58 protein-coding genes and 1 pseudogene (2 of these 59 only partly in view) are annotated in these 57010 nt (G+C 53.7%); 9 read left to right on the forward strand and 50 right to left on the reverse strand.

Annotated elements, in window-relative coordinates; genetic code table 11:
- Together dapD and dapE are read left to right on the forward strand one after the other, a co-directional pair.
- A protein-coding gene (gene dapD, locus BMZ63_RS00540) for a 2,3,4,5-tetrahydropyridine-2,6-dicarboxylate N-succinyltransferase (protein WP_091700313.1) crosses the window boundary here: on the forward strand, window positions 1-695 show its 3' portion. It extends 334 nt beyond the left edge of the window; only the last 695 of its 1029 coding nucleotides appear in the window; the start codon falls outside the window, past its left edge; it ends in the stop codon at window positions 693-695.
- A gap of 271 nt (window positions 696-966) precedes the next feature.
- The gene (dapE, locus tag BMZ63_RS00545) at window positions 967-2097 is read left to right on the forward strand and encodes a succinyl-diaminopimelate desuccinylase (RefSeq protein ID WP_091700315.1); all 1131 of its coding nucleotides are present in this window, start codon (window positions 967-969) and stop codon (window positions 2095-2097) included.
- Window positions 2098-2174: 77 nt separating this feature from the next.
- Here dapE and BMZ63_RS00550 read toward each other — a convergent pair whose 3' ends face one another.
- Window positions 2175-2393, reverse strand: coding sequence for a SlyX family protein (locus BMZ63_RS00550; RefSeq protein ID WP_091700317.1), 219 nt, complete (start codon window positions 2391-2393; stop codon window positions 2175-2177).
- A gap of 120 nt (window positions 2394-2513) precedes the next feature.
- On the opposite strand from BMZ63_RS00550, the gene BMZ63_RS15205 reads away from it, so the two are divergent.
- The gene (locus BMZ63_RS15205; protein ID WP_091700319.1) at window positions 2514-3056 is read left to right on the forward strand and encodes a cold-shock protein; all 543 of its coding nucleotides are present in this window, start codon (window positions 2514-2516) and stop codon (window positions 3054-3056) included.
- A 75-nt stretch (window positions 3057-3131) separates the two neighbouring features.
- Here BMZ63_RS15205 and BMZ63_RS00560 read toward each other — a convergent pair whose 3' ends face one another.
- From BMZ63_RS00560 to BMZ63_RS00590, 7 genes are all read right to left on the reverse strand, one after another.
- Entirely contained in the window at window positions 3132-3506 is a 375-nt protein-coding gene (locus tag BMZ63_RS00560) for a hypothetical protein (protein ID WP_091700321.1), read from the reverse strand.
- The gene (locus tag BMZ63_RS00565) at window positions 3478-4896 is read right to left on the reverse strand and encodes a hypothetical protein (protein WP_091700322.1); all 1419 of its coding nucleotides are present in this window, start codon (window positions 4894-4896) and stop codon (window positions 3478-3480) included. Before BMZ63_RS00565 ends, BMZ63_RS00560 begins: the two co-directional genes overlap by 29 nt.
- A gap of 42 nt (window positions 4897-4938) precedes the next feature.
- Window positions 4939-5379, reverse strand: coding sequence for a VOC family protein (locus tag BMZ63_RS00570; RefSeq protein ID WP_091700324.1), 441 nt, complete (start codon window positions 5377-5379; stop codon window positions 4939-4941).
- 114 nt (window positions 5380-5493) lie between these two features.
- Complete coding sequence (locus BMZ63_RS00575) at window positions 5494-7221, reverse strand: sugar phosphorylase (RefSeq protein ID WP_091700326.1); 1728 nt, start codon at window positions 7219-7221, stop codon at window positions 5494-5496.
- Window positions 7218-8441, reverse strand: a complete 1224-nt coding sequence (locus BMZ63_RS00580; RefSeq protein WP_091700328.1) for a glycosyltransferase family protein — start codon at window positions 8439-8441, stop codon at window positions 7218-7220. The genes BMZ63_RS00575 and BMZ63_RS00580 overlap by 4 nt, the downstream gene beginning before the upstream one ends.
- Before the next feature lie 13 nt (window positions 8442-8454).
- Window positions 8455-9255: an HAD-IIB family hydrolase gene (locus tag BMZ63_RS00585; protein ID WP_091700330.1), complete on the reverse strand. Its 801-nt coding sequence runs from the start codon at window positions 9253-9255 to the stop codon at window positions 8455-8457.
- On the reverse strand, window positions 9237-10145 hold the full coding sequence (locus tag BMZ63_RS00590; protein WP_091700331.1) for a hypothetical protein: 909 nt from the start codon (window positions 10143-10145) through the stop codon (window positions 9237-9239). The genes BMZ63_RS00585 and BMZ63_RS00590 overlap by 19 nt, the downstream gene beginning before the upstream one ends.
- A 102-nt stretch (window positions 10146-10247) precedes the next feature.
- On the opposite strand from BMZ63_RS00590, the gene BMZ63_RS00595 reads away from it, so the two are divergent.
- On the forward strand, window positions 10248-11702 hold the full coding sequence (locus tag BMZ63_RS00595; protein WP_091700333.1) for a protein adenylyltransferase SelO: 1455 nt from the start codon (window positions 10248-10250) through the stop codon (window positions 11700-11702).
- Window positions 11703-11759: 57 nt separating this feature from the next.
- Here BMZ63_RS00595 and BMZ63_RS00600 read toward each other — a convergent pair whose 3' ends face one another.
- The 8 genes from BMZ63_RS00600 to BMZ63_RS00635 all read right to left on the reverse strand — a co-directional run bounded on the left by BMZ63_RS00600 (window position 11760) and on the right by BMZ63_RS00635 (window position 20955).
- Window positions 11760-13088: an AmpG family muropeptide MFS transporter gene (locus tag BMZ63_RS00600; protein WP_227663633.1), complete on the reverse strand. Its 1329-nt coding sequence runs from the start codon at window positions 13086-13088 to the stop codon at window positions 11760-11762.
- 107 nt (window positions 13089-13195) lie between these two features.
- Window positions 13196-13678 (reverse strand): YajQ family cyclic di-GMP-binding protein, encoded by a 483-nt coding sequence (locus BMZ63_RS00605; protein ID WP_091700335.1) that lies wholly within the window; start codon window positions 13676-13678, stop codon window positions 13196-13198.
- Window positions 13679-13891: 213 nt separating this feature from the next.
- A complete protein-coding gene (locus BMZ63_RS00610) occupies window positions 13892-15106 on the reverse strand; it encodes an argininosuccinate synthase (protein WP_091700336.1) in 1215 nt (404 codons plus the stop codon).
- A gap of 131 nt (window positions 15107-15237) precedes the next feature.
- Window positions 15238-15645 carry a flagellar export chaperone FliS gene (fliS, locus tag BMZ63_RS00615; protein WP_091700338.1) on the reverse strand — a complete coding sequence of 136 codons (408 nt, stop codon included), beginning with the start codon at window positions 15643-15645 and terminating at the stop codon, window positions 15238-15240.
- A 63-nt stretch (window positions 15646-15708) separates the two neighbouring features.
- On the reverse strand, window positions 15709-17121 hold the full coding sequence (fliD, locus tag BMZ63_RS00620; RefSeq protein WP_091700340.1) for a flagellar filament capping protein FliD: 1413 nt from the start codon (window positions 17119-17121) through the stop codon (window positions 15709-15711).
- A 199-nt stretch (window positions 17122-17320) separates the two neighbouring features.
- Window positions 17321-17749: a flagellar protein FlaG gene (locus tag BMZ63_RS00625; RefSeq protein ID WP_091700342.1), complete on the reverse strand. Its 429-nt coding sequence runs from the start codon at window positions 17747-17749 to the stop codon at window positions 17321-17323.
- 73 nt (window positions 17750-17822) lie between these two features.
- Window positions 17823-18662 (reverse strand): flagellin domain-containing protein, encoded by an 840-nt coding sequence (locus tag BMZ63_RS00630; protein WP_091700344.1) that lies wholly within the window; start codon window positions 18660-18662, stop codon window positions 17823-17825.
- A gap of 169 nt (window positions 18663-18831) precedes the next feature.
- The gene (locus BMZ63_RS00635; protein ID WP_091700346.1) at window positions 18832-20955 is read right to left on the reverse strand and encodes a motility associated factor glycosyltransferase family protein; all 2124 of its coding nucleotides are present in this window, start codon (window positions 20953-20955) and stop codon (window positions 18832-18834) included.
- A gap of 300 nt (window positions 20956-21255) precedes the next feature.
- Here BMZ63_RS00635 and BMZ63_RS00640 point away from each other — a divergent pair, with 300 nt between their 5' ends.
- Window positions 21256-22473 (forward strand): flagellin, encoded by a 1218-nt coding sequence (locus tag BMZ63_RS00640; RefSeq protein WP_091700348.1) that lies wholly within the window; start codon window positions 21256-21258, stop codon window positions 22471-22473.
- A gap of 56 nt (window positions 22474-22529) precedes the next feature.
- Here BMZ63_RS00640 and BMZ63_RS00645 read toward each other — a convergent pair whose 3' ends face one another.
- The 11 genes from BMZ63_RS00645 to BMZ63_RS00695 form a co-directional block, all read right to left on the reverse strand.
- A complete protein-coding gene (locus BMZ63_RS00645) occupies window positions 22530-23513 on the reverse strand; it encodes a hypothetical protein (protein ID WP_143072185.1) in 984 nt (327 codons plus the stop codon).
- A 64-nt stretch (window positions 23514-23577) separates the two neighbouring features.
- Window positions 23578-24273: an acylneuraminate cytidylyltransferase family protein gene (locus BMZ63_RS00650; protein ID WP_091700352.1), complete on the reverse strand. Its 696-nt coding sequence runs from the start codon at window positions 24271-24273 to the stop codon at window positions 23578-23580.
- The gene (locus BMZ63_RS00655; protein WP_091700354.1) at window positions 24266-25321 is read right to left on the reverse strand and encodes a nucleotidyltransferase family protein; all 1056 of its coding nucleotides are present in this window, start codon (window positions 25319-25321) and stop codon (window positions 24266-24268) included. Before BMZ63_RS00655 ends, BMZ63_RS00650 begins: the two co-directional genes overlap by 8 nt.
- Window positions 25321-25998: an acetyltransferase gene (locus tag BMZ63_RS00660; RefSeq protein ID WP_177187000.1), complete on the reverse strand. Its 678-nt coding sequence runs from the start codon at window positions 25996-25998 to the stop codon at window positions 25321-25323. Before BMZ63_RS00660 ends, BMZ63_RS00655 begins: the two co-directional genes overlap by 1 nt.
- Window positions 25985-27058: an N-acetylneuraminate synthase gene (neuB, locus tag BMZ63_RS00665; protein ID WP_091700359.1), complete on the reverse strand. Its 1074-nt coding sequence runs from the start codon at window positions 27056-27058 to the stop codon at window positions 25985-25987. The genes BMZ63_RS00660 and neuB overlap by 14 nt, the downstream gene beginning before the upstream one ends.
- A 3-nt stretch (window positions 27059-27061) precedes the next feature.
- Entirely contained in the window at window positions 27062-27739 is a 678-nt protein-coding gene (locus BMZ63_RS00670) for a PIG-L deacetylase family protein (RefSeq protein WP_091700361.1), read from the reverse strand.
- 52 nt (window positions 27740-27791) lie between these two features.
- Window positions 27792-28946 carry a UDP-N-acetylglucosamine 2-epimerase gene (neuC, locus tag BMZ63_RS00675; RefSeq protein ID WP_091700363.1) on the reverse strand — a complete coding sequence of 385 codons (1155 nt, stop codon included), beginning with the start codon at window positions 28944-28946 and terminating at the stop codon, window positions 27792-27794.
- A gap of 133 nt (window positions 28947-29079) precedes the next feature.
- Window positions 29080-29994, reverse strand: coding sequence for an ATP-grasp domain-containing protein (locus tag BMZ63_RS00680; protein ID WP_091700365.1), 915 nt, complete (start codon window positions 29992-29994; stop codon window positions 29080-29082).
- 43 nt (window positions 29995-30037) lie between these two features.
- On the reverse strand, window positions 30038-30730 hold the full coding sequence (locus tag BMZ63_RS00685) for a TylF/MycF/NovP-related O-methyltransferase (protein WP_091700367.1): 693 nt from the start codon (window positions 30728-30730) through the stop codon (window positions 30038-30040).
- Window positions 30731-30767: 37 nt separating this feature from the next.
- Entirely contained in the window at window positions 30768-31910 is a 1143-nt protein-coding gene (locus BMZ63_RS00690) for a LegC family aminotransferase (protein ID WP_091700369.1), read from the reverse strand.
- A gap of 7 nt (window positions 31911-31917) precedes the next feature.
- The gene (locus tag BMZ63_RS00695; RefSeq protein WP_091700371.1) at window positions 31918-33111 is read right to left on the reverse strand and encodes a UDP-N-acetylglucosamine 4,6-dehydratase; all 1194 of its coding nucleotides are present in this window, start codon (window positions 33109-33111) and stop codon (window positions 31918-31920) included.
- Window positions 33112-33320: 209 nt separating this feature from the next.
- Between BMZ63_RS00695 and BMZ63_RS00700 the strand changes: the two genes are divergently transcribed.
- Entirely contained in the window at window positions 33321-33560 is a 240-nt protein-coding gene (locus BMZ63_RS00700) for a type II toxin-antitoxin system Phd/YefM family antitoxin (RefSeq protein WP_091700373.1), read from the forward strand.
- Window positions 33561-33678: 118 nt separating this feature from the next.
- Here the strand turns inward: BMZ63_RS00700 and BMZ63_RS00705 are convergent, their stop codons facing one another.
- Both BMZ63_RS00705 and BMZ63_RS00710 read right to left on the reverse strand, forming a co-directional pair.
- Complete coding sequence (locus BMZ63_RS00705; protein WP_091700374.1) at window positions 33679-33975, reverse strand: DUF2281 domain-containing protein; 297 nt, start codon at window positions 33973-33975, stop codon at window positions 33679-33681.
- Between the two features lie 84 nt (window positions 33976-34059).
- Window positions 34060-34347: a type II toxin-antitoxin system HicB family antitoxin gene (locus tag BMZ63_RS00710; protein WP_091700376.1), complete on the reverse strand. Its 288-nt coding sequence runs from the start codon at window positions 34345-34347 to the stop codon at window positions 34060-34062.
- 682 nt (window positions 34348-35029) lie between these two features.
- Between BMZ63_RS00710 and BMZ63_RS00720 the strand changes: the two genes are divergently transcribed.
- The gene (locus BMZ63_RS00720) at window positions 35030-37033 is read left to right on the forward strand and encodes a tetratricopeptide repeat protein (protein WP_091700380.1); all 2004 of its coding nucleotides are present in this window, start codon (window positions 35030-35032) and stop codon (window positions 37031-37033) included.
- Between the two features lie 59 nt (window positions 37034-37092).
- Here BMZ63_RS00720 and sbcB read toward each other — a convergent pair whose 3' ends face one another.
- Window positions 37093-38547 (reverse strand): exodeoxyribonuclease I, encoded by a 1455-nt coding sequence (gene sbcB, locus BMZ63_RS00725; protein ID WP_091700382.1) that lies wholly within the window; start codon window positions 38545-38547, stop codon window positions 37093-37095.
- 143 nt (window positions 38548-38690) lie between these two features.
- Here sbcB and BMZ63_RS00730 point away from each other — a divergent pair, with 143 nt between their 5' ends.
- Window positions 38691-39719, forward strand: coding sequence for a response regulator (locus BMZ63_RS00730; protein WP_091700384.1), 1029 nt, complete (start codon window positions 38691-38693; stop codon window positions 39717-39719).
- 2 nt (window positions 39720-39721) lie between these two features.
- Window positions 39722-40693: a sensor domain-containing diguanylate cyclase gene (locus tag BMZ63_RS00735; protein ID WP_091700386.1), complete on the forward strand. Its 972-nt coding sequence runs from the start codon at window positions 39722-39724 to the stop codon at window positions 40691-40693.
- Between the two features lie 193 nt (window positions 40694-40886).
- On the opposite strand, the gene BMZ63_RS00740 is transcribed toward BMZ63_RS00735, so the two are convergent.
- From BMZ63_RS00740 to BMZ63_RS00840, 20 genes and pseudogenes are all read right to left on the reverse strand, one after another.
- Entirely contained in the window at window positions 40887-41252 is a 366-nt protein-coding gene (locus tag BMZ63_RS00740) for a histone-like nucleoid-structuring protein, MvaT/MvaU family (protein ID WP_091700387.1), read from the reverse strand.
- A 187-nt stretch (window positions 41253-41439) separates the two neighbouring features.
- The gene (locus BMZ63_RS00745) at window positions 41440-43362 is read right to left on the reverse strand and encodes a nucleoside-diphosphate sugar epimerase/dehydratase (RefSeq protein ID WP_091700389.1); all 1923 of its coding nucleotides are present in this window, start codon (window positions 43360-43362) and stop codon (window positions 41440-41442) included.
- 136 nt (window positions 43363-43498) lie between these two features.
- Window positions 43499-44248, reverse strand: coding sequence for a YdcF family protein (locus BMZ63_RS00750; RefSeq protein ID WP_091700391.1), 750 nt, complete (start codon window positions 44246-44248; stop codon window positions 43499-43501).
- Window positions 44249-44365: 117 nt separating this feature from the next.
- Window positions 44366-45943 (reverse strand): annotated as a pseudogene (gene pgm / locus BMZ63_RS00755) (phosphoglucomutase (alpha-D-glucose-1,6-bisphosphate-dependent)); the annotation flags it as partial.
- A 19-nt stretch (window positions 45944-45962) separates the two neighbouring features.
- Window positions 45963-46484: a helix-turn-helix transcriptional regulator gene (locus BMZ63_RS00760; RefSeq protein ID WP_091700395.1), complete on the reverse strand. Its 522-nt coding sequence runs from the start codon at window positions 46482-46484 to the stop codon at window positions 45963-45965.
- A 1-nt stretch (window position 46485) separates the two neighbouring features.
- The gene (locus BMZ63_RS15090; protein ID WP_091700397.1) at window positions 46486-46749 is read right to left on the reverse strand and encodes a hypothetical protein; all 264 of its coding nucleotides are present in this window, start codon (window positions 46747-46749) and stop codon (window positions 46486-46488) included.
- A 57-nt stretch (window positions 46750-46806) separates the two neighbouring features.
- Window positions 46807-47973: a nucleotide sugar dehydrogenase gene (locus BMZ63_RS00770; RefSeq protein WP_091700398.1), complete on the reverse strand. Its 1167-nt coding sequence runs from the start codon at window positions 47971-47973 to the stop codon at window positions 46807-46809.
- A gap of 14 nt (window positions 47974-47987) precedes the next feature.
- Window positions 47988-48287 (reverse strand): type II toxin-antitoxin system RelE/ParE family toxin, encoded by a 300-nt coding sequence (locus BMZ63_RS00775; protein ID WP_091700400.1) that lies wholly within the window; start codon window positions 48285-48287, stop codon window positions 47988-47990.
- A complete protein-coding gene (locus BMZ63_RS00780) occupies window positions 48265-48531 on the reverse strand; it encodes a type II toxin-antitoxin system ParD family antitoxin (RefSeq protein ID WP_091700402.1) in 267 nt (88 codons plus the stop codon). The genes BMZ63_RS00775 and BMZ63_RS00780 overlap by 23 nt, the downstream gene beginning before the upstream one ends.
- A 374-nt stretch (window positions 48532-48905) precedes the next feature.
- Window positions 48906-49157, reverse strand: a complete 252-nt coding sequence (locus BMZ63_RS00790; RefSeq protein WP_091700406.1) for a DUF2442 domain-containing protein — start codon at window positions 49155-49157, stop codon at window positions 48906-48908.
- A complete protein-coding gene (locus BMZ63_RS00795) occupies window positions 49141-49383 on the reverse strand; it encodes a DUF4160 domain-containing protein (RefSeq protein WP_091700408.1) in 243 nt (80 codons plus the stop codon). The genes BMZ63_RS00790 and BMZ63_RS00795 overlap by 17 nt, the downstream gene beginning before the upstream one ends.
- Before the next feature lie 34 nt (window positions 49384-49417).
- Complete coding sequence (locus BMZ63_RS00800; protein ID WP_227663684.1) at window positions 49418-49675, reverse strand: hypothetical protein; 258 nt, start codon at window positions 49673-49675, stop codon at window positions 49418-49420.
- The gene (locus BMZ63_RS00805; protein WP_091700410.1) at window positions 49672-50037 is read right to left on the reverse strand and encodes a GxxExxY protein; all 366 of its coding nucleotides are present in this window, start codon (window positions 50035-50037) and stop codon (window positions 49672-49674) included. Before BMZ63_RS00805 ends, BMZ63_RS00800 begins: the two co-directional genes overlap by 4 nt.
- Before the next feature lie 124 nt (window positions 50038-50161).
- Complete coding sequence (locus tag BMZ63_RS00810; protein ID WP_177187001.1) at window positions 50162-51178, reverse strand: DUF2235 domain-containing protein; 1017 nt, start codon at window positions 51176-51178, stop codon at window positions 50162-50164.
- A gap of 39 nt (window positions 51179-51217) precedes the next feature.
- Window positions 51218-51775 (reverse strand): sugar transferase, encoded by a 558-nt coding sequence (locus BMZ63_RS00815; protein ID WP_091700412.1) that lies wholly within the window; start codon window positions 51773-51775, stop codon window positions 51218-51220.
- A complete protein-coding gene (locus tag BMZ63_RS00820) occupies window positions 51772-52719 on the reverse strand; it encodes a UDP-glucose 4-epimerase family protein (protein WP_091700414.1) in 948 nt (315 codons plus the stop codon). Before BMZ63_RS00820 ends, BMZ63_RS00815 begins: the two co-directional genes overlap by 4 nt.
- A gap of 12 nt (window positions 52720-52731) precedes the next feature.
- On the reverse strand, window positions 52732-53526 hold the full coding sequence (locus tag BMZ63_RS00825) for a glycosyltransferase family 2 protein (protein WP_091700415.1): 795 nt from the start codon (window positions 53524-53526) through the stop codon (window positions 52732-52734).
- Window positions 53513-54919, reverse strand: coding sequence for a mannose-1-phosphate guanylyltransferase/mannose-6-phosphate isomerase (locus BMZ63_RS00830; protein ID WP_091700417.1), 1407 nt, complete (start codon window positions 54917-54919; stop codon window positions 53513-53515). Before BMZ63_RS00830 ends, BMZ63_RS00825 begins: the two co-directional genes overlap by 14 nt.
- Entirely contained in the window at window positions 54904-56154 is a 1251-nt protein-coding gene (locus BMZ63_RS00835) for an O-antigen ligase family protein (RefSeq protein WP_091700419.1), read from the reverse strand. Before BMZ63_RS00835 ends, BMZ63_RS00830 begins: the two co-directional genes overlap by 16 nt.
- Before the next feature lie 32 nt (window positions 56155-56186).
- On the reverse strand, window positions 56187-57010 hold the 3' portion of the coding sequence (locus tag BMZ63_RS00840) for a glycosyltransferase family 2 protein (RefSeq protein WP_091700421.1). The gene runs 115 nt beyond the window's last position; the window shows 824 of its 939 coding nt (coding positions 116-939); the start codon falls outside the window, past its right edge; its stop codon occupies window positions 56187-56189.

Consider the following 57010-nt stretch of genomic DNA (forward strand, 5'->3'; position numbering starts at 1 on the left):
CCCACCGACTGGTCAAACCTCATGGTGTCAAACTCGACGGCATCTTCGCCCTGCTGCCAAACCTGGCCTGGACCAACGAAGGCGCCGTGGACCTGAACGAACTGCCGGACCGCCAGCTGCAGGCCCGCATGGAAGGCCGCGTACTGGAAGTGAAATCCGTCGATAAATTCCCGCAGATGACCGACTACGTGGTACCGGCTGGCGTGCGCATTGCCGACACCGCCCGTGTTCGCCTTGGCGCCTACGTAGGCGAAGGCACCACCGTGATGCACGAAGGCTTCATCAACTTCAATGCCGGCACCGAAGGCACCAGCATGATCGAAGGCCGCATCTCCGCCGGCGTCATGATCGGCAAAGGTTCTGACCTGGGCGGTGGCTGTTCCACCATGGGCACCCTGTCTGGCGGCGGCAACATCATCATCTCCGTGGGTGAAAACTGCCTGATCGGTGCCAACGCCGGCATCGGCATCCCGCTGGGCGACCGCTGCACCGTGGAAGCCGGCCTGTACATCACCTCCGGCGCCAAAATCGCCCTGCTGGACGACAACAACGAACTGGTAGAGCTGGTTAAGGCCCGCGACCTGGCCAACAAGAGCGACCTGCTGTTCCGTCGCAACAGCCAGACCGGCGCGGTGGAATGCAAAACCAACAAAACCGCCATCGAACTGAACGAAGAATTGCACGCCAATAACTAAGGCGTGATTTCGCCAGGGAACGGCGAAATGATATTGATTAGCCACGGAATCCACGGAAGAACACGGAAAGAAAAGATGAAAAGATTTTTTTAGCCACTAAATCCACGAAAGAACACGAAATTAAAAAAACGACAAGTTATTATCTTTAATCATTTTTTAGTGTTCTTTCGTGGGTTTCGTGGCGAAACAGTCTTTGTCTTTTATTTTTCCGTGTTCTTCCGTGGATTCCGTGGCAAAACTTCTTTTAAGTTGTGTATCTAAAGGCCACCCCATGTCTCTATCTCCCACACTAAAACTCGCCAAAGACCTCATTAGCCGCCGCTCAGTCACGCCGGACGATGCTGGCTGCCAGGAGCTGATGATGTCCCGGCTGGCGCCCCTGGGCTTCACCGGCGAGAACCTGCGGTTTGGGGAGGTGGACAACCTCTGGGCGCGCAAGGGCACCGACGGCCCGGTGCTGGCCTTTGCCGGCCATACCGACGTGGTGCCAACCGGCCCGGAACAGAACTGGGCACACGCACCGTTCGACCCGGTAATCAAAGACGGCTACCTGTACGGCCGTGGCGCAGCAGACATGAAAGGCAGCCTGGCGGCATTCATCACCGCCTGCGAACGCTTCGTGGCCAACTGCCCGAATCACCGGGGCTCCATCGCCCTGCTGATCACCAGCGACGAAGAGGGCCCGGCCAAAGACGGCACGGTGAAAGTGGTGGAAACCCTGGAGGCCCGCAACGAGAAGATCGACTGGTGCCTGATTGGCGAGCCTTCCAGTACCCATGAAGTGGGCGATGTCATCAAGAACGGCCGGCGCGGCTCCCTGCATGGTTACCTGACCGTGCACGGGATTCAGGGCCACGTGGCCTACCCGCACCTGGCGGAAAACCCGGTGCATGCGGTTGCCCCGGCCCTCGATGCCCTGGCCAACGAATTCTGGGACAACGGCAACGACTTCTTCCCGCCAACCACCTTCCAGATCACCAAAATCCAATCCGGCACTGGCAGCAACGTCATCCCCGGCGAATGCCTGGTGCACTTCAACTTCCGTTACTGCACGGAAAACAGTGCCGAAAGCCTGGAAGAGCGCGTGGTGGCCATCCTTGACCGCCACAAGCTGAAGTACGACCTGCAGTGGCACCTGAGTGGCCGCCCCTTCCTGACCGACAAGGGCGCGCTGGTCACCGCCAGCCAGGAGGCGATTCGCACCGTTACCGGCCGTGAAACCGAACTGTCCACCTCCGGCGGCACCTCCGATGGCCGTTTCATTGCCCCCACCGGCGCCCAAGTGGTGGAACTCGGCCCGCTGAACGCCACCATTCACAAGATCGACGAATGCGTGAAAGCGGACGATCTGGATACGCTTTCAGAGATTTACGAGCGGATTCTGGTGGATTTGCTGGGGTGATTTTTTGCCACGAAATCCACGAAAGAACACTAAAAAACACTTATTGTTTTTGAATTTCGTGGATTTCGTGGCAAATTTTAATAATGCGGAGGTGGCGTTTCCTCTTCCTCTTTTTTGATGTTGGAAGGGGAAATATCCTTCAGCTGCTTGTGCAGCATCTGCTTGGCATCCCACAGCTCGCGAATGTCCAGTTCCTGCTTCGCCACCTGCTCGCTCAGGGTGTTGATCACGTCATCCTGGAACGCCAGGCGCATTTCCAGTTCGGCAATTCGGTTTTCCAGCGTGTTTTCGCTCATCAGGTTTGGTCAGCCCTTTCTGTAATCTGGTATCATGCCGCCTTTTACGGCCAGACATGCCATGTTACCCGATGTCCGGCTTTTTATCGTTAGCGTCAACCCATGGAGAATATTCAGCCAATGCGTAATCCAGCCAAAGCGATCCTTGTTTCCGTTCTGATCGCAATTCCGGCACCCTTTATCCTCGCCCTGCTGCTCACCAGCACCCCGCAACCACTCAGAATTCTGTCAGATGGCGGTGTTCTGGAGGCGCTCGGCAGTACCGGTGGTGTAGCCGCTTACCTCATGGCCTTCGTTATTTTTGCCATTGCAGGCTTTATCGCCATTGCGCTTTCCGCCAAGCAACAAGCCAGCGCTCCGGCTGCCCGTAAAAGCAACAAGGCCCCGCGCTCCAAGCCGGCGAAACCCCAGAATAACGTTGAAGAAGACGATTTCGACGACGGCTCCCCCGAGGGCGACGAAGAAGGCACCGTGAAATGGTTCAACGTCAAGAAAGGCTTCGGCTTTATCGTGCGTGACGGTGGCGATGAAATCTTCGTACACTTCCGCGCCATCCGTGGCCGCGGCCGCCGCGTTCTGCGCCAGGGCCAGCTGGTTCGCTTCAATGTGGTTGAAGCCGACAAGGGCCTGCAGGCGGATAACGTGTCTATTCTGAGCGATTAAACGAACCAAGCTTGCCTAAAAGGCACCGGGTGGGCTTTTCCAAAACACGCCCGGTGCCTTGCTCCCCCTTGGTGGCTAATTCCAAACCACCTTCTGCTCACCACGGCTATCCAGCCGCCACCACTTCTCTTCTTCCACCGGATCTCCCTCTTTCCAGTCCCCGGGGCTGCAGCGAATCTCGGTTTCCATCGAACGCCAGGCGCTGCGGGCGCACTCCAGGTCTGTGTTCCAGGGCAGTTTTTCTCCCTCCAGCAGCACACAGGTAAACCGTTTACCGAAAGCTCCAGGGTACAGGCTGATCCGCAAGCGTGCCTGGCGGTAATAGCCTGTACCCTTCACAACTTTGGATGCATCCCGGTCATCCAGCTCCAGTTGATCCAACTGCCCGGCGAGCCAGCCGGAAACCGCCTCCGGCTGAAGATCACGAATGTAAATTTCCAGGTCTTGCACCTGCGGTTTCTCCCTGCGTCAGTTTATTGTCAGGCGTATAGTGAACCGGCCCGTCCGTGCCTGCAAGCCAGGGCATCGGTTCGGCCTCCAAATCTTCAGTCAATAAGATTCGCAAGGTGCCGTTGTGTTTTCGGGCCTGCCAGCGAAGGTCTTCCCTCGCCAGCCTTTGCTCCAGGAACTTGAGCGACGTTTCCAGTTCCTGACAGGGCTCATCCCCCCTGGCCATCGCCAACAAAAAGCGGCTTTGCAGAGCCTGCTGACGGGCATCCAGAGCCAGGCTTTCCAGGGGCCCCCGGCTGGCAAACAGGTTTTGCCGGGCAGCCGCCTGTTCCAGCCACTGCAGCAGCGTACCGGGCGTCATTTTTCCATCCGCAGCGTGGGAGGCTGCAAAATTGAGGGCACCGGCGGATAACTGAACCTTGTGGCGCAGCTCGATGGTTGGCTGATGAAGGGAAGCTACAGCCCGAAGCTGTTCACCACTTACCTCTGGTGTGCAGTACACCGGACAATCCCGGGCCAATAACAGCGACAGCCGCTGCAGCACCCGTGAGTCCGGGCGCTGCCGCCGACTGATCAGCAGCACCGGGCCCGGCCAGCAGTACAAAAGCTCTGAAAGCCCGGAGCTGACAGAGCCCAGCAGGGCAAGCAATGCCGACGGTGAGGTGTGGTCCAGAACCAGCAGGCGGCTGCGCAGGTCTTCACCGGATGCAGGCCAAACGTGCAGATCCCGCAGGCAACCACACACATCCGCCTCGCTGCGGGCATCCAGAAACACTTTGCCAAGCGCGGGCGTTTTCTGCAGTAACATCAGCCAGGTGGTTTTACCGGCACCTTCCGGGCCATGCAACCAGGCCAGCGACCGGGGCCTTGTCGCCAGCGCCACAGTGATATCTTCCGCCAGCCGTTGCCAGGCCATATCCGGCATCGCCAACGGCACCGGGTGCCGCCCCTCCGGCTCGCCTTCTTCCGGTGATTTCTCCTCCGGTTTATGGGGCCAGCGCCGCACCAGCTCCAACACCGCCACGTAAGCACGGTCCTGCAGGCGCTCGCAATCATGCGCCAGAACCTGCAACAACTGCGGCCACTGCAACCAGGCCGACGGTGTGACTTCCCGGGCGCGGGACAGCCAGTAGACCAGTTGCGAGGACAGCTGGCCGTCGTTATGGACTTCACTGACAATGGGCTGCTCAGCCTGAATGGTGCGCACCAGCTCATCCAGATCCACGCCCTGGCGCACCAGAAATGGGGCAAGGGCGGGAACCGAATACAGTAACGCCAGCAAAAAATCCTCAGCGGTAATTACATAGCCGCCATGGCGGGCGACGGTATCGCGGGCAAGAACCAGTGCGCTCTGGCAATCCGGTGCCAGACATTGCTGCCAGTCTTCCATGCTGGGCTCCTTCCTTGGGTTTGGGGTGTCGTCCTGATGCTATCACCAGGTCCCGGTATTCTCCATACTCGCCCAGGGCTCTTTCGGCTCCAGCGCCTCACCTTTTTGCAGCAGTTCGATGGAAATATCATCCGGTGTGCGAATGAACGCCATGTGGCCGTCCCGTGGCGGGCGGTTGATGGTGACGCCGTTGGCCTGCAACTTCTCGCACAGGGCATAGATATCATCCACCCGATACGCCAGGTGCCCGAAATTGCGGCCACCGGTGTATTCCTCCGGGTCCCAGTTGTAGGTCAGTTCAATCATCGGGGCCTTATCTTCCCGGGCCCGGGCCTCATCTTCCGGCGCCGCCAGGAACACCAGCGTAAACCGCCCCTTTTCACTGCTTTTCCGGTTGATCTCCACCATACCCAGCAGATCACAGAAAAAGTGCAGCGTATCGTCCAGGTTACTGACGCGAATCATCGTGTGTAGGTATTGCATAACCCCTCCTCGTCAAAACTCCAGTATAAGAATCCACTGGGGTCGGGTACAGGGTCGGGTACGGGACCCGACCCCGGACCGGGTACGGGGTCGGACCTTGTACCCGACCCCGGATTAGCGGTTGGAGAGCCAGAGGCTTTGGTAAGGTTTCAGGGTGACGGTGGCAGTCAGGTCAGTAACGGGCTGGCCGGTAAGCAGGTCGGTCCATTCGTCGGTGCCGATCAGGTTGATGTCGCCCAGCGCCACCTGCTGGGGTTCACAGCTGATGTTGTGAATGCAGAACAAAGACTGGTCGCGCCGGGTGCTCTGACGCCAGAAACCAAACAGCTGCAGCCCCAGGTGCAGGGTGAACTGGGTCGCATTAGGATGGAACGCCGGCTGGGCCCGGCGTATGGCGATCAGGCGTTTGAGTTCGTGGAACACCTGGCCGTGGTGACTGCTCCGGTCTGCCAATACCTGCTCCAGTTCCGCCAGCTGGCACTGGCTGCGGTTGATCGAGCGCAGGCGCCCGGTATGCTCCACGCGGGAATAGTCATTCTCCGTTGCCAACAAACTGTGAATGTAGAACGCCGGAATCCCCTCCAGCGCCAGCATGATGGTGTGGGCACACAAGAATCGCTGCAACTGCCAGTGATCCGCACCCCCAGACGCGGTGCCGCTCAGGGCGTTCCACAGGGCAATGTTGATCTCATAGGGCTGATCCCGACCGTCGGCCGTGCGCCGGTAAGACACCTTGCCACCAAACGATTCCATGGTATTCACCAGCCGCTGGCGCTCTTCATCGTCCAGCAAGCCGTCGGTGGGGCGCAGGCCGATGCCATCGTGGGAGGCAATGAAATTCAGATAGGTGGTACCCATTTGCGCCGGCGGCATGCTCATCAGCCAGGTTTTCAGGTGACGGCAGTTACCGGTCACCAGGGTGTTGATCAACAGGGGTGGCAGCGAGAAGTTATACACCGCATGCGCCTCGTTGGCGTTGCCGAAGTACGTCAGGTTCTCGCGATTGGGCACGTTAGTTTCGGTAATCACCATGGCATCCGGCGTATGGTGCTCAATCAGCAACCGCAGAACCTTGATCAGCTCATGGGTTTGCTGAAGGTGAATGCAGGTTGTGCCTGGCTCCTTCCAGAGAAACGCCACGGCATCCATTCGAAAAACGCGCACACCGTGTTCCAGGTACTGGCGGATAATAGCCGCAAACTCCAACAACACCCGGGGATTGGCGAAGTTCAGGTCCACCTGATCTTCACTGAACGTACACCAGACCAGCCTTTCCCCGTCGTCCGTCTGAACCGGACTCAACAGGGGCGAGGTGCGCGGCCGCACCACCCGGCTGATATCATCACCCGGGCGGGCCTCGAAGAAGTAATCCCTGCCCGGGTCCAGCCGTTTGCGAAAATTCTCGAACCAGCGGCTGCGGGCCGACATGTGATTGATCACCAGGTCCGCCATCAGTCGGTAATCCCTTGCAATGGCTTCCACATCCGCCCAGCTTCCGTGGGCCTCGTTAACCGCCAGGTAATCCATCACCGCAAAGCCGTCGTCCGAGCTGTAGGGAAAGAACGGCAGAATGTGCACCGCACTCACCGAATCCCGCAGACAGTCATCGAGAAAACGCTTGAGCGTTCGCAGGGGCTTCTCCCCCTCCCGCTGCACGGAGTCCGCATAGGTAATCAGAAATACATCCCGCTGATCCCACAGATTCTGGTGGGTTGGCGGGGAAGGCGTGTTTTGAGCCAGGCCCATGGCAGCCAGCAGGCTTTCGGCCAGTGCGTCGCAATCATGGGCCGGGTACACCGCCTGCAGCATCGCCTCCAGGCGGCTGGCCAGGGGCTGGGTCATGGTCGAAATTCCTGGTTATCCAGCTCCACCGCTTCCAGCAGTTGCTCCCGGATCTCCGGCAGCGCGCTGGTTACCCGGTTCCAGCTGGGGATGAACGGCGTATCCATGGGGTTTTCCAGGAAATAATGGCCGGCTTCCATCACGTTTCTGGCAAACAGCTCCACCGCCTTTTCTTCCTTGTGGCGATCGAAATCCAACCCGTTGATCATGGCGTCGTTCTGGTAGGTTTCGACAAAATCCAGCGCAATGCGGAAATAAGCGGCCTTGATGGTGCGGATTTTCTCGGTGGAGAACACCTCCCCGTTGGTCGCCAGCTTGCGAAACAGCGCCTTGGCGATGTCCAGGCTCATTTTCGAGAGACCCTTGGTGGCGTCCTCCGGCGACAGCTCCTGATGTTTGTGGTCATACACATCGGCAATATCCACCTGGCACAGGCGATTGGTGGCGTGATTGCGCTTCATTTCCGACAACACCCCGATTTCCAGCCCCCAGTCGCTGGGAATGCGCAGGTCGTTAATCACATCCGTGCGGAAGGAAAATTCACCCGCCAGGGGGTAGCGAAAGCTGTCCAGGTACTCCAGGATTTCGTTGCTCCCACAGACCTTTTTGAGCGAGCGCAGCAAAGGCGTGACCAGCAAACGGCTGACCCGGCCGTTCATCTTGCTGTCCGCCACCCTGGCGTAATAGCCCTTACAAAACATGTAGTTGAAGTTCGGGTTGGCGACCGGATAAATCAGCCTGGCCAGCAAGTCCCGGGAGTAGGTCAGAATATCGCAATCATGCAGCGCCACCGATTTGCTCACGCCGGAGGCCAGCACGTAACCAAAGCAGTACCACACATTCCGGCCTTTACCCATTTCGGTAGGCGCCAGGTTTTGTGCCTTGAGTTTGGCATCCAGCGCCGTCAGGCGCGGGCCGTCATTCCAGAGCACCCGAAAAGGCTGCGGCAGTTCGGAGAAATACTCCAGCGCGTGCCGGTATTGCGCCTCGTCCGCACGGTCCAGGCCAATCACGATCTCGCTGAGGTACGGCACTTTGGTGAGTTCATGAACAATGTTTTTCAGCGCCGGACCTTCGAGTTCCGAATACAGTGACGGCAAAACCAGCGACATGGGCCGCGCCTTGCTGAACCGGGAAAGATCCTCCTCAATGTCGTCTACCGGCCGGCGCACCAGGTTGTGCAGGGTGGTTACGATGCCATTCTGATAAAAATCGCCCATGGCGCTGTCCTCGTCAGTAACCGTACTCGAACAAAAGGTTGAGCACGCAGTCATTCCAGCCCGCCGGGCCGGGTTTGATCGAGCGCATGGCATGCCTGCGGGCCGACAGCACCACCTGGTCGCTGTTTACGCCACGAATAACCACCGCGATATCGGCGCTCTCCAGCATGCGCTGGTCGTTGGGGCTGTCGCCCAAAGCGATCGACACCGGCTTCTTGCCAAAACGCTCTCGATACTTACCCAGCAAGAAGCGGGCCCCATCGGCTTTATCGAACTGCCCCATCACATGATAAAAACGCCCGCCCTGCACCAGGCGCAGGTTCTCTTCCGCCAGCGCTGCCTCGAAGGCTTTCAATTCCTCGTCGCTGCCCTGCCACAACAACGGCTCGGTCCCGTGGCGCCGCTGTGCTCGCGCGGCCATGTCCGGCGCCAGTCCGGTATATTCCGCCAGCTGCTCAACCGACATATCCGCGAAGCCCAGAAACGGCGCACCGTCCTCACGCAAGTCCTGGAGAACGGATAACAGCACTTCCCGGGATGCCCCAAAATGGATCGCCTTGTCATCCGCCGCGCCCATCCACGGGGCAGGCAACACCACCGCCGCACCGTTTTCGACGATATAAGGTTCGCGGTTGTCCAGTTCCTCCCGAAGCGACTCGATTTCCGCGGCAGTCTTGCTGGAACTGAGCACCACCGGAATGCCGGCTGCCTGTAGCCGCTCAAGCGCAGGCGTTGCCGGCTGCCAGGAATAGGTGTCGTGGTCCAGTAACGTGCCATCCAGATCAGTGAAAATAATCAGTTGCGGGTGTTCCATACCGGAGCCTCCATGATGTGGTCTTCGCCCACCGGAATCAGTACATCCGCCCGGGCCGGCAACTCGCGCAGGCAGTGTTCGGTGACCCGTTGATAATGCATGACAAAACGTTGCACTTCGTTGTCACTCATAATACGCAACCCCGGTGCGCCGGCGTAACGCTGTGCCAGCTTTTGCTCCTGCAGCCGTCGCCACTGCAACACACACTCCATGGACGGTGCTTTTAACATCACCAGCCAGTCCAGTCTGTGGAAGAACGACCGGTAACCGGTTTCCAGACACTCATTCACGTATCGCCGCCACAGTCCCTCGGGATCTTCATTCGCTTCCAGCGCATTGACAGGATTGATCAGGGCCGGCTCCCGCTGGGGTGTGGCGCCCAGGCACCAGCCCTCCAGAAGAATCACCTTTGCCGGGCCTTCAAACACCGGCCAGTCCGCCTCGGGAACCCGGTCGTCGGTGGCTTTGTCGAATGAGGGAATGGCGGTGATATCGCCGGGCCTCGCGGCCAGCAGCTGATCCAGTACCCGATTGCCCAGCGCCAGATCATGAGAGCCCGGCACCCCGCGGGTTGCCAGCAACGGGTGCACACTGCGGGCAAGGTGTTCCCGCTCATCTCTGGTAAGGTAGAAGTCATCAAGCGACAGGCTGACCGCCGGGCAATGCCAGTGCCACCTGAGCAATTTGCTGAGAAACAGCGCCAGCGTGGATTTTCCAGTCCCCTGGGCACCGTGAATGCCAACAATCACCGGCCGGTTTTGTCGCTTTTGCAACGCCACAATCGCTTCGACCAGAGGCACAATGGTGGTGGCCACAGTGGTTTTGTAGCCGGGCGGGAGGTGTTCCCGGGCGATGAGGGTGTTGATGGTTTTGCGGAATTCGCTGGACATGGAATACCTATTTTCTGAGCTTGCCGACATACTCCCAAGTATAGGTAGATAAACCCAGCAGAATTCATACCAGTCACTAATTGATGAACACATAGGCCCCATATGACCAACCAGAGCTTCCGCGTGGAACACCGCTATCTGGAACTGCCAGACAGCTTCTACACCCGCGTACAGCCCAAGCCCCTGAAGGGCGCCAAAATGGTCTGCTTCAACCACAAACTGGCCGGGCAGATGGGCTTTCACGTCAATAACGAGAGCGACTGGACGGCCGTGGGCGCCGGCGCCGAACTCCTGGAAGGCATGGACCCGGTCGCGATGAAATACACCGGCCACCAGTTCGGCATGTACAACCCGGAACTGGGCGATGGCCGGGGCCTGTTGCTGTGGGAAACCGTCGCGCCAGACGGCACCCGGTGGGACTGGCACCTCAAAGGCGCTGGCACCACCCCCTATTCCCGCTTTGGCGACGGACGCGCGGTGCTGCGCTCCACCATTCGCGAGTACCTGTGCTCCGAAGCCATGCACGGGCTTGGCATTGCCACCACCCGGGCGCTGTTCATGGTCAGCGCCAAAGACCCGGTACGGCGGGAATCCATCGAAACCGCCGCCGCGCTCATGCGGGTGGCCAACAGCCATATTCGCTTCGGCCATTTCGAGTTCGCGGCCTATCACGAGGGGCCAGAAACGCTGCGCGCCCTGCTTGAACACGTCATCGCCCTGCATTTTCCCCATTTGATTGAATTGCCGGAGGACGAACGCCATGGCCGCTGGTTTGGGGAAGTGGTCGCCCGCACCGCCCGGCTGATTGCCGACTGGCAGGCGGTGGGCTTCTGCCATGGCGTGATGAACAGCGACAACATGTCGATCATCGGCGACACCTTCGACTATGGCCCCTATGCCCTCCTGGACGACTTTGACGCCGGGTTTGTATGCAATCACTCCGACCATGAAGGCCGCTACGCCTACAACCGCCAGCCACAGGTGGGCTTCACCAACTGCCAGATGCTGGCCAATGCATTACTGCCAGTGATGGGCGAAGATGCCGTGCGGGCCGGGCTGGAGCACTACGAAAGCGCTTACAACGAACGGTTCTTGCAAAACATGCGGGACAAGCTCGGCCTCGCCGAAACCGAGCCGGAAGACAGCAGCCTGATCATGGATACACTCACCCTGCTGCACGAACACCACGTGGACTACACCCGGTTCTTCCGCGCTCTTTCGAACCTGCATCGCGACGGCCACGCACCTGTGCGGGATTTGTTCGTCGACCGCAGCGTGGCGGACGAATGGCTGGAACGTTATGAATCCAGACTGACCAAAGAAACCCGCGCCCATGACGCCCGGGAACACGCCATGCGGGGCGTGAACCCCAAGTACATCCTGCGCAACTACCTGGCCCAGCAGGTGATTATGGAGGCCCAGAACGGCGACTACGCACCCATGAAAGAATTACTGCAAGTGCTGGCACGCCCCTTCGACGAACAACCAGAATTTGAAAGCTATGCCGCCCTGCCCCCGGACTGGGGCAAACACCTCAACATCAGTTGCTCATCTTAACCTTTTGGGGTCGGGTACGGGGTCGGGTACAGGGTCAGACCCCGTACCCGACCCCATTCATTCAGATTTGGGGGGCGCGAGGGCATCCAGACGGGCGCCGTGCTTCATCATGAACAGCACCAGGAAGATAGCGGGAACGCCCATCAAGCCCGCCAGCGTAAAGAATTCGGCGTAGCCGAAGTCCGCCACAACAATGCCGGAAAAACCGCCCAGGAACTTGCCCGGCAGGGTCATCAGCGAGCTGAACAGCGCGTATTGAGTGGCCGTGAAAGAAGCGCTGGTCATACTGGAGAGCCAGGCGATCAACGCCACATTGGCGATGCCGCCGGATAAGTTATCGGCGCTGACCACCACCGCCAGCGTGGCCACATTGGGCGGGTATTGGGCCAGCACAACAAACAGTAGGTTGGTGGCGGCGGTCATGATGGCACCAGCGAGCAGGATCTTGCGCACGCCATAACGCACCACCAGTACCCCACCCACCAGGGAGCCGACGATGGTCATAAAAAACCCGAAAATCTTGGTAACGTCCGCCACCTGGGTTTTCGAGAAACCCATGAAATCCAGGTAGAAGGGATTGGCCATCACGCCCATGGCGATGTCGGAAATCCGGTAAACCGCCACCAGAATCAGAATGGCGATAGCCAGCTCCCGGTAACGCTGGAAAAAATCCACAAACGGCCCGGCAATCGCCGCGTAGAACCAGCCGGCAAATTTGGCCAGGGCGGGAGGAAGGTGCGTGCGCCGGTCGGCCTCGGCTTTCACCTTTTCGGCAATATCGCTGGCCGCCGCAAAGTGATTCACCGCCGGCTCCCGCGACACCAGCACCGTTAGCGCCCCCACGCCAACCAACGCTGCCATTACCTGATAGGAAACGGTCCAGGAGAAGTATTCCGCCAGATATAAGGCCCCTGCCCCGGCCACCAACAACGCCAGGCGGTACCCGAAAATATAGGTGGCCGCCAAAGCCGCCTGCAGTCGCTCCTCGGCGATTTCAATCCGATAGGCATCAATGGCCACATCCTGAGTGGCGGAGGAAAACGCCACCAACAGACCACACAATGCCAGGGTCTGCGTGGCGGATACCGCATCGACCGTCGCCATCAGATACAGCCCGGTGGCAATGCCCGCCTGCGCCAGCAGAATCCAGCTGCGCCGTTTGCCGAAAAGCCGGTCCAGCACCGGCAATTTCAACCGATCAACAATCGGCGCCCAGAATACCTTGATGGAATAGGTAATACCCAGCCAGCTGAAAAACCCGATGGTGGCGGTCTCAACCCCCACATCCGCCAGCCTTGCGTTGAGCGTGGAAAACACCAGCAAAAACGGCAAGCCGGCGGAAAACCCCAAAAACAGCAGGGCAATCACCGGCCAACGGGTGTACACGTAAAGGCTTTCTTTCAGCAGGGCCAGGCGGTCGCGGGAGAAAATAGCAGGCCTCTCTTAAACCTTGGGGTCGGGTACGGGGTCAGACCCCGTACCCGACCCCATTATTAATCGCGGAAATTGTTGAACTGCAGTGGGACATCCAGTTCGGCTTCTTTCAGCATGGCGATGGCCTGTTGCAGGTCGTCACGCTTCTTGCCGGTCACACGCACTTTATCGCCCTGAATGCTGGCCTGGACCTTCATTTTCTGGTCCTTGATCATTTTGACGATCTTCTTGGCCATGTCGGTCTCAATGCCCTGCTTAAGGGTATAGTGCTGCTTGATCAGCTTGCCGGCTTTGCTGTCGCCTTCCTCGGCCAGGGCGCGCGGATCAATCTGGCGTTTGGCAAAGGCCATGCGAAGCATTTCTTTCAACTGCTCAAGCTGGAATTCCTGCTCGGCGCTCACGGTAATGGTCTTGTCGTTGAGTTCAATGTCGGCTTCCACATTCTTGAAGTCCCAGCGGTTGCCCAGATCGCGCTTGGCCTGGTCAACAGCGTTGGTGACTTCATGCATGTCGGTTTCGGAAACGATGTCGAAGGAAGGCATGGTGGTTCACTCTCCAGAAAGGCCCGTATAAACTGCGGGGTAGTATCGCATGGTTCAAACAAAAACGCCCAGCAGGAGCCGGGCGTTTAACGGGGTTGTAACTACCCCCTCTCCCTGGCCCTCTCCCACCAGGGGAGAGGGAATGTTTAGTCAAAACTTTGTGTAGCCCCTCTCCCCTGGCGGGAGAGGGGTTGGGGAGAGGGGGCGAAAAGCCTAAAGCTTCCTTCCCTTGCTGGCGGCAATCCGCAACCGCAGTGCGTTCAGCTTGATGAAGCCCTCCGCGTCTTTCTGATCATAAGCGCCTTCATCTTCCTCAAAGGTGGCGATCTTCTCGTCGAACAACGAGTCATCAGACTTACGGCCAACCACGTCCACGTTGCCCTTGTAGAGCTTCAGGCGAACCACGCCATTCACGTATTCCTGGGTGGTGTCGATCAGCGCCTGCAGTGCCTCGCGCTCCGGCGACCACCAGTAACCGTTGTAGATCACCTCGGCGTAACGCGGCATGATGCTGTCTTTCAGATGCGCCACTTCGCGGTCCAGGGTGATGGACTCGATGGCACGGTGGGCACGCAGCATGATGGTGCCGCCCGGGGTTTCATAACAGCCACGGGACTTCATGCCCACGTAACGGTTCTCGACAATATCGATCCGACCAATGCCGTTAGCGCCAGCCACCTTGTTCAGGTATTCCAGCACTTCGTGGGGCTTCATGTCCTGACCGTCGATGGCGGTAATGTCGCCCTGCTTGTAGGTCAGCTCAATGTAGGTGGGCTCGTCCGGTGCCTGCTCCGGAGACACGCTCCAGCGCCACATGTCTTCCTCGGCTTCCGCCCACGGGTCTTCCAGGTTGATGCCTTCGTAGGAGATGTGCAGCAGGTTGGCGTCCATGGAGTACGGGCTCTTGCCCTTCTTGCTGGTCTCCACCGGAATATTGCGCTCTTCGCAGTAGGCCATCAGCTTTTCGCGGGAATTCAGATCCCACTCACGCCAGGGCGCAATCACCTTCACGCCAGGCTTCAGCGCGTAGGCACCCAGCTCGAAACGCACCTGGTCGTTGCCCTTGCCGGTCGCACCGTGGGAGATGGCATCGGCGCCGGTCTCGTTAGCGATCTCGATCAGACGACGGGAAATCAGCGGGCGGGCAATGGAGGTACCCAGCAGGTACTCGCCCTCGTAGATGGTGTTGGCGCGGAACATCGGGAACACGTAGTCGCGCACGTACTCTTCGCGCAGGTCCTCGATGTAGATTTCCTTGACGCCCAGCGCCTCGGCTTTCGCACGCGCCGGCTCCACTTCCTCGCCCTGGCCGATGTCGGCGGTGAAGGTCACCACCTCGCAATCATAGGTATCCTGCAACCACCGTACGATCACGGAAGTATCCAGGCCACCGGAATAGGCCAGAACCACCTTTTTAATATCAGACATGCCCTTGCTCCAGACTGAACAGAATGGATGTATTGAATAGAAGGGCAATATTGTACTGGAGTGCGGGGGGAATGGCTATTGTCTCCCCCTCTCTCCCGCCAGGGGAGAGAGGGGGGGGCAAGGAAAGGAACTTAAACAGCCGCCTGCTGGGCCTGACCACTGACAACGTCCTGACGAATGCCATCCCAACCGTCTTTTACGGTGCGCAGCAGATCCTGAACTTCGTCAAGTTTGGCGATGTCGTTTTTTGCACTCGCTTCCAACAGAGAACGCTCCATGTAGTCATAAAGCGCTTCCAGCTGGGTTGAAAGCTCGCCGCCTTTTTCAAAGTCCAGGAAAGAACGCAGGCCACCAATAATCTCAATTGCCTTATTGAGCAGCTGACCTTTTCCAGCGTAGTCCTTCGCCTGCATACGGGCCTTAGCCATATTAATGCGCTCAATGGCACCGTTGTACAGCAACTGGATCAGCTTGTGCGGATCGGCATCGGTGATGCTGGTTTGGGTGTTAACGCGCTGATATGCCTGCAAACCGTTCATAATCTACCTCTTTGCATCATGTTCTAAGCCGTTTAACGGCACAAAGTCGTCAAACTTTAGAGTTTAACCGCCACTACCACCGCCACCGGATGGAGCCATTGCGGCCAGTTGTTGCTGCACATAATTGCCCGAGCTTTGTATTTGGGATATCAAGCGGTCTGCCGCCGTAAACTGGCTGATCAGCCGCTCCTCGTATGAGGCAATGCGGTCCGCCAGATCGTCCCGCTGATCCTGAATATCCTGCAACGTTGCATTGAGGCCATCTGTGCGATTAGACAGCAAACCGTCACTGCCCAGAAAACGCTCTGCGGACGCCACCATCTGAGTTGCGATGCCTTCGCCCTGGTCTGAATCAGCAAACAGGGTGGTCATCGCTTCAGGGTTCTCCTGCAGCTTTTCTTTAAACACTGCCTGATCAAACTGAAGCTTGCCGGTGCCCGGATCGGTTTTTATCCCGACATCGGCCAGCATTCGAATTGGCGAATTTTCCAAACCCGAAGGAATATTGGTTAATTGCTGACGAAGATCGTTTTGCAAGCCCCGAATCGTGGCATCGCCAGAAAGCACCCCGCCCTGCTCAGAGACCGATTTGTAGCCCGACACATTTTTAATCTGGTCCTGCAATGCATTGAACTTATCGACAAAGGCCTGCACCTTGTCCGCAACCGCGCCCGGGTCCTGATCCACTTTGACCGTTGAAGTGCCGGTAGAGGAAACGTTGAAGGTGACACCATCAACCACATTCTCAATGGTATTGCTGGAACGGGTAACCGTAATGCCATTGATGTCCAGAATCGCATCCTTGGCGGCAACGGTCTCTTCCATGTTGGAAGTCGCTCCATCGAACGCAAAACGGGAGAGCCCATCACTATCGGTATTACTGCCGACATCATCAGCTACTGTTACCGATATCTCATTGGCCGTACCGGATTCATCCGAGGACATAACCAGCCGGTAGCCACTACCGGTATCGACGATACCGGCCGATACACCGGCATTGGCATCGTTGATGGCATCAGCAATGCCCTGAAGCGTGTTATTCGAGCTATCGATGGTGATGTCGGTGGAGTTGCCACCCACATTCAGGGTCAGCGTGCCGGTGCCCATCGCCGTTGTGTCACGGTCCGCCTGTTCGGTTGAGGCCAAGGACTGAGCCCGGGCAAGCTGCTGGACATCCACCGAATAGTTACCACGATTGGCTTTCGAGGAATCCAGGGTCACCCCCACAACGCCCTCATTGGACGAAGACGCCGTATAGGCCTTCATGCTATCCGACTTGCTGAGAGCCTCCATCGGGCTTTTCAGACCTTCCAGCGCACTTCGAATCTTGCCGAAAGCAGAGATCTTTGATTGAGTTTCAGCTTCCCGCCGATTGAGCCTCGTTTCGGTGGGGGCACGCTCCGCCTCAACTAACTGATTGACCAAATCATTGGAAAATATCCCGGAACCAGCCCCGAGCGATGAAATTGATGCCATGACTCTGCCTCCTGAAAAGGCTCTTTAAACTCTATACACCGTTTAACGGCTGAAAGCGGCAAACTTTTGCCTCTTATTGAAACTTTAACATTACCACTTCGAAATCTTGCTTCGCTCCAAACCGAAAAGCCGCCGGACCCGAAGGGTGCGGCGGTGCTGAAATACCGTTGCCCAATACAACCGCAAAAGCGGCAAGTTTTTACACTTTTATATTGAATAACGTCAGCGGTTCATCCTGCTGCAATTTTTCTGCCAACCTCAAAGCAACCTCATCAGGTATCTGCCGGATTACTTCCTGGGTTTCCTGATCCACCACCTTCACAATGGTCTGCCCCAGGTTGTTATCCACTTCAAACTGCAGATCTCTGCTCACAGACTGAACATAATCGTTCAGCTGTGAAACCGCTTCCCCCAGTTGCCGGCCTTCCTGAGCTCTCTGGTTTTGAGCAAGCGCCTGTTGGGCTTCCAGCGAAGGGTTCAGGCGGTTAAAGGGAGCAGCCCCTGAAGCCACTTCCTGAGCGGAGGCTCTATCGCCTTCGTTCTGAGGTGACGCGTTTGCCCGAGCCGGAGCCTGGCTGCTGGAGCGCACCAGTTTGAGATCCGGGCCATTCAGGTTCACGTCGTTCATGACTCACCTCACTCTATTCTTACGGCGGAAAGCCGGCCCCGTTTGGGAGCCGACTGTCACCGTAATGCCCCTATTACTGCAGGAGGGACAGAACCTGGTTAGGACGGGCGTTGGCCTGAGCCAGTACGCTGATGCCTGCCTGCTGGAGCACATTGGACTTAGCCAGTTTGGCAGATTCTGCCGCAAAGTCCGCGTCAAGAATCCGGCTATTCGCAGCACTGGCACTTTCAATGTTGGTTGCCAAGTTGTTGATAGTGCTTTCGAACCGGTTCTGAACCGCACCCAGGTCGGAACGGAATTCGTTCACCTGGCCCAGCGCAGTGTCCAGTGCATCGAGAGCAGCAGATGCGCCAGTAGCAGTACTAATATCGATATCAGAGACTTTGATGGAGCTAGAACCAAGCGCACTCGCATTCATGTCGGCACTGAAATTGACATCGATAGTCTGCCCAGCTTCATAACCCACTTGGAAAGACAAGCTGCTGCCGAGGGAACCGTCCAAAACGTTCTGACCATTGAAGGTAGTTTCTTCACTGATCCGTTTGATTTCAGTCTGACGCTGCGTCACTTCTTTTTGCAGCAACGCACGATCTTCCGGTTGCATAGAACCGTTGGCAGCCTGTACCGCCAGCTCACGAATTCGCTGCAGGTTGCCTACAGTTTCGTCCAGACCGCCTTCTGCAGTTTGCGCCATGGAAATACCGTCGTTGGCGTTACGCTGGGCTACCGTCAGACCACGAATCTGAGTGTCAAACTGAGTGGAGATTGCCAAGCCTGCGGCATCATCCTTAGCGGAGTTGATGCGCAGACCAGAAGACAAACGCTCCAGTGCCTGGCTATTCATACTCTGAGACTTGGACAACTGGTTTTGGGCGTTAATAGAGGCAATGTTAGTGTTGATTCCGAGAGCCATGATGCTTCTCCTTAAAACCTTAGTTTCTATGGTGAAGGCTTGGCCCCCGCTTCACTGTGGGGCGCCTCGCCCTGTTACTAGGTTTAACGGCGCACCCTCAGAAAGCTTTAAACTTTTTTTCTCTGACTTTGTAACACTTTGTAAGCCACAGACATGCAAAGCTGGGATTTCACTTTTCCTGAAACTCTGGATCCTTATCCTTCAAGGTACGTAAAACCCAAGGATCACTTTCAACAGAACGACCACTCAGCATAACCGCATAAAAGTGAGCCGGCAGTGCCTCCAAGAACTCAGTAAAACGCGCGCGCCACGTCTTTGTAAAATCAATTATTTCATGATCCTCGCACGCCATACCATGGCACAGACCAACCACCAGGAAGTGCAGGAGCGACCCCTTCGTCAACTGCGCACAGTAAAGCTGCTCTGGACGCACGGCCTGGGCGCCAGCATGGGGCGTTACAGTCATCGTTTCCAGACGAAGCTGATTAGCCAACAAACAAAGATCTTTTCTTCCACCCAACGATGCGGCACGTAATTGCCGGATAAATTTGGCGCATAATCTCTTCAGTTCTTCGTAAACACCAGCAATCGGAATATCAAGCACACCTGCCTGCAGCTCTCGCTGGTGTGTCTTAAGAAGCTCTTGCACACTCCACACGCGCTGGTCAACACTCAGAAGAGCTTTCTCAAACTGGTCTGCCGATATCCACGGAGCATTGTCAATCAACGCCCCATCCGAACAGTTGAAAACCTCCAGCTCTGGAAGCGAGCCAGACGTGACTTCGCCCAAAAAATCTTCCATCGAACGCTTGGCTGTGTAGTAATCATTTCTGGTAAATATCGGCTTTCCATCCGTACCTTCAACCTCAAAGGTCGTCCAGCTCGCATGATTTGCCGATCCAGCCTTTTCTTCAAGCTCTCGGTTAGGATTAGCGCCTTCCTGCCCCCAGACAGAGTGACGAGCATGATGATACGCCTTGTTCTTGAATCCAAAGTCTGTTCCAAAAAGGTATATTTTCTGAAAACCGAGAGCCTGACCAACAGCCATGGCGGCGTTGGTAACTGTCGGATTGCAACCAGAGAACAGCTCACCTGTTTCCACCACCAGCCCAGGCAACATATTGTCGGACTTAAAGAAATAGGTTACGTCTTTAAACCGCCGGGAAACCAAGGGGTTGATCTCATTGACAGCTAGTAAAGGAATGGACTTCAGAGCCTCCTGAGGCAGGTCTTCGTGTAGCTCATAAATCAGGTAACTGGGGTCCAACTCCATATGCAAATCCGGCGTAATTCCGGCAGCCAAAAGCGGTTTTAAACCCGTTCCCGCGCTAACCACAAATAGCCGATCTCTCATCCTCTTCAAAGATTCAATCCGACCGTCAATAGACGGACCGCTGCCAACGACTGCCATGGGAAAAGGGATCGCTTTCCGACCGAGGTTAGCCAGGTATGTCATGCCGGCTCTGGCATTATAGGCAGAATTAACCAACCGAATCAGCTCGTTATCATAATTACTCCAGTTGGTGGCGAGAACCGCCAAGTCCTTGCTGGCGTCGATCACTCCCTTGGCTAAAGGTATATCCGCCAAATGGTTATAATACGTCGAAAAGAACGGATAGAAAGGTAAATCCCGAGACATCTGGCTATAAACCAGTGCTTTGACCTCAGCGTCCGAATCAGCCTTGCCGATCGCAAATGACAGACTTTTCCCTACCTTTTTGAAGCGAGTCACGATATCTTCCCAGTCTACGGTGTACAAACTCACCGCAAACTTCTCAGGCTCCCGCTCAACAATGATCCCATGAACAATCTCCGCTTTCCGGCACACCTCTTCAATGTGATAGCCCAAGCCACAGCCTAAAAATACAACTGATGGAAAAAAGTTGCCCAGCCGATAACCTTCAAAAGTACTTTTTGTCACTGGACTCTCTTCGATCACGCGCCTCAATAAATCAGAAGCGAAATCCTTCTGCGAATACCTCTTGGTGCCTGGCGGCGCATAAGTGAAAATTTGATTTTTACGAGCAAATTCCTCAAGCATTCGCTGCGCTTCATCTACCGAGTATTCACGAGCAAGACCGCGGTAGCAGGATTGACCGCTTGCCACCATATCGACGTCTTGCTTACCAGGAGTAACCACCAGCTCCACTCGCTGGAGATCCATGCTAGCCAGCATTTTGTAAAGAGAAGGGCGGTGACGTTTAAAAAAGGCTAGGTTTCGCTCGAGGCGTTGCATGAAAATCTGACCATCATCCTGATACCCACTTTTCTCCTGGTTTCTTTTCTTAGCCATTCCCAGCTCCCCGCCGATTCAGCACACGATAAAAAGCCGACAGTTTGACACAGTAACTGACCGGATTCACGGGTCAAAAAACCGGCAAAGTTTTTCCTCTCTTTACCGACAACAGCACCAACCAGCCATTCTAGGCGACACTCCAAAGACTTCAACACACTGTTTAAAAGGGATATTTTCTCCGACAAATCTTGTTGGCACGGTAATCGCTTAACAATACGCAAACGGCAAATTACTGACATCAGCCAGCAGAGATCCACTGATACCCTCTGCGGCTTTTCTGAGCAGGGAGATAAAGATATGCCTCAGATCATCAACACGAACATCGCATCTCTTAATGCGCAACGGAATCTGAACGCTTCGCAGGGCGACGCTAACGTAGCGCTGCAGCGTTTGTCGTCCGGCCTACGCATCAACTCAGCTAAGGATGATGCCGCAGGCCTGGCGATCTCAGAGCGTTTTCAGTCTCAGATCACCGGCCTCAACATGGCACAAAGGAATGCCAACGACGGTATCTCCCTGGCCCAGACCACTGAAGGCGCGCTGGATGAAATCACCGCCAACCTTCAGCGCATTCGCGAACTGGCCGTACAATCTGGTAACGCTTCCAACAGCAAAGAAGACCGTGAGGCGCTTAACAAAGAGGTCCAGCAGCGTATTTCCGAAATTAATCGAATTTCCAGCCAAACCTCGTTCAATGGGCTGCGCGTACTGGATGGCTCTTTGCCAACTCAAACCTTCCAAGTTGGCGCAAATGCTGGCGAAACGATCTCGGTGGATGGACTCGATGCCAGAGGCAAACAATTGGGAGCCTTGGTGGCTCACGCTGAAAATCTGGCGAACACCACCACAGGCACCGGTGTAAGCCTTAATGAACTATTCGAAGAGGGAGGAACGGCTGATTTCACTATTGAACTCCCCGCGCTGGACGGAGGGTCCGCAATTCAGGTCAATGTTGACGATGCAAGCAACTTCGAGGAAATACTTGGAAGGATCAACGCAGAGTCATCCAAAACAGGCGTAACCGCCAATCTCGACAGAACCAATAACGGGCTCATTTTTGCTACTGAGCTTGATGGTTCTATCAGCGGAGCAGCACTTGAAAGTATCAACATAACAGCAAGCGGTACCAGCGCCAGCGGAGCGGACGTCACGGTTAACGGCAGCCCCTTCGGATTCGGCGCCGGTGACGCCGAGAGAACGACAGTTAATAACGTCGACATTTCGACTCAGAATGGTGCGGACAAGGCCATGGTCAACCTTGATTACGCCATTCAGAAAATCAACGGCTTAAGAGCGGATCTTGGTGCTGTCCAAAATCGGTTCGAATCAACCATTGCCAACCTCAGCACCACAACAGAAAACCTTTCAGCCTCAAACAGTCGCATCCGAGATGCCGACTTTGCTAAAGAAAGTGCAGAGCTAGCGCGAACCCAAGTGCTGCAACAAGCGGGATTATCTGTACTCTCACAGGCAAACGCGAGACCCCAACAAGTACTTCAGCTGCTTCAAGGCTAACAACCTATGAAGCCTTCCGACAAGAGCAAGCCGGGCCCCAGGCTCGGTTTGCTTTTTTAATCGATCACTGCTTTTAAAAGCTCTGCACGATAATTCTCGATCAGATCTTGGTCAGACACCCGTTTTTCGATTGATTTTATAAATTTGTCTTCAACCCAATCCGCCATTTCCCGGGTAATCGATACTGAATTGAAAGATGCATCTTCTGACTGCACACCCAAGAGATTACAAGCTTCTAACAAGCTTTCTTCGCTTGCATACTGACAAAATCGCCGATGTACCCACTTGCTGTAATTTGCATCGTTTTTAATGAGGAAGTCTATTTCCTGTCCATCAGAAACACAGGACTCTGATAATCCAGATCTCAGCACATAAGAAACACGATTCAGGCTAGACAGCAAACGCAATCGAGCCCCTTTTAAAGACTCATTCTGCACTTCAACCTGAACTTTCGGGCGGGGCACGTCGAAATGAGAAGATAGAGCCTCCCAAAATCCGGGTTCATCTTGCTTCAGATACTCAAAAGGCATCACGACGACGTTATTAAAAAATTTCTCATAACAAGACAACATGTACTCAAGGTCCAGGGCATCCTTAAGAAATTGCTCTTTGTAAGCAAAAAAACGATCCCAGTTGCCATACTGCCCCTCGTTGATGAACTGTGCATGCACAGACTTCATCCAAGCAACAGGGCTTCTCACACAAATCAAAACATTATCTGTTTCCTTATTGAGCGTGCCCAGAATCTCCGCTGCATTACCCATCATGGTGCGCACTGGTCGCTCTTCGATGGCAGTAAGATAGGCAGCACTAAATCCTTCCGAGGAAATGATAACGTTATTGTCAGCTATTGGCTGTTTATCCAGCTCGATATTCATTGGATAATTGGCGTCAAAGTCTCCTCTCAGCGTCGATTGCCGGATGTACTGAACAACTTTCCCTGCGCCCGAGAATGCAAGTGCATATTGCTCATCTTTGAGCCAAACACTTTGCAGGTAAGTAGACGCCGTCTTTATCATACCTACATGGATAAAAGACACCGACACAAGCCACCTCCAAATTTAAAATAGAATTACTATCACACTACTCATTACCAAAGCCGAATCACATACCGAAAAGACTCTCGGCAATTTTAAAATCCATGTTTTCGTCAATATCGATTGAAAATTCTCGAGGCATAACATAAGCCCGTAAAACCGGAGTAAAAACTTTACATTTCTGCATCAGAAACGTTGCCGATATCACGTATATCGCACCGTTCAAACGATACTCCTTTTCATGATCCTGAGAGCGTCCACCCGACAAATCCAAGCCACTAATAATAGAGTTTTTATCAATAGCGCCAATCCATACCGAAGGGTGATCAACCTCACTAACGGAAACAACTGAGTCAACACTGCCGGCCTTTTCGAACAGCTGAAGCGCCTCAACAATATTTTCTTTTTTTCGTAACGGTGAAGTTGGCTGCAACAAGACGATAGTGTCCGGCTCAAAACCATATTGTTGAGCAACTAAAGCAGCATCAACTACAACAGAGTCAGTCGTAGATGTATCGGAGGCTAGTTCTTTGGGACGTTTGTGAGCCAACAAATTTTTATTTTTATAACGATTTGAAATGTCTAACACCTCTTCATCATCACTGCTTACAACAATCAGGTTTTTTTCACTTAGAGGTAGGGCAGCCTCAATAGTCCAGCAGATCAAAGGCTTTCCTGCAAGATTTTTTATATTTTTTCGATGCACCCGTTTACTTCCACGTCGAGCAGGGATCACAAAGAGAATTTTTTTATCATCAGCCATGCATATATTCCATTATTTCAGTCTGTGCCTGATAGAAGTCATCGATTCGACCTATATCAAGCCAGTGCTCGTGAACTGGAAACATATTCACAACCTTCCCCTTCTCAATCTGTTCATCCAGCAAAGCAGGCATATCAATTCTTTCTCCTTTCCTGATCTCTCTCAATATTTTCGGATCAAGCAAATAAACACCAGCATTTATAAAGAATCGATGCACAGGCTTTTCAACCATAGAAAGTATTTGAGAGCCTTGACTAGTCACAACTCCGTAAGGAATTTGCTGTTCATACTCACGTACACACATTGTGGCCACGCCCTCATGGGATTCATGAAATTCAAGCAAACCGTGAATATTAAGAGAGGTAAGTAAATCACCATTCATGACAAAGACTGGAAGCTCAAACTCTTCGTGGGGCAGCAACCCCAACGCACCTGCTGTACCTAACGGCTCTGCCTCATGAACATAGCGAATACGTACTCCCCAATCTTCTCCATCGCCAAAATGACGCTTAATGATCTCCGGCATGTAATGGACAGAAATATAAAAGTTATGAAATCCAGCTTTAATAAAATTAAGTAAAATTTGCTCTAGTATTGGCTTATCACCCACTTTTAGCATCGGTTTTGGACAAGTATTGGTGAGTGGCCGCAAGCGAGTGCCAAAACCACCAGCCATCAAAAATACTGGGTTATCATGGCGACCTTTATTAAGCACGTCATCCAGGCTGGCAAGACCGACTATTTTTTCCTCATTGTCGACAAGCGGTAACTGCAGTACTTTGTAGCGCCTCATAACATCCAGAATACGATTCTCTGTCCAGTTCTCTTTCCCGGTTTTCGGGCTCGTATTCATAACCTGCTCTACCGGCGTTTCCATTGAAAAATGTTTCAACAATGCTCGACGAACATCACCGTCTGTCAACGTTCCAAGCAGAATTCCTTTTGGGTCAACAACTAACGCTATACGCAGGGCCGCCTTATCAAGCACTTTAATCGCCTGTTCGAGGTTTGCATCGCGATTGACTAACGCTTTATGCCACTGCTTCATTACTGACTCCTGCCACCAATGACTGTTAACCGCGGTTTGGGTCCAACAACCTTCGAAGCCATGGGCAAAGATTGGACTACAACCGTTCCAGCGCCAACTATTGACCGCACCCCTATCGTGACCCCCTGTATGACTGATGCCCCAGTGCCCAAATGCACTTCATCTTCTATAACGACCTCTCCAGAGACATTAACACCAGGAGCTATGTGAACGCTCTTCCCAATTTGACAGTCATGGTCAACGGTTGCGCCAGTGTTAATGATCGTGTTATCGCCAATGTGCGAACCAACCTGAAGGACGACCCCTGCCATAATTTGGCTCCCCTCACCTAATGTGACTTCAGAGCCTATCGTGGTGTTTGGATGAATAACGGTCTGAAATTCAAAACCAGCCGATTTAAATCGGTCAAAGAGACTTTGGCGCAGACAATTACCTGGTAAACCACCCACTCCGTTTAACAGAATGAACTCTTTCGGCTCTTGCCCAATAAGCCAATCATCATCACCCAGCACCTTTAAGCCTCGCCAAAACGAATGATCATTCGCCAGCTCCGGGGCAACGACGCCATCTATCTTGAGGTCTCGGCTCTTAAGAGCATCGACAACTACTTTTGCATGCCCACCAGCCCCCAAAAGCACACATTTCCTGGAATTGGCGTGTGGCTCAAAGACGCTCAATGGTGTCCCCCTTCCGATAACTCCGGTTCGCTTTTTTACCATACAAATCCCAGATATGTATTGGTGATTCTCCCCCGGAAGTTCTTGAGGTGCTCAAATTTTCCTCTGTGAAAACAGTGCCATGTGAGATATTCGTACACGCAACAATTTTCTGTCGGGCAACGGAACGAGCGTCCCATTCACTCATCTGAGGACGCTTCTGTCCGTCTCCCAAAGCCGTTTCAACATCACGAATCGCCCTCACCATTTGTCGGAGTTCAATTGGCTCAAGCGATGCTTTGTGATCTGGTCCCGGCAGAGTTTTGTCCAGGGTAAAATGTTTTTCAATAATCAGCGCCCCACGGGCTACAGCCGCAACTGGAATCAGTACTCCTTGGGTATGATCTGAATACCCCACCTCAAGGCCAAAGCTTTTCGCAAGAGTATCCATCGCTTGGAGATTCACCTCTTCCACCGGGGTCGGGTATTGAGACGTGCAATGCAAGAGAGATACCTTTTCTCTCAAGAAAAAGGCTGCGCGCGAAGAGGACCAGTACTCCCATACATCAGTTAATGACCTCGGAAGCTCTTTATGGTTGTACCCCCATGCCAAAACCGCTAATGCTTGCTCCACTTCACCGAGAGTAGCCATTCCCGTCGATAAAATGACCTTTTTTCCCGTACGAGCAAATGCCATTAACAAAGGGCCGTTGGTAATTTCACCAGAGGAGATTTTGTAGAAAGGCAAGTCCAGGCTTTCCAAAAGCTCCAAGCTGCCTAAGTCAAATGCTGTTGATACAAACTGAATACCCAGCTTGTTAGCATATGCTTTCAGGTCTTGGTGCCACTCAACCGGCATTTCCAGTGCTTTAAGCATGGCTAGCTGAGACTCTGTCGCATCAGTCGTCTGCTGCTGATAAGCTGCTTTACGAGCGCTCGTTGAGGCCAGGCGTTCCGCGTTGAAAGTTTGAAACTTAACAGCGTCCGCACCAGAGTTTGCCGCTACGTCAATCAGCTCCAGCGCTTTGGCTTTTTCGCCATTATGATTCACTCCAGCTTCGGCAATAATCAAAACAGACATGGCTTAACGTATTTCCTTGAGGGTCATAAATGCTTCAGCAGCGAGGCAATTTGCCTGGGCGCCCCTTAACGTTGCTAACGCCCTAAGGCACTCCTCACTTCGAGGGAACGGAAACTTTCCCATTTCTCCTTCAAACAGCGACATGATGTCAATTTTTTTATCCAGATAGCCGGTTATATTTTCATAAAGATTGGGACGAAAGCCCGAATCGCCCGGTCGTAAACAAAAATCTGTTTCCGACAACGTCTCATAAGCGTAGATCGCTCTCACGGACGGAGAGCGGAATGTTTTGGCGGCAGAGACGGCGGCATCGAATACAGCGGTATGGTCGCTATGGACATCGTTCCTGTAGGGAATGTAAAGGCTCCCCGGATTTACGCTCTTGACGGTATTCCCAATCGCTCCGACCAACTCTCCTTTGCTAATGGTATCCAAGGCCGCCGCAGGCAAGGAGCAGTGGTGTACGCCATCAAATCCGTAGGCCTCTCGCACCGCCGCAATTTCCCTGGCTCGGGCAGGCACTCGCTCCTGGGAAAAGCCAGAAACGCCTTCTATTGTCGTTACGATAAGCCAATGAACCGCTACACCTTGCGCCTTTAGCTTCAATATGGTGCCACCACACCCCAACGTTTCATCGTCAGGATGGGGGGCGATCACGAGACACCGATTTATATTTCTCATCAACCACTTATGTCCTTAGCATCCCAAAACCACATGATGTTTCCGTAAATCCTTAATAGGTAATGTCTTTAATAAGCAACTTTTCATCAATCGGAGTGTGGGCAAGCGTATCAGCGATGAGAGAGGAAGACCGCCCATTACCATAAGGGTTCGCGCAGTTACCCACATAAGCGCGGTAGTCGAGATCAAAGCATGCTTTGGTCACGGCTCGTTTGATCTGGCTTTTGTCATGCGAAACAAACTGAACATTTTCAGCATGGAGTCGCCCCTTTTGCCGATTGCCAACATTAATAACCGGTAGCTTTAGTAATGGAGCTTCTAAAATTCCAGCGCTGGAATTACCGAGAAGGCATGAAGACCTGCGCATCAGGTTTACAAACTCCAAGCGTGGTATGTTTTTAAACGCATGAATTTCAGGTAAATGCTCGAACTCACGGATGGCTCGAATCATTTGTTGCCCACCGGCATCAGAGTTGGGGTAACTGAGAATCGTAGGCAAACCGAGCTCCGCAACCGCCTCCAGTGTTACCCGCATCTGACGGTACGCATCGTCTATTTCGGTTGAAATAACATGCTGAATCACCATCACAATCGGTTTGTCGACGGGCACTGAAAAACCAAGGCGATCGCCAATAGTCCCTATATCCAAGTCTGGAACTTGCAGCAGTCGGTCAAGGCCCGGGTTGCCTACATTAAACACGCGGAATTCCTGCTCACCCAAACGCAAGATGCGCTCTGAACTTTCGCGGTTAGTAGTGAAATGAAGGTGAGCAAGCTTCGTTACAGCATGACGAACCTGATCATCAACATTACCTACAACTCTGTCTCCACCCGCAACATGGGCTACCGGAATGTTCATGTAAGCTCCAACCAGAGCAGTCGCAATCGATTCCTCGCGATCACCGAGCACCAGCAGCCAATCAGGCCTAACCCGAGACACCGTCTGTACCAGGCCTTGCAACTGTATCCCCAATCCTTTGACACGTGCCGCTGCCTGATCGCCATTAATCAAACTTTCAATCTCATCAACAATCTCAAAACCATCATTGCGAATATCATCTACCGTGCGCCCATACGCGTCGCTGAGATGAGCGCCGGTCACAGCTAATTGCAGGCTAAGCTCTGGATGTTCCTTAATAGCATGGAACACCGAAGACATTATGTCGTATTCAGACCGAATACCAGTAACACCCAAAACGGTTCTCATGGAGTCAAACCTCTATTAACAAGATGTATATTCGGCCCTACCCTATTTTTTTTATATTTAACTTCAGCAACAATAATAGATGAGCCAAATATCGAATCATTAACCGTGTTCTAACCAAATACACGTATCTCAATCAATCTGAGGTTGCAAAAACTTCCGAGTAGTACCTTCTCATTTTCAAACCATCTTGGATTGGTCTTGGCACTATAGGTTTACCTTCAATGATGTTATCAACAATTAAATTAATCCAGTTTTCTGTAGCTGCAAAACCCAATGCCATCCCTCCTGCTATACGAGGATTAATTTCAACGAACTTTATTGAACCATCAGGAAGAACAAAACACTGCATATTGACAGGACCGATAAAACGTAAGCGCTTACAAATTGCCCGTACCCAGGCTTCAATACCACTATGTTTTTCCACTACTCCGGCCGTTGATTTACCATCCCTCACATTGATACGACGACGTGGAACAATATACTCGGGCTGTGATTCAGCACTACAGAAAATATCGATGGTATACTCTGTTCCTGATAAAATTTCTTGGGAAATCATGCCGTCCATGTCTACTTTTTTATGGGTGACCTGGACGCCAGCACCACCACGACCGGTACGAGGCTTAACCAGAGGATAGTCTTGCGTCAAACTGGTTTCAGCGGTTGGGATGCCATGTTCCGCAAAAAACTGAAATGTGCGCCATTTATCCTGACATATAGCGACAACATCGGGGTCTGAAACAATAACAGAAATCCCACGCTGCGCATAAGATTGTTTGCGTTGAGCCCAGCCTTGAAGCGTTTCATCAAGTGAGGGAATCACTATATCTATCGACATCTCTGTTAAAGCATCATGTGCATGCTGCCAAAGACCTGGGTCACCGGCTAATGGCATTAAGATAAAATTGTCCGCTAACAATTTACCAACAGATTCTTCGTCAATATCACTTGCGATACATTCATGCCCAGCAGCCTGAATATTACTAATCAGGTAGCCAACGGCCAGACTTCCTGATGCCTCTATCATAATCTTATATCGCTTGCCAGACATTTCCTGCAACCCTACAATTAAAAATAACCACGGAAACTTATATTCACAAAATAACGTAACTAATACTGGGATCAAAACTGAATCTATTTATTTCTCTTGTATTTATGTCAAAATATTCTAGAGCGGCCTGAGTTTCTCCTGGCCACCAAGGGTTGTTAAGCTCGTCAAAAGCAAGAACCGAACCTTTAGGCATTCGTGGCAAAAAGTTTTCTAAAGCAACTTTAGTAGGCTCATAAAGATCGAAGTCGAGAAACAACAGGCTAATTAAAAGATAAGGATTATCTTCTAAAAAAACAGGGATCGTCTTGCAAGCGTCGCCCTTAACCAAAAAAATTTTTTGGAACTCATTAAGAAAACGGTTTTTGTCATAATCATTAATCAACGACAACAGTTCACCATATACATCATATGAAGCGCAAAGCCCACCCAACTTCCTGTTTTCATTTATTTCACCAGAATCTTTATCACTTACAGAGGGAAACCCTTCAAAAGTATCAAACCCAAAAATCCGACGATCTAACGCGTAGGGCTCTAATGCCGACGACATTTTCGCCCACCCCAGTAGACCACCACCATGATGCACACCACATTCAACAACGCAGCCTTTAACATTCAGCTGTAATTTAAAGAGTTCATACCGCGCCATGAATCGAGATAACGCCTGCCTCGGAACGTATTTTTCAAAATTCTTCAACTCTTCCAACGAAACCTTAAAATCACTAGATTCGGAAAACATATTTATGTTCCTTTAATAAAACAAGTTCGCCTAAGTGTTATTTCAACTTAAAACTACTCGGCAAACTCACAACCCGCTCTTCCAACCACTCAGCGTTAGCCAGATCACCACGGCGGCAACATTGGTACATCGGCAGATGATTCATCAAGGCCCAAATAGGGCGAGTCATGACACCTTTGCTGTTGGTGCTCCCCAACAGCTCATCCCGCTGCTTTTTGTCCTCACAGATAACACCATTCAACCAGTAGTTGGAACGACACTCCGGCGGCTCAGTGATGAATTGCATTGAAGAGCCCTTGAAGAATGCTTCATAGCTACTGGCGAGCGCACGCTTGGCACTAATGAATGACTCCAACTGCTCAAGCTGAGCACAGCCCAGTGCCGCATTCAAATTTGGCAAACGGTAGTTGTAACCCAGCTCGTCGTGAATGTACTCATAGGTGTGCGGCTTTTTGGCTGTGGTGGTGAGGTGTTTAGCTCTTGCTGCCGCTGCCTCACTTGCCAGGATCATCCCGCCGCCACCGGTGGTCATGATCTTGTTGCCATTGAAGCTGAGTGTGCCCAAAGCACCGAAGGTGCCGGTATGCCGGCCTTTATAGAAGCTTCCCAGTGATTCCGCCGCATCCTCTATCAAGACAATGCTCCAGCGCTGGGTTACCTCACACAAACCATCCAAATCCGCAGGGTGGCCGAAGGTGTGCATCGGGACACACGCACGAATGGCCTTGCCATCCTCTTTGGTTCTGCACACGCCTTCTAAGTCGAGCTTAGCGTTTTCCTCCAGCCAGGCTTTCAGGGCCTCAGCAGACAATCCCATTGTATCCCTGTCTACGTCGATAAACACCGGCTCGGCGCTGCAGTAAGCGATAGCATTACAGGTAGCCACAAAGGTGAGGGGCTGCGTGATTACCAGATCACCCTTCCTCACTCCCGCAAGCTTCAACGCAATGTGGAGAGCTGCGGTGCCGTTTACGGTGGCGACGGCCTTGGGCGAACCGGTGTAACTGGCCATATCTCGCTCGAATCGGTCCACGTAAGCACCTACACTGGAGACAAAAGAAGACTCGATGGTGTCGAGCACGTATTCCTTCTCACGACCGGGAAATATTGGGGCATGAAGGGGGATAAATTCTTTGGTTCCGAAATAATCTCTGATAAACCGAATCAGTTGGTCACTCAAAGCTGCCTCACATTTTGCTGTCGAGATATCTGCCGGTTTCTTTATGGCCAAAACCCGGAATCATGCGGTGAAACAGGTCAACAAGCTCCTGCTTGGTCCATGTCAGATCTCGCTTCATTCCGGCAATGCGCTCTTCAAACTCGGCCAGTAGCTGCTCATCAAACTCGGCGTCGTTCTTGATAATGCCCAGGTTCTCGAAGCGAGCCATATCCAGCGTTTCCTGGTCGGTAAAGAATTCTTCGAAGTCTTTCTCACCGGTGGTGTCACTGGAGGTGAACAGGCATGGCCACTTGCCTTGTTCCGGGAGGGTTTTCGCCAGTTCCCGAGCCTCGTTTTCATCGCTGCACAAAACGGGCTCGTAGCCCTTCTCTGCCAGATATTTCACGGCGATATCAGCAAAAGAGATCAGGTGCAGCTTCTCGCTAAGTTTTGGGAAGAAAATGTCCCGGTTGTCGCCAAAAATACAGGACATCAGGCACAGTTCGCCGGATTCTTTCGGGGTCACGAAGTAACGGCGAACATCGTTGGGCGCTACAATCGGCTGGCGTTTTTCCAGGCGCTGGTTAAACCCGTGCAGCAAAGAGCCATCAGAGAAGGCCACGTTTGCAAAGCGGGCGGTGGAAATGTCCATTTGCAGGCTTCTGCGCATGAGGAACATTTCCATGATGCGTTTGGAGGCGCCCATCATGTTGACCGGGTTTGCTGCCTTGTCGGTAGACACACAAAAATACTTGGTTGCTCCGGCTCCTGCGGCTTGGCGAACGGTTTTGTCGGTGTTGAAAACGTTTACGTCCACCATGCGCATGAGCGTGTAAGGGTCCTTCTCACTGCGCACGTGTTTGAGGGCGGAGAGGTTCAGGATGTAATCATAGCCGCCGTCGGCTTTGAAGAACGCATCATACTCAACCGATCCGATATCTAAAGCAAAGGTCCGGAAGTCGCCCGGGATGTAACCGAAGCTACTTCGGATATCGCGAACCAGCTCTACCAAGTTGTTTTCGCTGATGTCGACTACATGGAGTTTGGTGGGATTACGTTTGAAAATTTCTCTCGTGACGGCCTGGCCTATGGAGCCAGCGCCGCCGAGTACTAGGAAGCGAGAGGAACTAACGACTCTGATTAGTTTTTCTTCGCTATTCTGAACATCAGTCGAGAACAGCTCTTTTTCTCGGCCAATCAGCTCTAAAATCGATTTGACCAATGGAACTTACCTTCACCCGTGAATTCAACCCGAATCAATACCCTCTTTCCATTAATATACCCCGCCACCCCCCAGCCGGGCTACTGTATCGCGGGCTTGGCAATATACAGAATTGAACAATAACTTGTGAACACCCGGAGCTACTATACAATTTCGCAGCAAAGAGGCATAAATTAACCACAGTGAACTAACAATCAAAGGGTGTCGTTATGGAATCCATCAACATGCACGAAGCAAAAACCCGACTCTCACAGTTGGTTGCCCGAACATCAAAGGGAGAGGCGTTCATCATTGCCAAAGCAGGCAAGCCCGTTGCCCGGGTATCAGCAATCGACAGCCCGGAACCAAACCAACAAAAACGCATCGGCTTCATGGCTGGTCAGTTCACGGTTCCTGACGATTTTGATCGTATGGGAAAGAGCGAGACCACCGAGATGTTCGGGGGTTAACATGAACTTGCTTCTGGACACCCACATTCTGCTTTGGGCCGCCTCAAGCCACTACCGCAAACACGTCTTTCAATCCCTGAATTGAGCGGGACTGCTTCTCCCTGAGCACCTCTAAAAGCTAATCGTTCAAGGACGAATCGTCATTAATGTCGTCCTCCACGCGCTCAACACTCAAGTCTTTATCAACCTTACCTTTTTCACCCCTACGCCTTTGGAGCCGGCGAAACTCCGCCCTCTCAAAAAAGGCGTCGTCCAGCTCAGGGATATCGCTGGTATCGATTTCAGAGTCATCTGGCTCCGACTCTTGACTATTTTCATGACGCTGCGCCAAAAACTCAACAAAGTTGAAAACTTGCTGCTGTCGCGCCGGCGGCAGTTGGCGCACTTTATTTACCAAGTCTTCGAGATGTTTCATGTCGTAGCTTGATTTCCAGTTCAGGTTTCTGACCAACGTATCACGGCTTCGGAGCTGATTTTTTCCCCTGTGGTCGCCCTGTGGTCACCGTTCCAGACGATTCTCGTTGACCACAAACCGCTCCACTGCCTGCTGAACAGCCTCGTTCAACCCCAGCCCCTCATCCGCCGCTTTCATTGCCAGTTTTCTATGCAAATCTCTGCCAATGCGGATGTTGAAAGAGCCCTTAAAAGGCTTGTTCGGCTGTATGCCCATGGCTTCACAATCCGCAAGGTATTCATCCACGGAAACTTTAAACTCCGCTTCCAAGGCACGCAGACTTTCGGCTTCGTAAGTTACTAATGCGAAACTTTGTATCCGAACACCGGTCAACGCAACTCCCGAAAGATTATCTACGAATTTAACCTATTGATTTATCGTTGAAATAACGAGTTTTCGGCCTTTTTCAGTCGATATTTTTAAGTGTTCGGCTACTTTGTTACCCATTAGTACCAAGTCGTTAATAAACAAAAGCTTGCCGTACAACATGCCTCTATCCAGGTCATGCTCTATGGAGCCTATCTGGCCTTTGTATTTCAGTGTATTGCTGCTCATAGAAGCCCCCAGGCCTGTAACGTTTGCACCACATCTTTGATCATCAGCGGGCCGCATACCTTTTCCGGGTGCGGGCGGTGTAGCCTGATCATAACTCCCCGCTTGCCGGGCTCCGGTTCCATGTAAAACCTGACTCTTGATCCACTGCCCTGCGCTTCTTCAAAACCAAGAGATATCAGAAAGCTGCGGAGTTATGCCCACTTAATATCTTTAGGCGTGGGTTTGCGCCGCAGCCTGGCCGCTAACTTTTCCCTATTGACCATAGAATCATCCTTAATGACATTGCAACCATATTATAGTTGCTATAGCAACTGCGTCAAAAGTTTCATAGCTGACCAACTCCCCTTCCCACCCCCCAAACCTGGCACACCTTTCGCAACCACTCTCCCAAACCCCGGCAAAACGTCAAAAAACTGCAGACCTTTGCCGCTTTCGAATTTGGCTGGTAACGAGGTGTTCCATGCAAGCACAACATCAGGAAGTCCAACTCCCACGCTCCACCCAGGCGCAGGTTGCGCGGCTGGTTTTGCAGGCCAACCTGGCTTATAGCGAGTCCAACAGCCAGGGGCTGGCGTTTGCCCAGCGGCTGCAGGCGCGCAAGGAAGCCCGGGAGTACCTGCAACAGGCGCTGCAACTGCAGGCAAACAACGCCACGGCGCTGGGCCTGCTGGGCCGTGTGGAGATGGATGACGGCCAGCTGGAGAAAGCCCACGCACTGTTCAATGAAAGCCTGAACAGCCAGCCAGGCCAGGAACAGCAATACTGCAACCTGGGCTACTGGGCCCTGAAAACCGAACGCCCGGCCCTGGCGGAGGAGTACTTTGTTGCCGCTCTGGAATGCAACCGGCAATCCGCCGCCGCCTTCTGCGGTATCGCCCACGCCCGCCGGCTGCAGGGCCAGTTTGATGTGGCCTACCTGCACTATCGCAAGCTGCTGCAAACCGGTTCCGACTGGGACTCCATCTACTCCGGCATGCTCACCTGTGCCCAGCACCTGAATGTTCACAAGGCCGACAAAGAATTGGCGCAGGACGCCATCGCCCTGCTGAAAAAAGACGGCCTGCCACACCAGGAAATCGGCCGGTTTGTCGGCGCCATCATTGAACAGGAATACGACCTGGCCAACCCGAATGCCCAGGTCTTCCTGGACGCAGCCGCCAAAGACGAACTACTGATTCTGGCCCTGCAGAAAACCCTCATGCCCAACGCCGGCGTGGAGCAACTGGTGGCCCTGCTACGTCGTGGCATCATGGCCGAAGTGGCCGAAACCGCCAGCCTGCGCGACGAGCTTCAAACCCTGTGCCTGGCCATCGGCGAATACGCCGAGCGCACCGGCTTTGCCATCACCGCCGAGGAAGACGAAGAGCAACTGGCCCACACCATCAATGAAAGCATCATGGCGCAGTTCGCCGTGGGTGAAACCCAGGAAGCGATGATTGGCTCACTGATGATCAGCGCCATGTACGGCGCCCTGTTCCACCAGAATTTCGCCATGCAGCTGGGCCAGTGGAGCCTGATGGACTGGCCACTGGGCATGCAGCCACTGATGGCCGCCAGCTACTACAACCGCGCTGAAGAAGAAGCCATCAAACAGAACTTTGACGAAAAAGCCGACGAACTCTGCCTGGCCAAAACCGACGTACCCCAGGCCTGGCCGGCGTGGAGCCAACTGGCCTACCGCACCGAAACCAGCCTGAAAACCGTCATGGAACAGGAGCTGGGCCTGAGTGCCGACAACCTGCCAGACACCCTGCGCCTGATGGTGTGCGGCGCCCAATCCGGCCAGCGCGCCATGGAATTGGCGCAATACCTGGACGATGTGGAAATCATCGCCGTGGACGAATCCCTGGCCAACGTGGCCAAGGGCACCCGCATGGCCCAGGAACTGGGCATGGAAAACATCGTATTCTGGCCCTGGTCCATCGCCCAGCGCTTCGTGCTGGACGGCCATCGCGTACACTGGGTGGAAGTCGGCCGCCTGCCCTCACCGGCCATGACCGACCTGTCCCTGGCCAGACTCGTGAAAAACGCCTCCATGGCCGGCGCGGTCGTGCACATGCATACCGGCATGGGCGAACAAACCGCCGGCGACAAACAAATCCGCCAGTTGATTGCCGAACACAACCTGCAACCCACCCGCACCAGCCTGCGCCAGCTACGCCGCCTGGTACTGGCCGAACGCGGCGAAGCCGTCTGGCAGGAACTGCTGCAGGAAGACGACTTCTACAGCCTCGGCGGCTGCCGAGACCGCTGGTTCCGCCCGCAAGACAGCAAGCAACTGCAGAACCTGCTGGCCATGGTCAGCAACGAAGTAGACTGGAAACTGGTCAAAGCCCGCGACGAAGACGGCCACAGCCTGGCCACCGGGCCGGTGCAGCGGCAGATTCAGGCCGAAGCGCTGGGCAGTGAGGTACAGAGCCTGATGGGCCAGAACCTGAGTGTGTACTTCCAGCGGCGGAGATAAAGGTCCTGGGGTCGGGTACGGGGTCAGACCCTGTACCCGACCCCGTACCCGACCCCAGGTCAGAAATAGGGAACCAAAGACTCCCCGTATAAATGCAACTCTTCCAGAACCAACATCTCCGCCTCGGTAATCGACGGATCCGCCGCCAGTCGCTGCAGCTCGTGGCCATAGGCCTCCAGTGAGCGCCAGCCTTTTTTGGGCTGCATCAGGCGTTTGCTGCGGAATTGCTCCCAGCGTTCGCGTTCTTCGCTGGTCAGGGTGTGGGGATAATTTCGGGCACGGTAGCGGAAGATCATTTCCGGCAGGCGGTCGTCTTCGAAGCGCAGGGTGGCTGCGTCTTCGCCCAGTTCCTCCACCGGCTTGCTCAGCAGCCAATCCAGCTTCTCCCGGTCAGCTTTGCTGATGAAACCACCGGCGTAGAGCTGCTCGTCCGGATCAGTCAGATCCGAGCCATCAAAGCCTTGCTCAAAGGCCTCGGCAATCCGTTCGGCCAGCCCTTGTGCCGCACGCAGTTTTGCCAGATTGGCCCGCAGTACTTCGCCGTCCAGCTCCAGCTCTTCCAGCTTTTCTTTCGACAACGTGGACAACATATTGGCCGGGGCCAGCACCGGGCACTTGTTCACCTGAATGCCCTTCAAAGGAAACCGGCGCACCTCCTCGCCCAACTCTGCCTGGGAAGTAAACACCCGCTCACGAATCTGCTCAGGCGTGGCCTCAATCAGCTCTGCCGGGTCTTCGCGCAAGTCGTACACCAGCACTTCGTTTTTATTGGTGGGATGCTCCGCCACCGGTGCCACCATGGCGCAACTGCCGCGCTTGGCCGGGTACTTGCCGGAAATGTGAAACACCGGCTTCATGCCCGCCACATCCAGCATCTGCCGGGCCGAATGCTTGTCCTTGTTGTTCAACACAAACTCGAACAACTTCGGCTGTTTCTCTTTAATCAGCTTCGCCACGGCAATGGTGGCTTCCACATCCGACATGGCGTCGTGGGCCGCTTCGTGGGCAATGCCGTTGGCCTGAGTAAGCTCTTCAAGCCTGAAACTCGGACTGCCATCTTTTTTGCGGGGCCAGGTGATCCCCTCAGGGCGCAGAGCGTAAGTTAAGCGCACCATATCGATGATATCCCAGCGGGAATTGCCGTTTTGCCATTCCCGGGCGTAGGGGTCGCGCAGGTTTCGGTACAGGGTGTGGCGGGTGACTTCGTCATCAAAGCGCAGACTGTTGTAGCCCACCGCGCAGGTGCCGGGCTGGCTGAACGCCTCATTGATCCGGGCGATAAATTCCGCTTCCGGAAAACCATTTTCCAGCGCCTTTTGCGGGGTAATGCCGGTAATCAGGCAGGCCTGGGGCGCGGGCAGGTAATCGTCCGCCGGTTTGCAGTAAATCACCAGCGGGTCTTCAATAATGTTCAGATCCGCATCCGTGCGCACCCCGGCAAACTGCGAAGGCCGGTCGTGCAGCGGGTCGACACCAAAGGTTTCATAGTCGTGCCAGTAAAATGTGCGGATCAAAACATCGCTCCTGCGCAAAAGGTTTCACGAATTTTGGGGTGGTGTGTCAAACTTTGCAAATCCTTGATGTAGCCTGCTCATACATGTATTTACACTGCTATAATGGCTACCTTTAACAAACAACCAATAACAACTTTGGCGCAATGACCTCCCAAATCCTGATCTGCGACGACTCCTCGCTCGCCAGAAAACAGATGGCCCGCGCCCTGCCCCCGGGCCTGGCAGACAGCATTGCTTTCGCCCCCAGTGGCGAAGATGCCTTGCGCCTGGTTCGAACTGCCACCATTGACCTACTGTTTCTGGATTTGAACATGCCGGGCCTGGATGGCTACCAGGTACTGGAACAGATCCAGAAAGACGACCTGCCCGTGCTCACCATCGTGGTCTCCGGCGACATCCAGCCCGAAGCCCGGGCTCGCGTACGCAAACTCGGCGCCATCGATTTCATCAAAAAGCCGACCGACACTGCCCACGTTGCACAATTGCTTGAAGAATACGGTTTCTACCGCCCCAACGAGCTGGAAACAGCCGCGCAGAAAGACGGCTGGCTAAATGCGAGCAGTGGCGAGCCCGCGGAAATCTCCGTCAGCCTGAACGACTACCTTCAGGAAATCGCCAACGTGGCCATGGGCCGCTCATCGGATTTGCTCGCTCGCCTGCTAAAGGTCTTTGTCCGCCAGCCCATCCCGAACGTGGCGTTTATCAGCAGCTCCGAGCTGAGTATGGCCATTTCCGCCGCCGAGCGGGAAAATGAATATTCCGCCGTTTGCCAGGGTTTCACCGGCTCTGGCCTGGCCGGCGAGGCGCTGCTGTTGTTTGAAGACGCCAGCTTCCGTGAAATGGCTGAGCTGCTGCATTACGACGTGCTTGAAGGCGAAGCCGTGAACGTGGAGGTGCTGATGGACATGTCCAGCATCCTGTTTGGCGCCTTTCTCAATGGCATCAGCGACCAGCTCGACATAAAACTGGGCCTGGGCCACCCGGCAGTCCTCGGCCAGCACCGCCCCATCCATGAGTTGCTGGAGCACCACAACAGCCGGGAAGAGCAACTGCTGTGCGTCGAGATCAGCTACGCCATTGAAAACCGCGACATCCACTGCGACATGCTGATTCTGCTCACGGAAGAATCCATCGCTTTCCTGGAAAAACGCCTCAAATACCTGGTGAATTGATCATGTTGGCCCTGAAAAACACCGATACAGAAGCGTTTCACTGGCTGTTCGACATGCTCGAATCGGTCGAAGTTGGCCTGGTGGTGCTCGACCAGGACTTCCGAGTGCAGGCCTGGAACGGCTTCATGGAAAACCACAGTGGCATCACCCCCGGACAAATCCGCGACAAAGTCCTGTTCGACGTGTTCCCGGACATCCCGGAAAGCTGGCTGAAGCGCAAGGTGGACTCCGTGGTCACCCTCAACACCCGCGCGTTCACCTCCTGGGAGCAGCGGCCTTACCTGTTCCGGTTTCGAAACAGCCGGCCGATCACCGGCATCGAAAAGTACATGTACCAGAACCTCACCATCAGCCCGCTCACCAACACCCGGGGCGAGGTGGACCGCGTATGCCTGCTGATCTACGACGTCACCGAATTCGCCAGCAGTAAACGGGCGCTTGAACGGGCCAACGAACAACTCGCGAAACTGAGCATGACAGACCGCCTCACCGGCCTGCTGAATCGCGGCACCTGGGAAAACCTGGTCGACGTGGAGTTCGGCCGGTACCGCCGCTATGGCAACCCTGTCAGCCTGGTCATGTTCGACATCGACCATTTCAAAAAAGTGAACGACACCCACGGCCACCTGGCCGGCGATGAAGTGATTCGCCACACCGCCAAAATCACCCGCGACAGCATCCGCCAGACCGACAGCGCCGGGCGCTACGGCGGCGAAGAGTTCGGGCTGATCCTGCCGGAAACCGACGGCGAAGGTGCCGCCATCATCTGCGACCGCATACGCATGGCCATTGAAGAGAGCGTGGTGAAAACCACCGTGGCGGATATTCAGTACACGGTAAGCGTGGGCATTGCCGAACTCGATTCACAGCCGGAGAACTACATGCAGTGGCTGCAGCAAGCAGACGAAGCGCTGTATGAAGCGAAAGAAGGTGGGAGAAATTGCGTGGTGGTTTACCAGGGGTGGGGAGTTTAGGGGCGCGCAAACGCGATTTTTATCCCCCTCTCCCCCAACCCCTCTCCCACAAGGGGAGAGGGGAGATGAGGATTCCCCGCAACCATTCCCTCTCCCCTTGTGGGAGAAGGGATGAAGGCTCTCTGCAACCATTCCCTCTCCCCTTGTGGGAGAGGGCCAGGGAGAGGGGGATAAATAGAAGGCATTTATGCCCTCATTCACTCCAGCTCTGAACCGCTTCCTTGCCCCACTTCTCACGCCACTCATTCAGAGTCTTGTGATTACCACCGCGGGTTTTAACCACCTCACCGGTGTGGGGGTTCTTGTAAGTCTTCATCGGGCGCTTGGCACGGGTACCGGAAGTATCCGCTTTTGCACCGGCAATGGAAGGATCAATAGCGGCAAGAATCTGCAAAACATCTTTCGGGGCTTTGTCATATTTTTTCATCAAATCCCGAACTTCATTTTCAAAAGCCAGCTCGGATTTTAATGCCTGATCCTGCTCCAGCTTTTCGAGCTCTTCCGCCAGCTGTTCCATCAACTGTTTCTTCTGGTAATAGTCGTTAATTTTGGTAGCCATATAAATAAACCCTGTTCCGAAATAAAAGTGGGCATTTAGTAACGCACACAAATAATAATGAACAAAGGCCAAACAGGCAAAGTAAATTATTTAATAAATATTAACTCAGTCTCACTAAATGGGGTCGGGTACGGGGTCGGGTACAGGGTCAGACCCCGTACCCGACCCCGTACCCGACCCCATTAGATTAAGAAAGGTGGAGAACTTTGGCGGGAGTTTCTGGCGAAGGCAGGTTGCACCACACCAAATCCGCCATGTCGCTGCTGGGGGTATAGGCGGTGCGGGCTTTCTGGAGGAGGTCTACCACGGCCTGGCAGTCGAAGTTATGGCTTGCCTGGGTAAATCTGGCCAGCAGTGGCTCCAGCTCCTCCCAGGGCAGGGACACTTCCCGGGCCATCATAATCCGGGGGTGAGCGGTGCCTTGCGGGTCATTGCCAATCAGCAACTCTTCATAAAGCTTTTCGCCCGGGCGCAGGCCGGAGAAAACAATTTCGATATCACCGTCGGGGTTATGCTCGTCTTTTTCATCCAGACCCATCAAATGAATCATCTTGCGGGCCAGATCAACAATTTTCACCGGCTCGCCCATATCCAGCACAAACACTTCGCCGCCCTGCCCCATGCTGCCTGCCTGCAAAACCAGCTGGCTGGCTTCGGGAATGGTCATGAAGTAACGAATAATATCCGGATGGGTGACCGTCACCGGCCCGCCATCGCGAATCTGGTCACGGAACAGCGGCACCACAGAGCCGGAAGAGCCCAGCACATTGCCGAAACGCACCATGGAGAACACCGTCTCGCTCTGGCGCCGGGCCAGGCCCTGCAACACCAGTTCGGCCATACGCTTGCTGGCGCCCATCACATTGGTCGGGCGAACCGCCTTGTCGGTGGAGATCAACACAAAACGCTCAACACCAGCGGCAATAGCGGCCTCGGCCGTGTGCCAGGTGCCGAAGACATTATTCTGCACACCTTCAATAATATTGTGCTCTACCAGCGGCACATGCTTGTAGGCCGCCGCGTGGTACACGGTATTCACGCCAAAGGCCTTCATAACCGCCTCACAACGCCGGCGATGGGCCACGTTGCCCAGCAACGGGTGAATCTCCACACCCAGGCCTTCAATGTCGTTAATCGCCTGCAGTTCGCGCTCAATGCTGTAAAGAGAGAATTCCGACTGCTCAAACAACACCAGCGACTTTGGCCGATGCTGGATAATCTGGCGGCACAGTTCCGAACCAATGGAGCCACCGGCGCCGGTCACCATCACGGCCTTGCCCTGCAGACTCTGCGCCACCTGGGCGTTGTCCGGGCGCACCGGATCACGGCCCAGCAGATCTTCAATTTCAAGGTCCCGGATATCGTTAATGCGCTTTTGCCCGGCCACCAGCTCAGACATGCTGGGCACGGTCTGTACCGGTACTGAAAGGGGTTCAAGCTGGCGAAGCAACCGACGGCGATCCACCCCGGAATCGGCATCCAGAGCCAACAGGAGCCGCTCGCCCCGGCGCGCACTAACAGCTGTCTCAATATAATTGATGTCGTATACCGGCAAACCATTAATCAGTGTTTTGTGGTTGCCAGAGTGGAAACTGATAAACGCAACGGGGTGAAACTCGGTGCCCTGCTGCAAGGCCTGGCACAATTGCAGGCCAGTTTCACCCGCGCCAACAATAATCACACGTTCCTTGTTCTTGCGAAGCGGCCGCGACACAATCATGCGAATACTCAAGCGGCTGCCCGCCACAAAAATAAAGGCCAGCGCGGCATAAATCACCGGCACGGACCGAGGCACCAGTACCTCAAACCAGAAGCCAAGAAAAATCAGCGCCAAAGCGGAACTGATAACACCCAGAACCACGGTGCCGAAGGCCTTGTCACTGAGGTAGCGAACCACCGCACGATAAAGCCCCAAACGCACAAACAGCCCCACCGTGAAAACCACCGTAAGCCCGCACACCAGCACCATATCCAGGCTCGGCACCCAGGGCCACTGGTCCAGACGCAAAGCAAAAGACGCCCAAAGCGCAAACGACAGCGCCATCACATCTGCCGCGACGGATATCAGGCGCTTATACAGGCGCGGAAGATTCAGGAACTTTTGGAACATGCATGTAACCTTTCAAGGACCAACTGATGTGATTAGCCACGAAATCCACCAAAGAACACTAAAGAGCTTCGCTCTGAAATACTTTTCTGCTTTAAATTTCGTGTTCTTTCGTGGATTTCGTGGCAAAAACGGTTTTTTACCGCCCCACGAGCTTACCAACAATCTCTTTAATCGCCCGGCTGCTGCCATCCAGTGCGTCGGTATGGGGCAGCCACAGGCGCCAGCCAGGGGCGCCGCGCACTTCGTGGTCGGTGGCGGCAGGGATCACTTCCAGCCCCTGCGCCTCAAACAGTGCCACAGAACGCGGCATGTGCAGGGCCGAGGTTACCAGCAATATCCTGTTGATGCCCCGCCTGGCCAGAATCCCAGCGGTAAATTCGGCATTCTGGGTGGTATTACGGGCTTGGTCCTCCAGCACCATGGCGGAATCCGGCACGCCCAGATCCGACATGAACCGGCGCATGCTTTCAGCGGAGGAGCTGGCGCTGAATCGGGGATCGTAACCGCCGGTCAGAATCAACAACGGCGCCTTGCCAGCCTCATACAAACGGGCACCGTGCCATTCCCTGTCCGAAGCGGCGCCCAGGTTCGGATAATCCTGATCATACTGCATGGGCCAGGTGCCGCCGCCCAGCACCACAATAGCCTCTGCTTCCGGCGTGGCCTCCACCGCCATGGGAGGGTGCTGGCTTTCCAGATAGCCACGCAGGGCGTAGCTGGTCGCCGGCAAAGACCAGACCCACAGCCAAGCCACCGACAAAACGCCAAGCACCAAAGCCAGGCGACGAAGGCCAACAAAGCCCGCGATCAGCGCCAGCAGGCCTCCCAACAGCGCTGAGCCTAAGGGAGAGATAATGGCGATGGCAATTTTGGAGATTACAAACATTAAAAGACTCTTTTTTGCCACGAAATCCACGAAAGAACACTAAATTAAAAACAAAAAAGCTTTTCAGAGCGAAGCTCTTTTCGTGTTCTTTCGTGGATTTCGTGGCTAATCAATCTTTTACAACAACGCTTCAGCCTGCCCGAAAATCTGCTCCAGGTGCTCCGGCCCCACAAAGCTCTCCGCGTAAATCTTACAGAGATCCTCAGTACCGCTAGGCCGTGCAGCAAACCAGCCATTTTGAGTGGTCACTTTCAGGCCGCCAATGGCTGCACCATTACCCGGGGCTTCGGTGAAGACACCCAGAACGGGGTCTCCGGCCAGCTCGGTAAACGGCACATCGTCGGGTTTTAACGCCTTCAAACGCTGTTTCTGCTCCGCCGTGGCGGGGAAGTCCTTGCGCTGGTAGCGGGGCGCGCCGTGCTGTTCGGTCAGTTCTCCGTAGTACTCACTGGGCAACTTTCCGGTTTTGGCCGTTATTTCAGCGGCCAGCAGGCAAAGGATGATGCCGTCCTTGTCCGTGCTCCAGGGTTTGCCGTCAAAGGTCAGGAAGCTGGCACCAGCGCTTTCTTCGCCGCCAAACGCCAGTGTGCCCTGATGCAGGCCTTCCACAAACCACTTGAACCCCACCGGCACCTCGTACAACTCACGGCCATTGGCGGCCACCACCCGGTCAATCATCGAAGACGACACCAGGGTTTTGCCAATGGCCAGGCTCGCAGGCCACTGTGGCCGGTGCTTGAGCAAATAATCCACGCACACGGCCAGATAATGGTTCGGGTTCATCAGCCCGGTCGCATCCACAATACCGTGGCGATCGGCGTCCGGGTCATTGCCGAAGGCCAGGTTAAAGCGGTCTTTGATCGTCAGCAGATTGGCCATGGCGGCAGTGCTGGAGCAGTCCATACGGATCTTGCCGTCGTGGTCCGGCGGCATAAAGGCAAACGCCGGGTCCACAGTGCGGTTGACCACCTCAAGCGCCAGCCCATAATGCCCGGCCAGCGCTTCCCACACCGCCAGAGCAGAACCACCCATGGGGTCCACCCCCAGCTTCAGGCCGCTTTTGGCAATAGCCGGCATATCCACCACTTCACCCAGCGCCTGCACATAGTCACCCACATAATCGTGACGCTGCGCTTCCACCACGGCAATGCGCCGGGGCGACGTGCGCACACCGGCAAGCCCCGCAGCCAGTAATTCATTGGCGCGGTCTTCAATCCAACCCGTGGCGTCTGTGCCTGCCGGGCCGCCGTCAGGGCCGTTGTATTTAATGCCACCATCTTCCGGAGGATTGTGGGACGGGGTGATAATCAGCCCGTCTGCCAGCTCACCGGTGCCACTGGCGTTATGGCGCAAAATGGCGTGGGATACCAGCGGTGTGGGCGTGAGGCCACCGGCCGAATCCACCCGCATGGGCACATCATTTCCCGAAAGCACTTCCAGCACCGAATCCATCGCAGGGCCTGACAGCGCATGGGTATCCTTGCCCACAAACAACGGCCCGGAAATGCCCTGAGCCCGGCGCCAGTCCACCACCGCCTGGGCAATGGCCAGGATGTGATAACGGTTAAAACTGCCTTTCAATGAGCTGCCCCGATGGCCGGAGGTGCCAAACGCCACCTTCTCCGAGGGCTCATCCGGGTTCGGTGTGCGTTCGGTGTAGGCGGCGAGGATTTTGTTAATCTGGGACATGGAATTCCTTGTTCTTTTATGGCGCTTACAAGCTTGCGGCCAGCTGTTTCAAATCGTCTGCCGGCACACGCTGAAAATCACGAGCCATATTCAGGCGCATAGTGAACTGGGCAATTTCTTTGGAAGCTGGGCTCGTAGACTGGTCTCGATATGCCTCAAACCACTCCAGCACATCGGCCAGATGCCACAGCGCTGCGCGGCCCTCGTGCAGCGGTAACGGGAAGCTGTTCACATGGGTTTGTAGCAGCTTTCGCATATTCTGGCGGGTGAATCCAAACATCTCCGCAATGTCCGTAACACCCACCAAGTCCGGCTCAGCTTCTATCAGCTTGGCATCCGGGATCGCGCTCTTCACATCGGTAATCGCGCTGATGATCGCCTGGTTCGCCGAGTCGCTCTCGCGGCAAAATGCCAAGGCCAAGCGCCCTTTAGTGCCGACACCAATCAAAGCGTCGTCACAACCGGCCTCAAACAACTTGTCCTCAATCACACCCTGAGCCAAGTTTTCAGCTACTGAAAACTTCAGCGTAAATTCATACTCTGCCATTTTAACTGCCCCCTCTGGAGGAACTATCCTCGCCAGTACAGTTATCTACTACCCGCCGAATCTGCTTCGCATGGTTCTCCGCATTGCGCGGCGTGCTCCAGATACTGGTAATGCAGAACTCACCGCAACGACAATTCTGATCATTAAACGGGCAATACATCCGCCCCCAAGCATGCCCGGAGGCCGGCTCTATTCGCCAGCCACAAGCTTCGGCATGTGATAGCGCTTGTTCGATAACCTTGTTCTTATGGCGAGAACGAGCCATGTCTAAATCCTTTTAGAGCATAGAAAGGAAGCATGAAGTTGTCAACTGACAACCCTGTCAGTCACTACCAAACAAATCCCGGGTATAAACCTTTTCCTCCACATCCGCCAGATTCTCGCTCCGGCGGTTGGCGACAATCACATCCGCTTCCTGCTTGAAGGCTTCCAGGTCACGAATCACGCGGGAGTTGAAGAAATCGTCTTCCTTCAGCTCCGGCTCGTACACAATCACCTCAATGCCCTTGGCCTTGATGCGCTTCATAATGCCCTGAATAGCCGACGCACGGAAATTGTCCGAGCCGGATTTCATCACCAGGCGATACACGCCCACCACCTGAGGCTTGCGGGCCAGAATATCGTCTGCGATGAAGTCCTTGCGGGTGCGGTTGGCATCCACAATAGCCCGGATCAGATTATTGGGCACTTCTTCGTAGTTGGCCAGCAGTTGCTTGGTGTCTTTGGGCAGGCAGTAGCCGCCGTAGCCGAACGACGGGTTGTTGTAATGGTCGCCAATGCGCGGGTCCAGGCCCACGCCATCAATAATCTGGCGGGTATTCAGGCCGTGCCGGGCCGCGTAGGTGTCCAGCTCGTTGAAGTAGGCCACGCGCATGGCCAGGTACGTATTGGAGAACAGTTTGATGGCCTCGGCCTCGGTGCTGTCGGTAAACAGAACCGGCGCGTCCTCTTTTACAGCGCCCTGCTTCAGCAGCCCGGCAAACACCTCGGCACGCTCGGAACGCTCGCCGACAATAATGCGCGAGGGGTACAGGTTGTCGTGCAGCGCCTTGCCTTCGCGCAGAAACTCCGGCGAGAAGATCACATTGTTGGTTTCAAACTGCTCGCAAATCTCTTTGGTATAACCCACCGGCACCGTGGATTTAATCACCATCACCGCGCCCGGGTTAATGGCCATGACATCCTGAATCACCGACTCAACGGTTTTGGTGTTGAAGTAGTTGGTCTGCGGGTCGTAATCCGTGGGCGTGGCAATCACCACAAAATCCGCGCCCTGGTACGCCTGTTCCTTGTCCAGCGTGGCGGTGAAGTTCAATTCCTTATTGGCCAGAAAATCGGAGATTTCCGCATCAATAATCGGGCTCTTGCGGTTGTTCAGCAACTCGACTTTCTCCGGATCAATATCCAGAGCAACCACTTCGTTGTGCTGGGCCAGTAGCATGGCATTGGAAAGACCAACGTAGCCTGTACCGGCGATGGCGATTTTCATAGTGTTACCTCAATCTACAAAACAGAATCAAACAAAACGCCAAGGCTCTGGCTGCGCAGAATACGAACAATTAAAACCACTCCATCATCAACTCGATAGTAAATGGAGTGGCTCTTATACACGCTGAGCCTATAGCCTGGCTTAATATGGTCTACAGCGGGGTATAATTGCGGCTGATCAGCGATCTGCTTGAAACGGTCTTCCATACCGTCCGCGTAGACATCGGCCTGCAAAGAACCGAAATTAATCAGCCCATACATGTAAATGGATTCAAAATCCTCATCGGCACGCTCACTGAGCCTGTAACTTGCCATCCTTAATGAGCCTCTCCCTGGCTGCTTCACGAATCTCCTGCGGGGTCCGGTCACTCAACCCGCTTTGCTCGCCCTCTAACAGAGCAGCACGCAACTGGTGCAGCCAGGCATTACGCTCCTGATCTCTTCGAACTAAATCGCGAAAATACTCGCTGTCATTTGTAAAATCACCAGAGGTAATACGGGATTTAACCCAATCGCCCTGGGTGTCGGTCAGGGTTATTGTCTTGCGTATCGTCGCCATGCGAGACCTCTGCATCAATATTCATACTTTTGGTGCAGTATAGCACACTTGTATTTTGCCCCAGTCCCCACCAACCCTCTCCACCGCCCGAAAAGCCGGACGACAGAACTCTCCCTCACCCCCCCCAAACCAACGGAATCAACCCAATAGCCTGTGATCAGAGTGGTTTCGGCAGGTTCTGCCAGGCGCAGTTGAATCAGGGCACAGATGCCGTCGGCATCGCCGTTAAAAACGTCGTAGGTAGGCATAAACTCTCTTGGAAGGAAGATTCTTAACGAGTAGCGGATCAGCAGTCACGCCAAGCGCTGCTTGATATGGGCCTCAATAACCTTTTGATAAGAGGCTGAGACACGTTTCTTTTTCTGGCTTAGCTTTCACGCTGCATGATCTTGTTTGGGGTGCGTTTGGTCACCCTGACCCGCCAACAACCCCTGCACACTGATATCTTCATCAAGGTCATCCCAATGAATACCGTGCACGCTCAATTCAAAACCATCGCGGGCAGCTTTGTCGGCATGCAATAGCCGAGGAAACCAGGCCAAAGGCGCGCCAATAGTCCGACCATCAGACAAAATAACCCAAAGGCTATCTTCGTCAAACCAAACTTTTTCAGGCGAAATAGTCATGCCACGCATCCTCCAAAACTTCACGGTGGTGTTCCGTTACCTCCAACAATACCCGAATCGTACGCGCATCAAAACCATCATTTCGGGCCAACGATACGTCTGGAGATAGCCAGAATTTTGCTTCCTTGCCAGCGGCTCTAACATGAATGTGGGCCGGCTCCAGCGGATTGCCTTCGTTTGAGTAGAAAAAGAACTTAAAACCTTGATATCTGAAAACAACGGGCACGGCTTTGCTCCTCTAAACTATTATGCTCCCTGCTCTACGCCCAAACCTCGTCCTCTGCCGAGCCCTTCCATTCATCAATATTCCCTGCCGCATGGTTTGAAAGCGCACGCACCTCTGAATCTGAACCCTCTAGCAAAACCACGATTCGTGCATGCGTATTTTTCAAACGGGCGTACTGTTCCGGGATTTTGACGACACCGTCTCGAATGTCAGCTTCAAATTCGACAGCGTACATACTTTCCTCCACCGCAAAGGCTTCATAGCCACCATCATAACAAGTATATTCGCTCACAGTACCACCCGCTTCACCACCGCCTTCGGAAACGAAAAATTCACCAGTAACCCAAGCTCCTTCCCGGTGGCCTTCAGGTAGTTGATCAACTGAGCCTCCGCCGCCAGGGGCATCTTTTGCTGGGCTTTGAGTTCGATGATAACGGCATCCTCCACCAGCAGGTCCAGCCGGTGCTCTGCAATGGACTCGCCTTTGTAGTGAATAACCACAGGCACCTCACACTGCACCGACAACCCCGCAAGCTGCAGCTCCCTAACCAGCGCCTTCTGATAAACCGACTCCAGAAAACCTGCCCCCAGGTGCCGGTACACTTCATACACACAACCGGTAATGCGGTAGCAGAGCTCTTTTTCCTTGAGCATTTTACATCCTTATTTTTAAAGATATTTTTGCCACGAAATCCACGAAAGAACACGAAATAAAGGCAAGGAAATCCTGATTCTTAATCAGTTAATCTTTGTTCGTGTTCTTTCGTGGGTTTCGTGGCTAAAAAATCACTTGTATTTCATCCCAGCTACCACCGACCCTCTCCAACAACCCCCGCAAAGCCGGGCTACGATACGAAACCCCATCATCCTCCCACCGCTGCCGAACACTCACATGCACCACCGGCTCCACCTCCCGTACGATGCGCCGGCGCATGGCGCGGTAGAAGCCTTTGTATTCGTTGTGCTGCGGGCCGGTGTGGTCCGGGGCCAGGTTATCCAGGAAGTGGGGTTCGAAAACCAGGCCGCAGGTTTCTGCCTCACGGGCCAGCCACTGGCCGGCGTGGTCGCCCAGGGCGCGGTTGCGGTAGCCGCCGCCAATATCAGTGTGCACGCCGGCGAACCACACCTGTTTGAGGTCTACCCCGGCTTTTGGGGTCCACAGGGTTGGCTCGAAATCCTGGCGGTTTTCATCAATGGAAACAGCATGGCGGGCATGATTGATAATGCTGCCGGGTTCGGTGTCGTGGAACAGGTAGCGGGAGGTGCCCAGGGTTCCCAGAAACGGCGCGGGAATGCCCAATGCGCCGACAGTGTCGAACACACCCACAAAGTGGACCCGGCCGCCACCGGGCACTGCGTAATCCCGACGAAAAGCAGCGGCTTTGCTGCTACCCGGTGCCGAAGCGCGGCTGCGTTGGCGGTACAGCGAATACGCCTTCGCGGCTTTGCCGGCATGTTCCCGGCGCAGAATACCGCAATTGCCAATCAACCCCGCCAACGACCGAACCGTGTAAGCACCCCGGCTGAAGCCAAACAGATATACCGCATCGCCGTCATCGTAGTTGTGCACTAGAAAGCGGTAGCAATCCAGAATGTTCTTGTCGATGCCCTTGCCCGTGGCCCCGCCGGTCAGCGGGTTGCCGTCCGAGCCCACGCCCCAGTCATAAAACACCACCTGCTTGTTGCCGGCGGCATCTTCCGGGGCAATGCCACGGGCGATGCGCAGAATGTGGGTGGCCGTGTCAGATTCGGGGGATTGCCAGGTGCCATCTGAGCAGATGATGATGTTTTTCATAATGCCTCCTGTTCCTTGGAGTTGATAAAAATTCCTTTTTTAATCTTTACCAGGCACCCGATCCCCGGCGCCCTTACCCGCCACAGTCATGAAGATATATTTGAAGTAAGCACCCACTGTCAGGTTCTCTAGCATCTTCTGGTCCGTCTCCGCCAACAACACCGGCGTAGACATATCAATATCATTCACCTGCGCCAACCCGGTAATACCCGGCCGGGCAGCCAATACATCCCGTTGCTCACGCTCGCCAATCAATTCTTCCTGATTGAACAAACAAGGCCGAGGGCCCACCAGGCTCATTTCACCTTTCAGCACATTCCACAGCTGCGGCAACTCATCCAGCTTGGTGCGGCGAAGGAAGTGCCCGAAAGGCGTAATCGCACTGGCACTGGCCAGGTGGCTGGCGACAGAGGCGGTGTCTTTTTTCATGGTGCGGAACTTAACCAGAGTGAACGGCTTTTTGTTGCGCCCTACCCGCTCCTGGCGAAAAACCGGAGAGCCGGTATCGAAAAAGCCAATAACCACCAGAAGCAACAGCACCGGAAAGCCAAACAGCAAACCAAATAACGAAAAGAAAAAATCAAATAAACGAATCAAGAAGCATTCTCCGAAACAAAACAACGCCGAAGCCCTTCCTCCACAGACAGTGGCGGCTCCCAGCCCAATAGATTACGTGCCTTGGAAATATCCACCTCCAACGAACCCAGCAAACGATGGGCAACGGCTTTCTTACCCAACAAACCGGCACCGAACATCAGCATACCCGCAGGCACGGGAACCAACCGGGCGGGCTTCCCCATGGCCCGGCCAACGCCGCGCAGCAATTCCGTGGTAGACACATCCTGGCCATCACCGGCGAGAAATACCTGGTTGGCCGCAGCGGGGTGATCAATGCAGGTAATGATTAAATCAACCAGATTGTCCAAAGCCACAAGTGAACGTTTGTTGTGGATGGAACCCAAGGGCAGCGGCAACCCTTTCTCAACTAACTTGATCATACTCGCGAAGTTGCCTTTTACACCCGGCCCGTACACCAAGGGCGGGCGGATGATGACAACCTCCATCCCGGTTTCAGAAGCAATCTTATGCAGGCCGGTCTCAGCTTCCAGCTTGGAAACACCATAGGGGTCCTCCGGTGCAGGAACATCCTCAGCAGTATAGGGTTTGCCCAACGGAGTCTGTTCACCGTTAACCTTGATGGAACTGATATAGATAAAACGAGACACTCCCGCCTCCGCAGCCTGGCGGGCAAGATTAAGAGTGCCTTCTACGTTAACTTTGCGGTACTCCGCCAATGGGTCTGGCACTTCATCTTTCATGATGTGGGCGCGGGCGGCGGTATGGGCAACAACCTGTTGATCGACCAAAGCAGCAGACCAATCGGTATCCCCGCTCAAGCTTCCAACCAATACCTCACGGCCATTCGCAATTGCTCCGGGCCGCCGAACCGAGCAGGTCAAATCAAAGCAATTTCGGTGGTCAATCTGCTCAGCGACGCGGGAACCTACAAAGCCGGTTGCACCCGTTAATAAAACATTCACAAAAACAACACCCTATTCAGAAATGCCGCCAGGGCGCTTCCGAAGCTCAAGAAGTTTGAAAGGGATTTTGGTCAGCACCATTAACAGATTGGTATAGAGGTTGTTTTCCCTACAGGCCCGTACAATTTCCTGGTTGAGTATCAGGCTGCTTTTTATGCCTCCAGTACTTACACCACCGGCCCTCATCCTGACAATTACCCGATCCAACCAGCGATAATTCAGCTTGGCCTTAACCAGCCAGCGCACGAAAATTTCATAATCCGCTGAGATTTTCATATCCAAACGGTACTCGCCATGCTGCTCATAGACTGCTTTTTTTACAAAGGTGGCAGGATGGGGGGGCATCCAGCCAAACCGTAATTTCCAGGGCCGGAAGTGCCCAGCATGGTAGAACCGGCTTACCGTTTTCAGGTCTGGAGGAGTAACAAAAACAACGTCACCAAAAACGATGTCTAGCGTTTGGTCTGCCTCGAACGCCTCTACAATCGCGGCAACCACCTCATCGCTCTCGTAAAAATCATCAGAATTGAGGATGCCTACAATATCCCCACTCGCCATACGAATGCCCTTATTCATGGCATCGTAAAGCCCTTTGTCGGGTTCGCTGATGACGGGCCCCAGAGACTCCCGATAATCCGACACCATATCCATAGTGCCGTCATCAGAGCCCCCGTCTACCACGATATGCTCAATATTTGGGTAGGTTTGAGAGCGAACGGACTCAAGCGTATCGGCAATGGTTTTTGCGCTGTTATAGCAAACAGTCACTATGGAGACTTTAGGCAGCGCCTCATCAGGTGCGTCCATACTGGTCCTTCAGCCTCACAATATCGTCCTCACCAAGATAAGAGCCGGACTGAACTTCAATCAATTCCAACGGAATGACACCGGGGTTCTCCAGGCAATGCACTTGGCCCACCGGAATATAGGTAGACTGATTTTCCGTAACCAGAAACTCCTTCTCCCCAACCGTCACTTTTGCGGTACCGCTTACAACAATCCAATGCTCCGCACGATGGTGATGCATCTGTACCGAAAGCCTGGCTCCAGGTTTAACTGTTATTCGCTTGACCTGATACCGCTCACCGTTGTCAATCGAGTCATACACGCCCCAAGGCCTATATACCTCACGATGGTTCATATGCTCATGGCGGCCATCATTTTTGATGGCTTCAACCACCTTTTTGACATCCTGAACGTGGTCTTTGTGAGCAACCAACACTGCATCTTTGGTCTCAACAACAATCAGGTCTTCCACACCCACGGTAGCAACCAGTTTATGTTCGGCATGAATCAGGCTGTTACGGGTATTAATGGCCAGCGCATCACCTTTGCACACATTGCCCTCAGAGTCTTTTTCGCCAATCTCCCACAAGGCCGACCAGGAGCCAATATCACTCCAACCCGCATCCAGAGGAATCACTGCCGCATCAGACGTTTTCTCCATTACGGCATAGTCGATCGACTCTTCGGGGCATTCAGCAAAAGCAGCCTCGTCTACCCGCACAAAATCCATGTCCTGGCTGCCACCTTGGAATGCCCGGGTACAGGCTTCCAGAATATCCGGACGAAACTCACACAGTGCCTCAAGATAGACACTCGCCTTGAACATGAACATGCCGCTGTTCCAGTAATAGTCTCCTGAGCCCAAGTAATCTTGTGCTGTACCCGAATCAGGTTTTTCCACGAACCGCGCTACCTCAAAACCCTGCTGCGGCAGTGATGCCCCCCTTTGAATGTAACCATACCCGGTTTCAGCATGAGTAGGCACAATACCAAAGGTCACCAGTTTGTTTTTACGTGCCAACACCTCCGCAGCCTGAACGGCTTGCTGAAAACCTTTTTCGTCAGCAATAAAGTGATCTGCCGCCAAGACCAGCAGCACTGGATCCTCGCCGTTAAGTGCAGCGTTCAAAGCTGCGAGCGCTATGGCTGGTGCGGTGTTGCGACCAGCGGGTTCAAGTAGAATGCTGGCATCGGTAACTGCCAACTGACGCAACTGTTCCGCCACCATAAAACGGTGAGATTCATTGCAGATAATGGACGGTGGTGAAGTTTCAAGCCCATCCAGGCGAGACAAAGTCTGCTGCAAGAGGGTGCTATCCCCGCAGAGTTTCAGAAACTGCTTGGGGTTCAGCTGACGAGACAAAGGCCACAGGCGCGAGCCAGTGCCGCCGGCCATGATTATCGGTAGAAGCATGTTAAGCCTTTAGTTTTGTATCCAGAATAGAAACCGAAACGGTATGCCCCCATAAAAACCGCCGCAAAAACAATAAATATGAATAAATGCGACATCATCACGATCGAGAAGCTGAACAGCCCAGCAGTAAATGAACATAAAATCAAGGCGGCAAGAATCCTGTTTTCCAGAATTCTGGACATAAAGCCAATTATGGTGTAACTCAACACGAAATAGACCAGTACCATCGAAGCTATACCACCCAGAACGCCAAATCTGAAAACCAGCTCAATTATAATATTATGAGGATAAGCAAGGCCTGAGCTAAACCCGACTCCCCAAAAAGGACTCTCTCCGAACGCCCTCAACCATTGGTTAAACAGTTCTATACGCACACTTCCGGAAGCCCCGGGATTACCGGAAAAAAGTGAAAAAACTCCACCAACTGCCCGTGATTCAACAAAATAAAAAACACCAACCACAGACATCAAAAGGAAAGAAATCAGAAATCTTAAATTAACTCTTTCTTTAACTTTCCCACTAAAAATATATGAAGAAGAAAAACAGATACCATAAAAAAGTAGAGTAACAATTACGGACACAACTGCCCCGCGCCCCCCAGACAAAATCAACCCCAGGAAAGACATAATCATAGAAATGAGAAGAAATGAGCGAACCACAAAACCAAACTTGACTTTACTTATGAGGCAAATAAAAGAAGCTGAAAAAGAAAGACCACAAAGCAAAGAAAAATATATGGGGTTTCGACCAGCCACACTTAACCTACTACCGTGCGACTCTCCCCATAACATGAGGTAGACAACGAGTAAAGAGACAACCAAGCAAAAATACAGATAAAAATGGAATAAACTGAAAGACTTATCAGACGCAATCACCCAAGCAACTCCGCCCAGGAAAATTGCAGCATAAAAGAATCTTAACGAGAAGAAAATTGACTCCTCAGGGGCAAAATTTTTAATTGCAGAGAACACAATGAAGAAATTGATAAAAAGAAAAAGCATCAAAATCTTGCCGCCCCGATCGACAAGTACTCTTCCGGAAGCAAGGAATCCCAGAATGACCAAACTCCCGAAAATCAAAGGGAACGCGGATGCCAGAAGCTCGACATTGCTTCCCAGATACGTACCCACTATCCCACTGATGTAATAGGAACACAGCACAAAAGCCAAACCAAGTTCTACGGCAATACCTGAAAGAAAGCGGCCGGGATTTCTAAAAAATGACATGGAAATCATTTAGCTAAACCACCGGAACCTGTAGCAGGGCATCAAGAGCCGTCCTTGGAATCTCGATCCGTTTTCGCAAGAAGCCGATATGCAATAATCCTATATGATAGTGCCCTGAATATCCCCACCACGCCAAAGTTTGAATACACTGAAAGATACTTGTCTTTTCGCTTCTGGCTGGAAACATCCGATGAAATCCCGCCCCCCTGAAACACGGAAACCGGAGACCGGTGATAGAAAAATTTGCATTCGTTCCTATAGAATCTGGCAACCAGATCGTAGTCCGAGTATATCCGATAACGCTCGTCATATCGGAGCATGTCCAAGGTCTCAATGTTTTTCCGAAAGAACATGGACTGATGGCAGGCGTGGATAACTCCCGATCTCAAAATCTCTAAAGGAAAGGACTTTACAACCTCATTGTTCTGGAATTTATCTCCATAAATAAATTCGTAATCATTCAGGTCATCAAACGGTATTTCTGAAAGGCTATTCTTTGTGAAAAATCTATCGCCAGAATTCATGAAGTTAAGCCACTCGCCAGACGCGAGAGCAATACCTTTATTCATTGCGCTGTAAATACCGCTATCTGGTTCGCTTACCCAATAATCAATAGCGTGTTCATATCGCTTGATAATATCCTGTGTAGAATCTTTAGAGCCGCCATCGATAACAATATACTCAACGTTGTCGTAGCTCTGTTCGATAACACTGAGAATGGTCTGTTCAATAAACTCCGCACCATTGTAAACCACCGTGATCACAGTGATCAGAGGCTTTTCGTTCTGACTGACTTTATAGAAGCCCTGCAAACGCAGACCGCCCTCAGCGACCTTTTGTTCGGAATCAGGGGTTTTCAATAATG

Origin of the sequence: Marinobacter persicus, from assembly GCF_900114155.1 — a bacterium.
Lineage (GTDB): Bacteria > Pseudomonadota > Gammaproteobacteria > Pseudomonadales > Oleiphilaceae > Marinobacter > Marinobacter persicus.

What these genes read in the sequence shown, in the direction of transcription:
- BMZ63_RS00705 (WP_091700374.1), bottom strand. Translation starts at nt 33,975, where the DNA reads ATGAAACATCTCGAAGACTTGGTAAATAAAGTGCGCCAACTGCCGCCG.
- BMZ63_RS00640 (WP_091700348.1), top strand. Translation starts at nt 21,256, where the DNA reads ATGCCTCAGATCATCAACACGAACATCGCATCTCTTAATGCGCAACGG.
- BMZ63_RS00790 (WP_091700406.1), bottom strand. Translation starts at nt 49,157, where the DNA reads ATGACTATTTCGCCTGAAAAAGTTTGGTTTGACGAAGATAGCCTTTGG.
- BMZ63_RS00730 (WP_091700384.1), top strand. Translation starts at nt 38,691, where the DNA reads ATGACCTCCCAAATCCTGATCTGCGACGACTCCTCGCTCGCCAGAAAA.
- neuC (WP_091700363.1), bottom strand. Translation starts at nt 28,946, where the DNA reads ATGAGAACCGTTTTGGGTGTTACTGGTATTCGGTCTGAATACGACATA.
- BMZ63_RS00775 (WP_091700400.1), bottom strand. Translation starts at nt 48,287, where the DNA reads ATGGCAAGTTACAGGCTCAGTGAGCGTGCCGATGAGGATTTTGAATCC.
- dapE (WP_091700315.1), top strand. Translation starts at nt 967, where the DNA reads ATGTCTCTATCTCCCACACTAAAACTCGCCAAAGACCTCATTAGCCGC.
- BMZ63_RS00610 (WP_091700336.1), bottom strand. Translation starts at nt 15,106, where the DNA reads ATGTCTGATATTAAAAAGGTGGTTCTGGCCTATTCCGGTGGCCTGGAT.
- BMZ63_RS00650 (WP_091700352.1), bottom strand. Translation starts at nt 24,273, where the DNA reads ATGGCTGATGATAAAAAAATTCTCTTTGTGATCCCTGCTCGACGTGGA.
- BMZ63_RS00685 (WP_091700367.1), bottom strand. Translation starts at nt 30,730, where the DNA reads ATGTTTTCCGAATCTAGTGATTTTAAGGTTTCGTTGGAAGAGTTGAAG.
- BMZ63_RS00575 (WP_091700326.1), bottom strand. Translation starts at nt 7,221, where the DNA reads ATGACCCAGCCCCTGGCCAGCCGCCTGGAGGCGATGCTGCAGGCGGTG.
- neuB (WP_091700359.1), bottom strand. Translation starts at nt 27,058, where the DNA reads ATGTCTGTTTTGATTATTGCCGAAGCTGGAGTGAATCATAATGGCGAA.
- BMZ63_RS00780 (WP_091700402.1), bottom strand. Translation starts at nt 48,531, where the DNA reads ATGGCGACGATACGCAAGACAATAACCCTGACCGACACCCAGGGCGAT.
- BMZ63_RS00740 (WP_091700387.1), bottom strand. Translation starts at nt 41,252, where the DNA reads ATGGCTACCAAAATTAACGACTATTACCAGAAGAAACAGTTGATGGAA.
- BMZ63_RS00605 (WP_091700335.1), bottom strand. Translation starts at nt 13,678, where the DNA reads ATGCCTTCCTTCGACATCGTTTCCGAAACCGACATGCATGAAGTCACC.
- BMZ63_RS00680 (WP_091700365.1), bottom strand. Translation starts at nt 29,994, where the DNA reads ATGTCTGGCAAGCGATATAAGATTATGATAGAGGCATCAGGAAGTCTG.
- BMZ63_RS00635 (WP_091700346.1), bottom strand. Translation starts at nt 20,955, where the DNA reads ATGGCTAAGAAAAGAAACCAGGAGAAAAGTGGGTATCAGGATGATGGT.
- BMZ63_RS00735 (WP_091700386.1), top strand. Translation starts at nt 39,722, where the DNA reads ATGTTGGCCCTGAAAAACACCGATACAGAAGCGTTTCACTGGCTGTTC.
- BMZ63_RS00750 (WP_091700391.1), bottom strand. Translation starts at nt 44,248, where the DNA reads ATGTTTGTAATCTCCAAAATTGCCATCGCCATTATCTCTCCCTTAGGC.
- BMZ63_RS00700 (WP_091700373.1), top strand. Translation starts at nt 33,321, where the DNA reads ATGGAATCCATCAACATGCACGAAGCAAAAACCCGACTCTCACAGTTG.
- BMZ63_RS00590 (WP_091700331.1), bottom strand. Translation starts at nt 10,145, where the DNA reads ATGTCCAGCGAATTCCGCAAAACCATCAACACCCTCATCGCCCGGGAA.
- BMZ63_RS00595 (WP_091700333.1), top strand. Translation starts at nt 10,248, where the DNA reads ATGACCAACCAGAGCTTCCGCGTGGAACACCGCTATCTGGAACTGCCA.
- BMZ63_RS00720 (WP_091700380.1), top strand. Translation starts at nt 35,030, where the DNA reads ATGCAAGCACAACATCAGGAAGTCCAACTCCCACGCTCCACCCAGGCG.
- fliD (WP_091700340.1), bottom strand. Translation starts at nt 17,121, where the DNA reads ATGGCATCAATTTCATCGCTCGGGGCTGGTTCCGGGATATTTTCCAAT.
- BMZ63_RS00565 (WP_091700322.1), bottom strand. Translation starts at nt 4,896, where the DNA reads ATGGAAGACTGGCAGCAATGTCTGGCACCGGATTGCCAGAGCGCACTG.
- BMZ63_RS00830 (WP_091700417.1), bottom strand. Translation starts at nt 54,919, where the DNA reads ATGCTTCTACCGATAATCATGGCCGGCGGCACTGGCTCGCGCCTGTGG.
- fliS (WP_091700338.1), bottom strand. Translation starts at nt 15,645, where the DNA reads ATGAACGGTTTGCAGGCATATCAGCGCGTTAACACCCAAACCAGCATC.
- BMZ63_RS00770 (WP_091700398.1), bottom strand. Translation starts at nt 47,973, where the DNA reads ATGAAAATCGCCATCGCCGGTACAGGCTACGTTGGTCTTTCCAATGCC.
- BMZ63_RS00580 (WP_091700328.1), bottom strand. Translation starts at nt 8,441, where the DNA reads ATGGGCGATTTTTATCAGAATGGCATCGTAACCACCCTGCACAACCTG.
- BMZ63_RS15205 (WP_091700319.1), top strand. Translation starts at nt 2,514, where the DNA reads ATGCGTAATCCAGCCAAAGCGATCCTTGTTTCCGTTCTGATCGCAATT.
- BMZ63_RS00550 (WP_091700317.1), bottom strand. Translation starts at nt 2,393, where the DNA reads ATGAGCGAAAACACGCTGGAAAACCGAATTGCCGAACTGGAAATGCGC.
- BMZ63_RS00745 (WP_091700389.1), bottom strand. Translation starts at nt 43,362, where the DNA reads ATGTTCCAAAAGTTCCTGAATCTTCCGCGCCTGTATAAGCGCCTGATA.
- BMZ63_RS00655 (WP_091700354.1), bottom strand. Translation starts at nt 25,321, where the DNA reads ATGAAGCAGTGGCATAAAGCGTTAGTCAATCGCGATGCAAACCTCGAA.
- BMZ63_RS00760 (WP_091700395.1), bottom strand. Translation starts at nt 46,484, where the DNA reads ATGGCAGAGTATGAATTTACGCTGAAGTTTTCAGTAGCTGAAAACTTG.
- BMZ63_RS00805 (WP_091700410.1), bottom strand. Translation starts at nt 50,037, where the DNA reads ATGCTCAAGGAAAAAGAGCTCTGCTACCGCATTACCGGTTGTGTGTAT.
- BMZ63_RS00570 (WP_091700324.1), bottom strand. Translation starts at nt 5,379, where the DNA reads ATGCAATACCTACACACGATGATTCGCGTCAGTAACCTGGACGATACG.
- BMZ63_RS00585 (WP_091700330.1), bottom strand. Translation starts at nt 9,255, where the DNA reads ATGGAACACCCGCAACTGATTATTTTCACTGATCTGGATGGCACGTTA.
- BMZ63_RS00835 (WP_091700419.1), bottom strand. Translation starts at nt 56,154, where the DNA reads ATGATTTCCATGTCATTTTTTAGAAATCCCGGCCGCTTTCTTTCAGGT.
- BMZ63_RS00670 (WP_091700361.1), bottom strand. Translation starts at nt 27,739, where the DNA reads ATGAGAAATATAAATCGGTGTCTCGTGATCGCCCCCCATCCTGACGAT.
- BMZ63_RS00825 (WP_091700415.1), bottom strand. Translation starts at nt 53,526, where the DNA reads ATGGACGCACCTGATGAGGCGCTGCCTAAAGTCTCCATAGTGACTGTT.
- BMZ63_RS00810 (WP_177187001.1), bottom strand. Translation starts at nt 51,178, where the DNA reads ATGAAAAACATCATCATCTGCTCAGATGGCACCTGGCAATCCCCCGAA.
- BMZ63_RS00630 (WP_091700344.1), bottom strand. Translation starts at nt 18,662, where the DNA reads ATGGCTCTCGGAATCAACACTAACATTGCCTCTATTAACGCCCAAAAC.
- BMZ63_RS15090 (WP_091700397.1), bottom strand. Translation starts at nt 46,749, where the DNA reads ATGGCTCGTTCTCGCCATAAGAACAAGGTTATCGAACAAGCGCTATCA.
- BMZ63_RS00625 (WP_091700342.1), bottom strand. Translation starts at nt 17,749, where the DNA reads ATGAACGACGTGAACCTGAATGGCCCGGATCTCAAACTGGTGCGCTCC.